Source organism: Actinomadura verrucosospora (genome assembly GCF_039540335.1).
Classification (GTDB): domain Bacteria; phylum Actinomycetota; class Actinomycetes; order Streptosporangiales; family Streptosporangiaceae; genus Spirillospora; species Spirillospora verrucosospora.
Genome location: NZ_BAABEV010000013.1, coordinates 1 through 55,933 on the forward strand (window position 1 = coordinate 1; position 55,933 = coordinate 55,933).

The 55,933-nt window shown below is 70.8% G+C and carries 56 protein-coding genes and 1 pseudogene (1 of these 57 cut by a window edge); 33 read left to right on the top strand and 24 right to left on the bottom strand.

Annotation, left to right across the window (positions count from 1 at the left end):
- Positions 1–148 precede the first annotated feature (148 nt).
- From ABD944_RS16470 to glgX, 4 genes are all read left to right on the top strand, one after another.
- Positions 149–292 carry a hypothetical protein gene (locus ABD944_RS16470; RefSeq protein WP_345177240.1) on the top strand — a complete coding sequence of 48 codons (144 nt, stop codon included), beginning with the start codon at positions 149–151 and terminating at the stop codon, positions 290–292.
- Between the two features lie 57 nt (positions 293–349).
- Positions 350–922, top strand: a complete 573-nt coding sequence (locus tag ABD944_RS16475; RefSeq protein ID WP_345177242.1) for a DUF4262 domain-containing protein — start codon at positions 350–352, stop codon at positions 920–922.
- Between the two features lie 47 nt (positions 923–969).
- Complete coding sequence (locus ABD944_RS16480; protein ID WP_345177245.1) at positions 970–1,554, top strand: GNAT family N-acetyltransferase; 585 nt, start codon at positions 970–972, stop codon at positions 1,552–1,554.
- 89 nt (positions 1,555–1,643) lie between these two features.
- Positions 1,644–3,752: a glycogen debranching protein GlgX gene (gene glgX, locus ABD944_RS16485; RefSeq protein WP_345177248.1), complete on the top strand. Its 2,109-nt coding sequence runs from the start codon at positions 1,644–1,646 to the stop codon at positions 3,750–3,752.
- 10 nt (positions 3,753–3,762) lie between these two features.
- Here the strand turns inward: glgX and ABD944_RS16490 are convergent, their stop codons facing one another.
- Both ABD944_RS16490 and ABD944_RS16495 read right to left on the bottom strand, forming a co-directional pair.
- Positions 3,763–4,164: a hypothetical protein gene (locus ABD944_RS16490; protein ID WP_345177250.1), complete on the bottom strand. Its 402-nt coding sequence runs from the start codon at positions 4,162–4,164 to the stop codon at positions 3,763–3,765.
- A gap of 168 nt (positions 4,165–4,332) precedes the next feature.
- The gene (locus tag ABD944_RS16495; RefSeq protein ID WP_345177253.1) at positions 4,333–5,031 is read right to left on the bottom strand and encodes a dihydrofolate reductase family protein; all 699 of its coding nucleotides are present in this window, start codon (positions 5,029–5,031) and stop codon (positions 4,333–4,335) included.
- Positions 5,032–5,095: 64 nt separating this feature from the next.
- Between ABD944_RS16495 and ABD944_RS16500 the strand changes: the two genes are divergently transcribed.
- Complete coding sequence (locus ABD944_RS16500; RefSeq protein WP_345177255.1) at positions 5,096–6,187, top strand: ATP-dependent DNA ligase; 1,092 nt, start codon at positions 5,096–5,098, stop codon at positions 6,185–6,187.
- A gap of 61 nt (positions 6,188–6,248) precedes the next feature.
- On the opposite strand, the gene ABD944_RS16505 is transcribed toward ABD944_RS16500, so the two are convergent.
- Positions 6,249–7,940 (bottom strand): alkaline phosphatase D family protein, encoded by a 1,692-nt coding sequence (locus ABD944_RS16505; protein WP_345177258.1) that lies wholly within the window; start codon positions 7,938–7,940, stop codon positions 6,249–6,251.
- A gap of 219 nt (positions 7,941–8,159) precedes the next feature.
- On the opposite strand from ABD944_RS16505, the gene ABD944_RS16510 reads away from it, so the two are divergent.
- A complete protein-coding gene (locus tag ABD944_RS16510; RefSeq protein WP_345177260.1) occupies positions 8,160–10,571 on the top strand; it encodes a HelD family protein in 2,412 nt (803 codons plus the stop codon).
- On the opposite strand, the gene ABD944_RS16515 is transcribed toward ABD944_RS16510, so the two are convergent.
- Positions 10,554–11,261, bottom strand: a complete 708-nt coding sequence (locus ABD944_RS16515; protein ID WP_345177263.1) for a FadR/GntR family transcriptional regulator — start codon at positions 11,259–11,261, stop codon at positions 10,554–10,556. The genes ABD944_RS16510 and ABD944_RS16515 overlap by 18 nt on opposite strands.
- 301 nt (positions 11,262–11,562) lie before the next feature.
- Between ABD944_RS16515 and leuA the strand changes: the two genes are divergently transcribed.
- Positions 11,563–13,239: a 2-isopropylmalate synthase gene (gene leuA, locus ABD944_RS16520; protein WP_345177613.1), complete on the top strand. Its 1,677-nt coding sequence runs from the start codon at positions 11,563–11,565 to the stop codon at positions 13,237–13,239.
- Here the strand turns inward: leuA and ABD944_RS16525 are convergent.
- Complete coding sequence (locus ABD944_RS16525) at positions 13,226–13,501, bottom strand: DUF4236 domain-containing protein (RefSeq protein WP_345177266.1); 276 nt, start codon at positions 13,499–13,501, stop codon at positions 13,226–13,228. The two genes, leuA and ABD944_RS16525, sit on opposite strands and share 14 nt — an antisense overlap.
- A gap of 164 nt (positions 13,502–13,665) precedes the next feature.
- Between ABD944_RS16525 and ABD944_RS16530 the strand changes: the two genes are divergently transcribed.
- Complete coding sequence (locus tag ABD944_RS16530; RefSeq protein ID WP_345177267.1) at positions 13,666–15,606, top strand: Xaa-Pro dipeptidyl-peptidase; 1,941 nt, start codon at positions 13,666–13,668, stop codon at positions 15,604–15,606.
- Between the two features lie 182 nt (positions 15,607–15,788).
- Here the strand turns inward: ABD944_RS16530 and ABD944_RS16535 are convergent, their stop codons facing one another.
- Positions 15,789–16,871, bottom strand: coding sequence for a DNA polymerase domain-containing protein (locus ABD944_RS16535; RefSeq protein ID WP_345177269.1), 1,083 nt, complete (start codon positions 16,869–16,871; stop codon positions 15,789–15,791).
- 65 nt (positions 16,872–16,936) lie between these two features.
- Between ABD944_RS16535 and msrB the strand changes: the two genes are divergently transcribed.
- Complete coding sequence (msrB, locus tag ABD944_RS16540; protein ID WP_345177270.1) at positions 16,937–17,338, top strand: peptide-methionine (R)-S-oxide reductase MsrB; 402 nt, start codon at positions 16,937–16,939, stop codon at positions 17,336–17,338.
- A gap of 70 nt (positions 17,339–17,408) precedes the next feature.
- Positions 17,409–18,032 (top strand): annotated as a pseudogene (locus ABD944_RS16545) (TIGR04222 domain-containing membrane protein); the annotation flags it as partial.
- Here the strand turns inward: ABD944_RS16545 and ABD944_RS16550 are convergent.
- Complete coding sequence (locus ABD944_RS16550; protein WP_345177272.1) at positions 18,029–18,607, bottom strand: hypothetical protein; 579 nt, start codon at positions 18,605–18,607, stop codon at positions 18,029–18,031. The pseudogene ABD944_RS16545 and the gene ABD944_RS16550 overlap by 4 nt on opposite strands.
- Positions 18,608–18,752: 145 nt before the next feature.
- Positions 18,753–19,787 carry an alpha/beta hydrolase gene (locus ABD944_RS16555; protein ID WP_345177274.1) on the bottom strand — a complete coding sequence of 345 codons (1,035 nt, stop codon included), beginning with the start codon at positions 19,785–19,787 and terminating at the stop codon, positions 18,753–18,755.
- Positions 19,788–19,858: 71 nt separating this feature from the next.
- Here ABD944_RS16555 and ABD944_RS16560 point away from each other — a divergent pair, with 71 nt between their 5' ends.
- Entirely contained in the window at positions 19,859–20,389 is a 531-nt protein-coding gene (locus ABD944_RS16560; RefSeq protein ID WP_345177275.1) for a MarR family winged helix-turn-helix transcriptional regulator, read from the top strand.
- Between the two features lie 30 nt (positions 20,390–20,419).
- On the opposite strand, the gene hemQ is transcribed toward ABD944_RS16560, so the two are convergent.
- Positions 20,420–21,118, bottom strand: a complete 699-nt coding sequence (gene hemQ / locus ABD944_RS16565) for a hydrogen peroxide-dependent heme synthase (RefSeq protein WP_345177277.1) — start codon at positions 21,116–21,118, stop codon at positions 20,420–20,422.
- Positions 21,115–22,548, bottom strand: coding sequence for a protoporphyrinogen oxidase (gene hemG / locus ABD944_RS16570; RefSeq protein ID WP_345177279.1), 1,434 nt, complete (start codon positions 22,546–22,548; stop codon positions 21,115–21,117). The genes hemQ and hemG overlap by 4 nt, the downstream gene beginning before the upstream one ends.
- A gap of 126 nt (positions 22,549–22,674) precedes the next feature.
- Between hemG and ABD944_RS16575 the strand changes: the two genes are divergently transcribed.
- Both ABD944_RS16575 and ABD944_RS16580 read left to right on the top strand, forming a co-directional pair.
- Entirely contained in the window at positions 22,675–23,790 is a 1,116-nt protein-coding gene (locus ABD944_RS16575; protein ID WP_345177280.1) for a hypothetical protein, read from the top strand.
- A gap of 94 nt (positions 23,791–23,884) precedes the next feature.
- On the top strand, positions 23,885–24,877 hold the full coding sequence (locus ABD944_RS16580; protein WP_345177282.1) for a DUF4349 domain-containing protein: 993 nt from the start codon (positions 23,885–23,887) through the stop codon (positions 24,875–24,877).
- Here the strand turns inward: ABD944_RS16580 and hemE are convergent.
- On the bottom strand, positions 24,874–25,890 hold the full coding sequence (gene hemE, locus ABD944_RS16585; RefSeq protein WP_378189037.1) for a uroporphyrinogen decarboxylase: 1,017 nt from the start codon (positions 25,888–25,890) through the stop codon (positions 24,874–24,876). The genes ABD944_RS16580 and hemE overlap by 4 nt on opposite strands.
- A gap of 226 nt (positions 25,891–26,116) precedes the next feature.
- Between hemE and ABD944_RS16590 the strand changes: the two genes are divergently transcribed.
- From ABD944_RS16590 to efeU, 4 genes are all read left to right on the top strand, one after another.
- On the top strand, positions 26,117–26,329 hold the full coding sequence (locus ABD944_RS16590; RefSeq protein ID WP_345177284.1) for a hypothetical protein: 213 nt from the start codon (positions 26,117–26,119) through the stop codon (positions 26,327–26,329).
- A 151-nt stretch (positions 26,330–26,480) separates the two neighbouring features.
- Positions 26,481–27,047, top strand: coding sequence for a DUF3000 domain-containing protein (locus tag ABD944_RS16595; protein WP_345177285.1), 567 nt, complete (start codon positions 26,481–26,483; stop codon positions 27,045–27,047).
- A gap of 214 nt (positions 27,048–27,261) precedes the next feature.
- Positions 27,262–28,467, top strand: a complete 1,206-nt coding sequence (locus ABD944_RS16600; protein WP_345177618.1) for an HRDC domain-containing protein — start codon at positions 27,262–27,264, stop codon at positions 28,465–28,467.
- A gap of 91 nt (positions 28,468–28,558) precedes the next feature.
- On the top strand, positions 28,559–29,422 hold the full coding sequence (gene efeU, locus ABD944_RS16605; RefSeq protein ID WP_345177287.1) for an iron uptake transporter permease EfeU: 864 nt from the start codon (positions 28,559–28,561) through the stop codon (positions 29,420–29,422).
- Between the two features lie 7 nt (positions 29,423–29,429).
- On the opposite strand, the gene ABD944_RS16610 is transcribed toward efeU, so the two are convergent.
- From ABD944_RS16610 to ABD944_RS16630, 5 genes are all read right to left on the bottom strand, one after another.
- Positions 29,430–29,792, bottom strand: a complete 363-nt coding sequence (locus ABD944_RS16610; protein WP_345177290.1) for a hypothetical protein — start codon at positions 29,790–29,792, stop codon at positions 29,430–29,432.
- 76 nt (positions 29,793–29,868) lie between these two features.
- Positions 29,869–31,050, bottom strand: coding sequence for an ABC transporter permease (locus ABD944_RS16615; RefSeq protein WP_345177293.1), 1,182 nt, complete (start codon positions 31,048–31,050; stop codon positions 29,869–29,871).
- Positions 31,047–31,748, bottom strand: a complete 702-nt coding sequence (locus ABD944_RS16620; RefSeq protein ID WP_345177296.1) for an ABC transporter ATP-binding protein — start codon at positions 31,746–31,748, stop codon at positions 31,047–31,049. Before ABD944_RS16620 ends, ABD944_RS16615 begins: the two co-directional genes overlap by 4 nt.
- The gene (locus ABD944_RS16625; RefSeq protein ID WP_345177299.1) at positions 31,745–32,782 is read right to left on the bottom strand and encodes a peptidoglycan-binding protein; all 1,038 of its coding nucleotides are present in this window, start codon (positions 32,780–32,782) and stop codon (positions 31,745–31,747) included. The genes ABD944_RS16620 and ABD944_RS16625 overlap by 4 nt, the downstream gene beginning before the upstream one ends.
- Positions 32,779–33,096, bottom strand: coding sequence for a hypothetical protein (locus tag ABD944_RS16630; RefSeq protein WP_345177302.1), 318 nt, complete (start codon positions 33,094–33,096; stop codon positions 32,779–32,781). The genes ABD944_RS16625 and ABD944_RS16630 overlap by 4 nt, the downstream gene beginning before the upstream one ends.
- Positions 33,097–33,516: 420 nt before the next feature.
- On the opposite strand from ABD944_RS16630, the gene ABD944_RS16635 reads away from it, so the two are divergent.
- The 3 genes from ABD944_RS16635 to ABD944_RS16645 all read left to right on the top strand — a co-directional run bounded on the left by ABD944_RS16635 (position 33,517) and on the right by ABD944_RS16645 (position 35,870).
- Complete coding sequence (locus ABD944_RS16635) at positions 33,517–33,738, top strand: hypothetical protein (protein WP_345177305.1); 222 nt, start codon at positions 33,517–33,519, stop codon at positions 33,736–33,738.
- On the top strand, positions 33,731–34,330 hold the full coding sequence (locus ABD944_RS16640; RefSeq protein ID WP_345177307.1) for a DUF2637 domain-containing protein: 600 nt from the start codon (positions 33,731–33,733) through the stop codon (positions 34,328–34,330). The genes ABD944_RS16635 and ABD944_RS16640 overlap by 8 nt, the downstream gene beginning before the upstream one ends.
- Positions 34,331–34,679: 349 nt before the next feature.
- Complete coding sequence (locus tag ABD944_RS16645; RefSeq protein WP_345177311.1) at positions 34,680–35,870, top strand: Shedu anti-phage system protein SduA domain-containing protein; 1,191 nt, start codon at positions 34,680–34,682, stop codon at positions 35,868–35,870.
- Between the two features lie 376 nt (positions 35,871–36,246).
- Here ABD944_RS16645 and ABD944_RS16650 read toward each other — a convergent pair whose 3' ends face one another.
- Positions 36,247–36,978: a DUF5919 domain-containing protein gene (locus ABD944_RS16650; protein WP_345177313.1), complete on the bottom strand. Its 732-nt coding sequence runs from the start codon at positions 36,976–36,978 to the stop codon at positions 36,247–36,249.
- Between the two features lie 169 nt (positions 36,979–37,147).
- Here ABD944_RS16650 and ABD944_RS16655 point away from each other — a divergent pair, with 169 nt between their 5' ends.
- The 5 genes from ABD944_RS16655 (at position 37,148) to ABD944_RS16675 (ending at position 41,446) form a co-directional block, all read left to right on the top strand.
- The gene (locus ABD944_RS16655; protein ID WP_345177315.1) at positions 37,148–37,426 is read left to right on the top strand and encodes a hypothetical protein; all 279 of its coding nucleotides are present in this window, start codon (positions 37,148–37,150) and stop codon (positions 37,424–37,426) included.
- The gene (locus ABD944_RS16660; RefSeq protein ID WP_345177318.1) at positions 37,426–37,869 is read left to right on the top strand and encodes a hypothetical protein; all 444 of its coding nucleotides are present in this window, start codon (positions 37,426–37,428) and stop codon (positions 37,867–37,869) included. Before ABD944_RS16655 ends, ABD944_RS16660 begins: the two co-directional genes overlap by 1 nt.
- 1 nt (position 37,870) lies before the next feature.
- Positions 37,871–38,326 carry a winged helix-turn-helix domain-containing protein gene (locus ABD944_RS16665; RefSeq protein ID WP_345177321.1) on the top strand — a complete coding sequence of 152 codons (456 nt, stop codon included), beginning with the start codon at positions 37,871–37,873 and terminating at the stop codon, positions 38,324–38,326.
- A gap of 49 nt (positions 38,327–38,375) precedes the next feature.
- Positions 38,376–38,936, top strand: a complete 561-nt coding sequence (locus ABD944_RS16670; RefSeq protein ID WP_345177324.1) for an HD domain-containing protein — start codon at positions 38,376–38,378, stop codon at positions 38,934–38,936.
- 257 nt (positions 38,937–39,193) lie between these two features.
- Entirely contained in the window at positions 39,194–41,446 is a 2,253-nt protein-coding gene (locus ABD944_RS16675; protein WP_345177327.1) for a hypothetical protein, read from the top strand.
- Between the two features lie 7 nt (positions 41,447–41,453).
- On the opposite strand, the gene ABD944_RS16680 is transcribed toward ABD944_RS16675, so the two are convergent.
- Entirely contained in the window at positions 41,454–41,930 is a 477-nt protein-coding gene (locus ABD944_RS16680) for an NUDIX domain-containing protein (RefSeq protein ID WP_345177329.1), read from the bottom strand.
- A gap of 1 nt (position 41,931) precedes the next feature.
- The gene (locus ABD944_RS16685; RefSeq protein ID WP_345177333.1) at positions 41,932–42,675 is read right to left on the bottom strand and encodes a helix-turn-helix domain-containing protein; all 744 of its coding nucleotides are present in this window, start codon (positions 42,673–42,675) and stop codon (positions 41,932–41,934) included.
- A gap of 177 nt (positions 42,676–42,852) precedes the next feature.
- Between ABD944_RS16685 and ABD944_RS16690 the strand changes: the two genes are divergently transcribed.
- The 6 genes from ABD944_RS16690 to ABD944_RS16715 all read left to right on the top strand — a co-directional run bounded on the left by ABD944_RS16690 (position 42,853) and on the right by ABD944_RS16715 (position 47,192).
- Positions 42,853–43,062 (top strand): hypothetical protein, encoded by a 210-nt coding sequence (locus ABD944_RS16690; protein WP_345177335.1) that lies wholly within the window; start codon positions 42,853–42,855, stop codon positions 43,060–43,062.
- A 162-nt stretch (positions 43,063–43,224) separates the two neighbouring features.
- A complete protein-coding gene (locus ABD944_RS16695; RefSeq protein ID WP_345177339.1) occupies positions 43,225–43,413 on the top strand; it encodes a hypothetical protein in 189 nt (62 codons plus the stop codon).
- Between the two features lie 71 nt (positions 43,414–43,484).
- Complete coding sequence (locus ABD944_RS16700; RefSeq protein WP_345177341.1) at positions 43,485–43,787, top strand: hypothetical protein; 303 nt, start codon at positions 43,485–43,487, stop codon at positions 43,785–43,787.
- A 59-nt stretch (positions 43,788–43,846) separates the two neighbouring features.
- Entirely contained in the window at positions 43,847–45,574 is a 1,728-nt protein-coding gene (locus tag ABD944_RS16705; protein WP_345177345.1) for an FtsK/SpoIIIE domain-containing protein, read from the top strand.
- Positions 45,575–45,731: 157 nt separating this feature from the next.
- Positions 45,732–45,926, top strand: a complete 195-nt coding sequence (locus ABD944_RS16710; RefSeq protein ID WP_345177349.1) for a helix-turn-helix domain-containing protein — start codon at positions 45,732–45,734, stop codon at positions 45,924–45,926.
- A gap of 87 nt (positions 45,927–46,013) precedes the next feature.
- Complete coding sequence (locus tag ABD944_RS16715) at positions 46,014–47,192, top strand: tyrosine-type recombinase/integrase (protein ID WP_345177352.1); 1,179 nt, start codon at positions 46,014–46,016, stop codon at positions 47,190–47,192.
- Between the two features lie 81 nt (positions 47,193–47,273).
- Here ABD944_RS16715 and ABD944_RS16720 read toward each other — a convergent pair whose 3' ends face one another.
- Positions 47,274–50,522: an ATP-binding protein gene (locus ABD944_RS16720; protein WP_345177356.1), complete on the bottom strand. Its 3,249-nt coding sequence runs from the start codon at positions 50,520–50,522 to the stop codon at positions 47,274–47,276.
- Positions 50,523–50,640: 118 nt separating this feature from the next.
- Between ABD944_RS16720 and ABD944_RS16725 the strand changes: the two genes are divergently transcribed.
- Together ABD944_RS16725 and ABD944_RS16730 are read left to right on the top strand one after the other, a co-directional pair.
- The gene (locus ABD944_RS16725) at positions 50,641–51,282 is read left to right on the top strand and encodes a hemerythrin domain-containing protein (protein WP_345177359.1); all 642 of its coding nucleotides are present in this window, start codon (positions 50,641–50,643) and stop codon (positions 51,280–51,282) included.
- Between the two features lie 54 nt (positions 51,283–51,336).
- Positions 51,337–51,762: a DUF4267 domain-containing protein gene (locus ABD944_RS16730; protein ID WP_345177362.1), complete on the top strand. Its 426-nt coding sequence runs from the start codon at positions 51,337–51,339 to the stop codon at positions 51,760–51,762.
- Positions 51,763–51,858: 96 nt separating this feature from the next.
- Here the strand turns inward: ABD944_RS16730 and ABD944_RS16735 are convergent, their stop codons facing one another.
- The 4 genes in view from ABD944_RS16735 to ABD944_RS16750 are tightly spaced (at most 55 nt apart) and all read right to left on the bottom strand, a layout consistent with a single transcriptional unit that may run on beyond the window.
- Entirely contained in the window at positions 51,859–53,511 is a 1,653-nt protein-coding gene (locus tag ABD944_RS16735) for a gamma-glutamyltransferase (RefSeq protein WP_345177365.1), read from the bottom strand.
- Positions 53,512–53,536: 25 nt separating this feature from the next.
- Positions 53,537–54,430, bottom strand: a complete 894-nt coding sequence (locus ABD944_RS16740; protein ID WP_345177366.1) for a proline iminopeptidase-family hydrolase — start codon at positions 54,428–54,430, stop codon at positions 53,537–53,539.
- A gap of 55 nt (positions 54,431–54,485) precedes the next feature.
- Complete coding sequence (locus ABD944_RS16745; protein WP_345177370.1) at positions 54,486–55,151, bottom strand: helix-turn-helix domain-containing protein; 666 nt, start codon at positions 55,149–55,151, stop codon at positions 54,486–54,488.
- Between the two features lie 15 nt (positions 55,152–55,166).
- Positions 55,167–55,933, bottom strand: the 3' portion of a protein-coding gene (locus ABD944_RS16750) for a beta-keto acid cleavage family enzyme (RefSeq protein WP_345177372.1). Its footprint extends 166 nt past the window's final position; only the last 767 of its 933 coding nucleotides appear in the window; the start codon falls outside the window, past its right edge — the gene reads right to left on this strand; the stop codon is at positions 55,167–55,169.

A 55,933-nucleotide genomic window follows, 5' to 3' on the forward strand; every position in this document is an offset into this window, starting at 1 on the left:
GGAGTCGCCTTCACGTCCTCCTTTATAGGCGGGGAAGTGTGTTGTCGCTGCTAGGGTCGCCGCCGCCCTCCTGGCGCTGCCGCTCGGCGCGGGACGGCGCGGCGCCGACCTCGGCGTCGCGGGCCTGCTCGGCCGGACGTTCCTGGACGTGGCGTCCGTCGCCCCGCTCACGGCCCTCCCCCTCGGCATGCCCGCCGCGATGCTGCTGGGCGCCATGGCCGTCCGGGGCCTGCGCGGCCCGGCCGTGCGGCACGAGCACGAGGCGCCGCCGCGCGACACCGGCGCGTTCTAGTGATCCTTCGCGCAGCGGCATGCTCGCCCAGGGTCGATTGATCGTAAGCTGAGGGTCATGTCCGGCGACCGCCTCTCATGCACCTGCGTGATGTGCCGTGACTATGGCGACCGCGACCGGCTGGACAACTTCCATCTCCGCACCATCGTGCACATCACCCAGTACGGGTGGAGCGTCGTCCTCGTCCAGCCGGACGAGGACGGTCCCGGCTGGGCGTACACGGTCGGCCTTTGGCACAGCCACGGCGCCCCCGAGCTCGCGATGTTCGGCGGCGACGTGTACGAGACGGAAGAGATCCTCAACATGCTCGGCCGGGAGACCGCCGAGGGGCGCGCCCCCGCCGACGGGGAGCGACGCGACGGCGTCGTGCGGGGGCAGCAGGCTGCCTTCCGGAACGTCGAACCGGACTGGTCCGTCGGGCTGTTCGGCGGCGCCGTGGCGTTCTACCGGCGGCCGCCGCCGGTCCTGCAGGTCGTCTGGCCCAACGGCGACGGCCTGTTCCCGTGGCAGCCCGGCACCGACCTGCCGTTCCGGCACGCCCAGCCGTGGCTGTGGCTCCAGCCGCGCCAGCATCCGGCCGGCGCCTGGACGCGGCGGCTGTCCGGCCGGCGGTCCGAGTGGCGGCTCTGAGGGCCGCTCCACGGGCCCGCCGCGACGCGAGAGCATAGGATCGGCGGGTGTACGGGCCGATCGCCGACACCATCCGCACCCAGCGCCTCGTCCTGGAGCCGCTGGCGGTCCACCACGCGGACGAGATGGCCCCCGTCCTGGACGACCCCCGCCTGCACCGCCACATCGGCGGCGAGCCCCTCACGCGCGACGAGCTGCGCGCCCGCTACGCGCACCTGGTCGCGGGCCCGGCGCCCTACCACCAGGAGTGCTGGCTGAACTGGATCGTCCGCCGCGCCCGCGACGGGCAGGCCGTCGGGTACGTGCAGGCGACGGTGACCCCGGCGCCGCCGGGGTTCGCCGTGACGCCCGCCTCGGCCGGGTCGACGGTCACGCCGGGCCCGCCCCGGCTGCTCGCGTCGGTCGCCTGGGTGATCGGCATGCCGTACCAGGGGTTCGGGTTCGCCACCGAGGCCGCCCGCGCGCTGCTGGACTGGCTCGCGGCGCACGGCGTGGGCGACGTCGTCGCGACGGTCCACCCGGACAACCGCGCGTCCGCGGCCGTCGCGTCGAGGATCGGGCTGCGCCGTACCGGGGAGACCCGCGACGAGGAGGTCGTCTGGCGCCTCCCCCACCGCGCCGCACCGGAATGACACGTGTGTGAAAGGCCTCCGCGCGCGGGGAAGGGTGCGGGTAGGCCACAATCGACGGGCCAGAGGAACCGGCCGAGGGGTGGAGGAGCATGCGGGAGGTGTGGCCCGGGGACCCCTATCCGCTGGGCGCCACCTGGGACGGCACGGGCACGAACTTCGCGCTGTTCTCGGAGGTGGCCCGGCGGGTCGAGCTGTGCCTGTTCGACGCCGAGGGGCGCGAGACGCGGCGCGACCTGCCGGAGGTGGACGGGTTCGTCTGGCACGGCTACCTGCCCGGCATCGGGCCCGGGCAGCGGTACGGGTACCGGGTGCACGGGCCGTTCGACCCCCGCGAGGGGCACCGCTGCAACCCGTCCAAGCTGCTGCTCGACCCGTACGGCAAGGCCGTCGCGGGCGTCACGCCGCACGAGCTGATCCACTGGCACGAGGCGCTGTTCTCCTACCGGTTCGCCGACCCCGACGCGCTGAACGAGGACGACAGCGCCCCGTACATGCCGAAGAACGTGGTGGTCAACCCGTTCTTCGACTGGGGGGACGACCGGCCGCCGCGCGTCCCCTACCACGAGAGCGTCATCTACGAGGCGCACGTCAAGGGCCTGACGAAGCTGCACCCGGGCGTCCCCGAGGAGCAGCGCGGGACCTACGCGGGCGTCGGGCACCCGGTGATGATCGACCACCTCCTCGACCTCGGGGTGACCGCGGTCGAGCTGATGCCGGTGCACCAGTCGGTGCCCGAGCACGCCCTGGTGGCGCGGGGCCTCGACAACTACTGGGGCTACAACACGATCGGGTTCTTCGCGCCGCACAACTCCTACAGCTCCTCGGGGCAGTCCGGCGAGCAGGTGCTGGAGTTCAAGGCGATGGTCCGCGCCCTGCACGAGGCGGGCATCGAGGTCATCCTGGACGTCGTCTACAACCACACGGCGGAGGGCGACCACCTGGGCCCGACGCTGTCGTTCCGGGGCATCGACAACGCGTCGTACTACCGGCTGCGCGACGACGACAAGCGCTACCACCTCGACTACACCGGCTGCGGCAACTCGCTGAACGTCCGGAACCCGCACGCGCTGCAGCTCATCATGGACTCGCTGCGCTACTGGATCCTGGACATGCACGTCGACGGGTTCCGCTTCGACCTCGCCTCGGCGCTGGCCCGCGAACTGCACGACGTCGACCGGCTGGCCGCGTTCTTCGACCTCGTCCAGCAGGACCCCGTCGTGTCCCAGGTGAAGCTCATCGCCGAGCCGTGGGACGTGGGAGAGGGCGGCTACCAGGTCGGCAACTTCCCGCCGCTGTGGACGGAGTGGAACGGCAAGTACCGCGACACCGTCCGCGACTTCTGGCGCGGCTCGTACGCGACCATGCCGGAGTTCGCGTCCCGGCTGACCGGCTCCTCCGACCTCTACGAGCACAGCGCGCGCCGCCCGTTCGCGTCCATCAACTTCGTGACCTGCCACGACGGGTTCACGCTCACCGACCTCGTCTCCTACGACCACAAGCACAACGAGGCCAACGGCGAGGACAACCGGGACGGCACCGACGACAACCGGTCGTGGAACTGCGGCGTGGAGGGTCCCACCCGCGACCCCGGGGTCCTCGACCTGCGAGCCCGCCAGCGCCGCAACTTCCTCGCGACGCTGTTCCTGTCGCAGGGCGTGCCGATGCTCTCCCACGGCGACGAGCTCGGCCGCACGCAGGAGGGCAACAACAACGCCTACTGCCAGGACAACGAGATCGCCTGGGTCCACTGGGAGGACTCGGGCGACATGGAGTTCGTCCGGCTCCTGTCGCGGCTGCGGCACGACCACCCGGTGTTCCGCCGCCGCCGCTTCTTCACCGGGACGGGCCGTGGCGCCGCCGCCGACATCGCCTGGCTGACCCCGGCCGGCGAGAGCATGACCGACCAGGACTGGAACGTCGGCTTCGCCAAGTCGCTCGGCGTGTTCCTCAACGGCGACGCCATCACCGAACCCGACCCGCGCGGCCGGCGCGTCCGGGACGACTCGTTCCTGCTGCTGATCAACGCCGGGTCGGAGCCGGTCGAGTTCACGCTGCCCGGCGCCGAGTACGGCGAGCGCTGGGAGTTCGCCCTCGACACCGCCGAGCCCGGCACGGTCGGCGAGCGTCCCCGCCTCAAGGCCCGCGACGTGGTGACGGTCGGCGACCGCGCGCTCCTCGTCCTGCGGCGCGGGGCGTGAGCCGCGCGGCTCACGCCCGGCCGACCTCCATCGCGGTCAGGAAGACCAGGACGAACGTCGCGACCGCCACCGCGCCGTGGACGGCGACGGCCGCGGCCGGGAACGCCTGCTCCGCTCCCCTGGCGTGGCGGCCGCCGCGGCCGACGAGCCAGCGGGTGAACAGCAGCAGTCCCTGGAAGATGATGACGAGCAGGGCCGCGAAGGCGACCCAGGCGTAGGCGGCGTTCCCCGTGACGACGTAGACGATCCACACGGCCAGGCCCGCGACGGCCGAGAGCGGATGCCCCGCCACGACCAGCCGCGGGAACCGCGTCACCTTCGTCGAACGCCCCCCGTTGACCCACCACACGACCAGCAGATATCCGCCCGCGACGGCGGCGATGATCCACGCGCCCAATGCGGCGTACTCCACCCCCGCTCCTTTCGTGAGATTCTCACCCGTCCCCCTGCCGCCTAGTGTCGCCCCCCAGCGCTTCCGGCATGACGGATTCGTACAGATTGGGGGACAGACCGTCACCACGCCGGTCCGTGCGGGGGTGCCGCGGACGTCCTCACGGAGGTCGCGGGAGCCGGGCCCGCGCTACGCCCGCAACCGGTAGCGGACGAACAGCACGCCCTCGTCGAGGTAGAGGGCGGCCGGTTCGAGCGGCACCTCGGCGTCCAGACCCTCCAGCAGGCGGGTGTGGCGCGCACCTCCGAGGAGGGTGGGCGCGATGTTGAGGCACAGCTCGTCGACGAGCGACGCCCTGATGAGCGCGGTGGCCAGGGACGGGCCGCCCTCGCAGAGGAGGTGCTCGTAGCCGAGGTCCTCGCGCAGGGCTCTCACGGCGGCGGGGAGATCGACCTCGTCGTCGCCTTCCGCGACCACCCGGAGGTGTCCCGGAACCGCGGCCCCGGCGTTCCGGGTCGTCACGACGACGGTGGGCGTCTCCGCCTCGGTGAACAGCGGGAGCGTCCAGTCGAGGTCGAGGGAGCGGCTCACCACCACGATTGGGGCGGGCGGCCCGCCGCGGCGGGCCCGCAGGTCGGGGCGCAGCCGCGCGGGGCCGAGGCGTCCGGTGCGGACGGTCCCGGCGCCGACGAGGATCGCGCCGGCCAGGGCGCGCAGGGTCCGGAAGACGCGGAAGTCGGCGGCGCCGCCGAGGCCGTCGGTCCAGCCCTCGGCGTCGGTGACGGACCCGTCCGCGCTCATGACCATGCCGAGCCGCAGGCGCGGCAGGTCTCCGTAGGCCTCGTAGGCATCGACGCCGGCGGCGGGCTCGGGCAGCAGACGGCGCATGACCTGCACGTTATCGGACCCCCGGGGCGCCCTTTTGTCGGTGCGGGGGCGCAAGATGGGGGGCATGGACCTGCCGATCAGCCCGCCGCTGCCGCCGATGCTGGCCAAGGCCGTCAAGACCATGCCCAAGGGCGACCTGCTGTACGAGCCGAAGTGGGACGGGTTCCGCTGCATCGTCTTCCGCGACGGCGACGAGGTGGAGCTGTCCAGCCGCGGCGAGAAGCCGCTCACCCGCTACTTCCCCGAACTGGTCGAGGCGGTGCGGCGCGAGCTGCCCGAGCGGTGCGTGGTGGACGGCGAGATCGTGCTGCCCCGGGGGACGCGCCTCGACTTCGACGCCCTCCAGCAGCGCATCCACCCGGCCGCCTCCCGGGTCAAGCTCCTGTCGGAGCAGACTCCGGCGTCGTTCGTGGCCTTCGACCTGCTCGCCCTCGGGGACGAGTCGCTGATGGAGGTGCCGCTCGGCGAGCGGCGGCAGCGGCTCGTCGACACCCTGGCCGGGGCGAAGGCGCCGATCCACGTCACGCCCGCGTCCGACTCCTACGAGCTGGCGCTGCGCTGGTTCGACGAGTTCGAGGGCGCCGGGCTGGACGGCGTCATCGCCAAACCGCGCGACACCCCGTACGAGCCCGACAAGCGCGTGCTGTTCAAGGTCAAGCACGAGCGGACGGCCGACTGCGTGGTGGCGGGCTTCCGCTGGCACAAGTCGGGGCCCATCGTGGGGTCGCTGCTGCTCGGGCTCTACAACACCGACGGCAATCTCCAGCACGTCGGCGTCGCGGCGTCGTTCACGATGAAGCGCCGCGCCGAACTGGTCGAGGAGTTGCAGCCCTACCGGCTGGAGGACCTGTCCCAGCACCCGTGGGCCGAGTGGGCCAGCCAGACGGAGGCGACCGCCGACCGCATGCCCGGGGCGATCTCCCGATGGACGGGCAAGAAGGACCTCAGCTGGGTCCCGCTGCGTCCGGAGCTGGTGGTCGAGGTGGCGTACGAGGCGATGGAGGGCGACCGGTTCCGGCACACCGCGCGGTTCCGGAACTGGCGCCCCGACCGGACGCCGGACTCCTGCACCTACGCCCAGCTGGAGGTGCCGGTGGCCTACGACCTCGACGACATCTTCGGCGGTCCCGCGACGAGCCCGCGCGTGGACCGCTGAGGGCTGACGCCCCGGCGCCGGGGACGGCCGGGACGCTGCGCGCGTCCCGGCCGTCCGGTCCTCAGGGCTGGGTCTCGTTCCGGACGGTCTGCCGGATCAGGTCCTGGTCCGGCTGCGCCGCCGCCTTCGCCGAGGCGTAGGGCCGCAGGTAGGCCTGGTTGACGCCGGGGACGCGGTCCTCGATGACGAACGTCGCCTTGGTGGAGATGTCGGCACCCGGGGTCCGGACGGTCGGGAGCGTCTTGAAGTCGGCCCTCATCTCCTCCTTGTCGATCCTCGTCAGCACGTAGCCGCGCTGGTTGTTGTAGAAGCGCAGATGCGGGTTGATCTTGAGGTAGGGGTGGTCGGCGGGGTTGGAGTCCTTGCCGTCGCCGGTGCTGGTGATGGAGGTGCACACCAGTTCCGAGCCGACCGTCCTGGAGTCCGGGTCGTCGTAGTCGGCCTTCAGGTCGCTCGCCCAGTGGGCGTGGACGTCGCCGGTGAGCACGACGGGGTTGCGGACCCCGGCGTCCAGCCAGCCCTTGGTGATCCGGTCGCGGGAGGCGGCGTAGCCGTCCCAGGAGTCCATCGAGGTCTTCTTGACGGGCCCGGCGGTGTTGTCGCGCTGGGCGAAGAAGACCTGCTGGCCGAGGACGTCCCACCGGGCGGTGGAGCGGCGGAAGCCGTCGAGCAGCCACTTCTCCTGCTCGGCGCCGGTGATGGAGCGCTTGGGGTCGGTGGCGGCGGGGCAGTCCTTGTAGCCGTCGCCGCAGCCCTGGTCGTCGCGGAACTGGCGGGTGTCGAGCATGTGGAAGTTGGCCAGCCGGCCCCACCGCACCCGCCGGTAGACCTGCATGTCGGGGCCCGCGGGAACGGACCGCCGGCGCAGCGGCATGTTCTCGTAGTACGCCTTGAACGCGGCGGCGCGGCGGGCGCGGAAGTCGTCGTAGGAGGGCGTGTCGGAGCCTTCCTCGGGGACGTAGCCGGCCCAGTTGTTCTCGACCTCGTGGTCGTCGAACACGACGAGCCACGGGGCGGCCTGGTGCGCGGCCTGGAGGTCGCGGTCGGTCTTGTACTGGGCGTGCCGCAGGCGGTAGTCCGCCAGCCTGACCGTCTCGGGGCCCTCGTGGTCGCGGACGTTGCCGCCCGGGATCGTGTAGACGCCCTTCTTGTACTCGTACTGGTAGTCGCCGAGGTGCAGGACGAGGTCGGGGTTCTCCTCGGCCAGCCGCCGGTACGCGGTGAAGTAGCCGTGCTCGAACTGCGAGCACGACACGAAGGCCATGGCGAGGGCGGGGCCGAAGGTGGCCGGGTGGGGGGCGGTGCGCGTCCGCCCGACCGGGGAGACGTGGCCGTCCACGCGGAACCGGTACCAGTAGTCGCGGCCGGGGCGCAGGCCGTTCAGCTCGACGTGGACGGAGTGGGCGGCGTCGGGGCGGGCGGCGGCGGTGCCGCGCCGGTCGATGCGGCGGAACCGGGAGTCGGAGGAGACCTCCCAGCGGACGGGGACGGTGCGGGCGGGCATGCCGCCGAGGCCGTCCTCGGCGTGCGGGTCCAGGGCCAGGCGGGTCCAGAGGACGAACCCGTCGGGCTCGGGGTCGCCGGAGGCGACGCCGAGGGTGAACGGGTCGGCGGGCAGGGCGCGGCCCCGGGGGGCCGCGTGGGCGGTGCCGGGTACGCCGGTCACGGCGACGGCGGTGAGGAGTCCGCTGGTGGCGAGCCCGCTGGAGGCGAGGAAGGCGCGCCGGTTCAGCGGGCGGGCGGAGTCGGCCATGGAGAGGTGACCTTTCGGAGGGGTCCGGCAGTGCTGCTCGCCGACAGCCTCACGAAGATCGATGTCCAGGGGGTTCCGCGCGGATGACGCCCGCCACAACACAGACGATCTTTTGGAGGGCGCTAGAAGATCACGCGGAGCGCGGAAAGGATGCTAGACTGCTGAGTCGCAAATGCGCATACAGATACTCCACCCTATGAATAGGAGTGTAGCCGGGGCATGGGACATCGTCAAGCGGACACTGTCAACCCCGAACGGGATGAGAGGGCGGCGACGGCCGCCGTGCGCGTCGAGCAGGACTACGTGTCCCGCGTGTACGCGCGGCTCGACGCCGAGCGCGACAGGACCGCGACCGCGCTGCGCGAGGGGCCGGCGGCGGGCGGCGGCGCCGCGTTCCAGGCGCGGGTCGAGAGCGCCATCGCCACGGACGAGGCGGCCCGGCGGCTGGTCCAGCTGAACGCCGTCGAGCACGGCCTGTGCTTCGGCCGCATCGACCACCGCGCCGACGCCGACGGCCCCGGCGACACCTTCTACATCGGCCGCATCGGCCTGCGCGACGAGGACCACGAGCCCCTCCTGATCGACTGGCGCGCCGCGGCGGCCCGGCCGTTCTACACCGCCACGCCGGGGGCGCCCGGCACGCTCGCCCGCCGCCGCCACCTCCACCTGCGCCACCGGGAGGTCGTCCGGCTGGACGACGAGGTGTTCGACCTGGACGGCCTGGAGGAGTCCGAGCGCGGCGGCATCGTCGGCGAGGCGGCCCTGCTCTCCACCCTCCGCCGCGGCAGGACGGGCCGGATGAGCGACGTCGTCGCCACCATCCAGGAGGAGCAGGACCAGGTCATCCGCTCCGGCCTCCAAGGGGTCCTGGTCGTCCAGGGCGGGCCCGGCACGGGCAAGACGGTCGCCGCCCTGCACCGGGCCGCCTACCTGCTCTACACGCACCGCGACGTCCTGGAGCGGCGCGGCGTCCTCATCGTGGGCCCGAACGCCACGTTCCTGCGCTACATCGAGCAGGTGCTGCCCGGCCTGGGCGAGACGGACGTGGCGCTGGCCACGGTCGGCGAGCTGTACCCGGGGCTCAAGGCGACCGCCGCCGAGACGCCCGCGGTAGCCGTCATCAAGGGCGACCTGCGGATGGCGGGCCTCGTGGAGGCCGCCGTCCGCGACCGGCAGCGCGTCCCGGCCGGAGGGCTGCGCGTCGAGGCCGACGGCCTCACGCTGGTGGTGGATGCCGACAAGTGCGAGCGGATCCGTGACCGCGCCCGCGCCCTGCGCGCCCCGCACAACCTCCAGCGCCGCCGCTTCGTCCACGACATGCTGGAGGCGCTCGCCTTCGACCGGGCCGAGCAGTTCGACCGCATCATGGACGAGCCCCTCGAGGAGATGGCGAAGTCCGGCGGGCTGCCCGGCTGGCTCCAGGAGCTGATCGACGAGGCCGAGGACGAGCCCCTCCTGGACGAGACGGACCTCCGCCTGGCCAAGGAGGCCCTCTGGCAGGACCCGGGCGTCCGGTCCGCTCTGGACGATCTGTGGCCCGACCTGACCCCCGAGCGGCTCCTCGGCGGCCTCTACGGCTCCCCCGAGGCGGTGGCGCGCGTGGGCGCCGAGGCCGGCCTGTCCCCCGACGAGCGGGAGCTCCTGCACCGCCCGCCGGGCTCGCCGTGGACGGTCTCCGACGTCCCCCTGCTGGACGAGGCCGCCGAACTCCTCGGCAGGGACGACTCCGCCGACAAGGCCCGCGCGAGGGCCGCGCAGGCCAGGCTCGCCGAGGAGGAGCGCTACGCCCGCGAGGTCATGCAGACCACGGACGGCACCGAGATGATCCTGGCCAGCGACCTGATCTCCGCGAGCGAGCTGGCCGAGCGCCACCACGACGGCGGCCCGCGCCTCACCACCGCCCAGCGCGCCAAGGCCGACCGCGAGTGGGCCTACGGCCACGTCATCGTGGACGAGGCGCAGGAGCTCTCGGAGATGGCGTGGCGGACCGTGATGCGGCGCGTCCCGACGCGCTCCCTCACGGTGGTCGGCGACATCGCCCAGACGGGCAGCGCGGCGGGCGCGGCCTCGTGGGGCCAGATGCTCGACCGCTACGTCCCGGGCCGGTGGCGCGAGCAGCGGCTCATGGTCAACTACCGCACCCCGGCCGCCATCATGAAGGTCGCCGCGGACGTCCTGGCCGCCGTCGCCCCGGACCAGACGCCGCCCGAACCCGTCCGCGACGACGGGCCGCCGCCCGCCGCGGTCGCGATGCCGGTCGACGAGCTGCCGTCCCTCGTGCGCTCGGAGCTCGCCCTGGTGACCGGCGGCGAGGACATCGGCGGCGCCTTCAAGGAGGGCCGCCTCGCCGTCATCACCTCGGCGGCGCGCCACGCCGGCGTGCTGCGGGCCCTCCCGGACGCCGCCGTCGGCGCCACCCCCGAGGCCCTCGACTCGCCCGTGGTCGTCCTCACCGCCGAGGAGGCCAAGGGCCTGGAGTTCGACTCGGTCGTCGTCGTCGACCCGGCCGGGATCCTCGCCGAGTCCGCCAAGGGCGGCCAGGACCTCTACGTCGCCCTCACTCGGGCCACGCGCCGCCTGACGGTCGTCCACGACGGCGACCTGCCGCCCCTGCTATCCGCCCTGGAGTAGGCCGGCCAGGGTCCGGTCGAGCTCGGCCCTGATGACGGCGCTCGCGGCCGCCGGATCCCGGGCGCGGACGGCCTCGACCAGGGCGGCGTGGGCCGCCCGGCCGTGGGCGTCGTCGGCCGCGCGGACGTCCACCAGGGCGGCGAGGTCGAGCAGGCCGTCGCGCAGGACGGGCACGAACCCGGCGTACAGGTCGGCGAGGACCGGGTTGTGCGCGGCGGCCACGACGGCGGTGTGCAGGGCGATGTCGGCGTCGATGAACGCCTCGACGCCGGGGCCGGCGCCTTCGCCGGCCAGGGCCGCGTCGCGGTCGGCGAGCGCCCGGTCGAGGGCGCCGAGGTCGTCCGGCGTGCGGCGCTCGGCGGCCAGCTCGGCGGCGCGGACCTCCAGCATGGCGCGGATCTCGTAGACGTCGGCGACCGAGGCGCGGCGGAGCCGGGCGGGCCAGTCCTCGGCCGGCTCGGTCGCGGTGACGAAGACGCCCGCGCCCTGCCGGGCCTGCACGAGACCGGCCCCGGCCAGGGCGCGCAGGGCCTCGCGGACGGTGGAGCGGCCCACGCCCAGCTCCCTGGCGAGGGTCGTCTCGCCGGGCAGCCGCGTCCCGACCGGCCAGGCCCCGGCGGCGATCTGGTCGCGCAGGCGCTGCGCGGCCTGCTCGACGAGCGGGCTGGGACGGAGCGGGCCGAGCGGCATCGGGAGTCCTCCGGGGACGGCGGCGGGCCTCCAGGGTAGGCCACCTCAGCTTGTCTGAGGAGCTGAGGTGTGGTTGGCTGGCGGCGTGTCGTGGCAGGGCCTTCTTCTCGGTCGCCGCGGCGGGGCCTGATCCTGACCGGCACCCCGCCGCGGGGTCCGGTGCTGCCGGTCGTCCGGCGATCGAACGAGGAACAGGCCCATGACCTCCCCCAGTACGCCCACGCGCTTTCCCACCCTGCGCACCCCGTCCGGCCCGGTGGCGGACGGCGCGCCCTTCTGGAACCCCCAGCGCGGCAGCTCCATGCCGTTCCACCGGTACCGGTCCGTCCACGAGCGCGTGCCGTCGCCCGTGCCGGACGTCGAGCGGACCTGGCCGTCCAGGCGCGTCGAGAGCGCGCCCCTGTGGGTGCCCGTCGACCTGCGGGACGGCAACCAGGCGCTGGCCGAGCCCATGGACACCGCCCGCAAGCGCCGCATGTTCGACCTGCTCGTGGCGATGGGCTTCAAGGAGATCGAGGTCGGCTACCCCTCGGCCAGCCGGACCGACTTCGACTTCGTCCGGCACCTGGCCGAGACCGGCGTGCCCGACGACGTGACGCCCGTCGTGTTCACGCCCGCGCGCACGGAGCTGATCGAGCGGACGTTCGCCTCCGTCGCGGGGCTGCCGAGGGCCGTCGTCCACCTGTACACGGCGACGGGGCCGGTGTGGCGCGACGTCGTGCTCGGGTCCGGCCGGGACGGGGTGCGGCGGCTGATCCTGGACGGGGCGGCCGACGTGGCGCGGCTCGCGGGGCCGGGCGTGCGGTTCGAGTTCTCCCCCGAGACCTTCAACGTCACCGAGCCCGACTACGCGCTGGAGGTGTGCGACGCGGTCACCGCGCTCTGGGACGCCTCCCCCGACCGGCCGGTGATCCTGAACCTGCCGGCCACGGTCGAGATCGCCACCCCGAACGTGTACGCCGACCAGATCGAGTACATGCACCGCAACCTGGCCAGGCGCGACGCGGTCATCCTGTCGGTCCACCCGCACAACGACCGCGGGACGGGCGTCGCGTGCGCCGAGCTGGCGCTGCTGGCCGGCGCGCAGCGGATCGAGGGCTGCCTCTTCGGCAACGGGGAGCGGACGGGCAACGTCGACCTGGTCACCCTGGCGCTGAACCTGCACGCGCAGGGCGTCGACCCGCGGATCGACTTCTCCGACATCGACGAGATCCGGCGGACGGTCGAGCACTGCAACCGGCTGCCCGTCCACGAGCGGCACCCGTACGGCGGCGACCTCGTGTACACGGCGTTCTCCGGCACCCACCAGGACGCGATCGCCAAGGGCATGGCGCGCCACGCGCGCCTCGCCGCGGAGCGGGGCGTGCCGCCGGAGCGGCTGCCGTGGGACGTGCCGTACCTGCCGGTCGACCCCGCCGACGTCGGGCGCGGGTACGAGGCGGTGATCCGGGTCAACAGCCAGTCCGGGAAGGGCGGCGTCTCCTACCTGCTGCGCACCGGGCACGGCCTCGACCTGCCGCGCCGCCTGCAGATCGAGTTCTCGCGCGTGGTGCAGCGGGCGACGGACGGCAGCGGCGAGGAGGTCATCGCGGACGAGCTGTGGGAGCTGTTCCGCGCCGAGTACCTGGACCGGCCGGGACCGGTCCAGGTGACCGGGTGGCGGACCTCCCCCACGGGTCCGGGGCGGCACGACTTCACCGGCGTGGTCCAGGTCGACGGCGCCGGGCGCGAGCGCACCGGCACGGGCAACGGCCCGCTGGACGCCCTGACCGGCGCGCTGGCCTCCGCCGGGATCGAGGTGGAGGTCCTGCGGTACGCCGAGCACTCGGCCGGGACCGGGCGCGACGCCATGGCCGTCGCCTATGCCGAGTGCCGCGTGGACGGCGTGACCCGCTGGGGCGCGGGACGCGACACGTCCGTGCTCACCGCGTCGGTGGAGGCCGTCCTGTCCGCGGTCAACCGCGCTAAGAGCGGCTAGACGACTTCAGGGACCGCCTCCACGACAGGCCGGTTCCGGGGATGCGCAGCGTCATGTGACGGCGCCCGTCCGCCGAGCGGGTGTAGCGGGCTCCGCGCGCTCCGACGCTGTGCCCGACGCCCTTCTTGGAGAAGTTGAGGCGGAACGGGCCCATCTTCAGTGATTTCCGATAGCTCCAACCCATGGGGCGGGGATGCCCGGCCGGTGCGCCGGGCATCCCCGCGACCCTTTCCCGGACATCCGAAATCCGCAATAGGGACATTTTTGTCGGGGCAAGGGCAGGACGTGACCAAATCCGGGCGGTCTTCGTCGCGCACCGCCCTTTACCCGCGGCCCCCGGCCGGGGAGCCTGTGCCCGTCGGAGATCGTTTCCATAGACGGAGGTGCGGGTTGGCCAGGCGATCCCTGAGACGAACCCGGCGGACCATGACGGCGGCCGTGCTGACCGGCGCGGCGCTCGCCGCCGCGGGCGGCGGCGCGACGGCGCTGGCCGGGACGTCCCCCAAGATCGTGGTGAAGGACGGGGTCACCCAGCCCGTCTTCTCCTACAAGGACGCGATCCGTGAGCACGTCTACGTCGAGTCCGGCGTGGACAGCGACCGGGACGGCAAGAAGGACCGCGTCAACGTGGACATCATCCGGCCGAAGGAGACCGAGCACGGTCTGCGGGTGCCGGTGATCATGGATGAGAGCCCCTACTACGACAACGCGGGGCGCGGCAACGAGAGCGAGCGCAAGACCTACGACGCGAACGGGAACCCGGTGAAGTTCCCGCTCTACTACGACAACTACTTCGTCCCACGCGGGTACGCGTTCCTCGCCGTGGACATGGTCGGCACGACCCGCTCCGACGGCTGCCCGGTCAGCGGCGGCCCGACCGACGTCCTCGGCGGCAAGGCCGTGGTCGACTGGCTCAACGGGCGCGCCCGCGCCTACCGGCCGGACGGCAGCCCGGTGAAGGCGACCTGGACGACCGGCCGCACCGGCATGATCGGCAAGTCCTACGACGGGACGCTCGCCAACGGCGTGGCGGCCACCGGCGTCGAGGGGCTGGAGACGATCGTCCCCATCTCGGCGATCAGCAGCTGGTACGACTACAGCCGGATGAACGGCGTGAAGTACACCGACGACGAGCAGCCGTGGCTCGCCGACTACGTCGACACCGACCCGCCCGCCAAGTGCGCGGCCGTCAACGCGGAACTGGACGAGGGCGAGGACGACGCGACCGGCAACTACAACGCCTACTGGAAGACCGCCGACTACAGGGACGGGACGATCGCGCGGGCCTCCCGCGTCCACGCGAGCGTCTTCGCCGCCCACGGCGTCAACGACCTGAACGTGAAGGACGACCACTTCGCCAAGTGGTGGAGCGCCCTCGCGCGGCGCGGCGTCCAGCGCAAGGTCTGGCTGTCGCAGCGCGGCCACGTCGACCCGTTCGACACCCGGCGGGACACGTGGGTGGCGACCCTGCACCGGTGGTTCGACCACGAACTGCAGAAGGTGCCCAACGGCATCATGAGCGAGCCGCGCGCCGACATCGAGGTCGGACCGGACCAGTGGATCACCCAGCGGGACTGGCCGTCCCGCGACGCGCGCGGCGTCGTCCTGCGCCCCGGCGCGGACGGCTCCCTGGGCCTGAAGCCGGCCGCGGCGGGCGCGACCGCCTCCTTCACCGACGCCGCCGGCCCCGAGGGCGCGGGATACCCGGAGGAGGCGATGGTCGCCGATCCCACGGCGGCGCGGCCCTACCGGACGGCGTTCGTGTCGGCGCCCCTGCCGAAGACCGGCCGGCTGTCCGGCACCCCGGACGCCCGGCTGAGGATCAAGCTGGACAAACCGACCGCGAACCTCACCGCGCTGCTCGTCGACTACGGCGAGGACACCCGCGTGAACTACCTCGGCGCGGGCTCCGGCATCCGGACCCTGACCACCGAGGACTGCCACGGTGAGAGCACGCCCGCCGACGACGCCTGCTACCGGCAGACCGAGGTCACGACGGTCAGCTCACCGGTCAACGTCGTCGCCCGGGGGTGGCTCGACGCCCAGAACCACCGGTCGCTGAGCCGGCCCGAGCCGCTGAGGTCCGGCCGCTACTACACCGTCTCCTGGCAGACGCTCAGCCAGGAGTACCTGCTGAAGAAGGGGCACCGGCTGGCGCTCGTCCTCGCCGGGACGGACGCGGACTACAACTTCGACACGCCCACCGGCGCCCAGGTGACGGTCGACCTGCGCGGCAGCTCCGTCTCCGTCCCGGTCGTCGCGGCCGGGGAGGACGCGGAGACGCTGGTCGCCCCGCCGCGCAGCGCGACCACGTGGCGCGGCCCGTCCGAGGTCAGCCTGCCCGTCCAGGAGCGCAAGCTCTACTGATCCCCTGACACGCCGACCCCTGCCGTGAGGCCCGCCGCCCCCGAGGCGGCGGGCCTCACGCCTGTCATGACGCGAAGCCCTCGCGGCCCCCAGCAGATGAAGACGATCGGTCAGCCCTTCGCCGGAGGACGAAGCCGGTGACCGGGCCCGTCAGATGCTCGGAGCCGTGCGGCGCTGATTCCCTAATGGTTGTCGGTGTCCTTGCTGGGCTGGACGCGCTTGGGCTCCCCCGGCATCTTCGGGTAGTTCGGCGGGTACGGCATGTCGCCGAGGCCGTGGTCCTTCTCGTCGCGGTCGGCCATGTCGAGCAGGGCGTCGAGGGAGAAGGACGCGTCGTCGATCGCGGCGTGCAGGTCGCCCACCTCGGCGAAGCGGGCCGGCATCGTGGCGATGGTGAAGTCGTGCGGGTCGACGTCGGGCAGCTCGTCCCAGGTCACGGGCGCCGACACCGGCGCGTGCGGGGCCGGCCGGACGCTGTAGGCCGACGCGATCGTGCGGTCGCGCGCGTTCTGGTTGAAGTCGATGAAGACCTGCTCGCCCCGCTCCTCCTTCCACCACCGCGTGGTGACCTCGGCGGGGGCACGGCGCTCCACCTCGCGGCCGAAGGCGAGGGCGGCCCGGCGGACCTCGGTGAACGTCCAGCGCGGCTCGATGCGGACGTAGATGTGCACGCCGCCCTTGCCGGACGTCTTGACGTACCCGGTGTAGCCCAGCTCCGACAGCAGGTCGCGGGCCGGGCCGAGCGCCACCCGGACGGCGTCGGAGAAGTCGGTGCCGGGCTGCGGGTCGAGGTCGATGCGCAGCTCGTCCGGATGGTCGACGTCGCCCTTGCGGACGGGCCACGGGTGGAAGGTCAGCGTCCCGAGGTTGGCCGCCCAGGCGATCACGGCGACCTCGGTCGGGCAGACCTCGTCGGCGGAGCGGCCGCTGGGGAAGGCGATCCGGGCGGTCCGCACCCAGTCGGGCGCGCCCTTCGGGATGCGCTTCTGGTAGAAGGCGTCCGACTTGCCCGCGCCCATGCCCGCCTGGCCGCGGGCGTAGTCCTCGCGGGTGGCCATCCTGGCGCCCTCGAAGACCCCGGCGGGCCAGCGTTCCAGCGTCGTCGGGCGGTCGCGGGTGGCGCGCAGGATCCCCTCCCCCACGGCCAGGTAGTACTCCACGAGCTGCCGCTTGGTGTAGCCGTGCTCGGGGAAGTAGACCTTGTCGGGATTGGTCACCTTGACGAGCCGATCCCCGACCGGGATCTCGATGAAGGGCGAGGCCATAACCGCACGTTAACCCACGGGCACGACAGTCCTCCCGCGCACCCGCGCCGGGTACGGTCGAACCCATGGAGAAGATCCGCAAAAGCGAGGACGAGTGGCGGGCCCGGCTCAGCCCGGAGGAGTACCGCGTGCTGCGTGAGGCGGGCACCGAGAAGCCCTTCACCGGCGAGTACACCGACACCAAGACCGTCGGCGTGTACCGGTGCCGCGCGTGCGGGACCGAGCTGTTCCGGTCGGAGACCAAGTTCGAGAGCCACTGCGGCTGGCCGTCTTTCTTCGCGCCGTCCGACTCCGACGCGGTCACGCTGATCGAGGACCGCTCCCTCGGGATGGTCCGCACCGAGGTCCGCTGCGCGGTGTGCGACTCGCACCTCGGGCACGTCTTCCACGGCGAGGGCTACGACACCCCGACCGACGACCGGTACTGCATCAACTCGATCTCGCTCACCCTCGAACCGGCCGAATGACGCAACCTCCCCGGGCCCTGACGCGTCACATCGACGAACGCGGAAGTGACCGCCAGCCCCCCGGGGAGCCGCCGTGGACGAGTTCACCCCCTACGAGACCGCGTTGCTCTGCGGCGGGCCCACGCGCGTCGCGCAGTGCGCCCTGCTCGCCCTCTACGAACGGCGCCGCGTGCGGGTCTCGCGGGGCACGCGCCGCGTGACCGTCGTCGAGCGCGAGGCAGGCGACGGGATCCAGGCCGCGCTTCTCGACGAGGTCCCCGACACCGGCATCCAGCTCGGCCACGTCCTCGACGCGGTCGCCGAATCCGACGAGGTGGCCGCCGTCGCGGGCGGCCTGGTCGGGAGGGGCCTCCTGCGCCGGGGGTTCCGCGGCCGGCTCCGGCCGACGCGCGAGGGCAGGGCGGCCCGGCGGAGGCTCCGCGCGGACGCCGAGTCCGGCACCGCGTCCGGGCCGGGCGCGCTGAAGGGCACCGGGCCGGGGGCGGTGAGACGGCTCGCCGCGCTGGGCACGGCCGCCGTCGAGGACGCCAAGCTCCGCCAGGTCATGGAGATGGACAACCCCAAGCCGCTCGACCTGCCCTACGCCTGGGCCCTGAGCGGGGTCAACCGGAACACCGAGCAGAGCCGCCTGTCCGACACGCAGTACTCGGGCTACTACTACGACTCGAACTCCGGGGGATCCGGCAACTACTAAGGGGTCTCGGGTACCTCGCAGTCGTCCTTGTCGCTCTGCTTGTTGGCCAGGACGACGCTGCCGTTGTCGTCGCTCTTGCCGTGGACGAAGACGCGGGGCTCGTCGTCGCCGCCGTCCCTCAGGAACTGGGTCGTCCACTTGCACAGGTCGATGGCCGGCTCGGAGTTCTCGTCGGCCTCCCCGAGGTCGGTGTAGACGCGCACGAAGCTGCCGCTGCGGCGGACGTCGGTGACGTGCTTGACGACCTTCCTGCCGGGGTCCTTCGTCTCGAAGTACGGCACCGCGTCGGTGATCTCGTCGGGGTCGGCGGCGGCCGCGACGCGCTCGTTCGGGGACGGGACGGTGGCCGTGCGGGCGGCGACGGCGGCGCGGGGCGCGGGCCCCGAGCCGCCGGGCAGCGCCAGGACGGCGACGGCCGCGAGCACCGCGGCCGTCACGGTCACCGCCCCCGCGACGCCCAGCCGACGCCTGCGGGACTCGCGAAGGGACGCGAGCAGGCGGTGCAGGCGGGCCGAGAACTCGGACGGCGGCCGGGCGTGCCGTCCGCGGGCGTGCCGGGCGGGAGACTTGGTCACGGACGGCACTTTACTGCCGGCCGCCCCCGCCCCACGCGCGATCCGGAATAGGAACGGCGGGATCCTCGCGGAGGGACGCCGAACCCGGTCAGATTACGGGCGAGCAGGGAGTTTTCCATGGGCCCGCCGGGCCACCGGCGGCGCGTCAGCCGGCGGCCAGGCGGTGGGCGAGCCAGGCGACGGCCTGGGGCTGGCGGTACTCGACCGCGTGGTGGCCGCCGTCGAAGAGCTCGAAGAAGACGTTCTCCTGCGGCACGCCCGCCTGCTCGACGGCGTCGCGGAAGGCCAGCGCGCCGAGGTCCAGGAACCATTCGTCGCGGATCCCCGCGTCGATCCAGATGGCCCGCATGGAGCGCAGCGCCTCGGCGTGCGCGGGCGCCATCCGGACCGGGTCCCACTCCAGCCAGCGCTCCCAGATCCGCGGCCGCAGCGCCCCGGTGACCGGGTCGAAGGGCAGCAGCGGCGTGCCGTCGGCACCGGGCGAGAAGCAGGCGGACACCCCGAGGATCTCCAGCAGCCGCATGTCCTCCTCCTTGGTGAAGGCGACCCGGGAGCGGAAGTCGTCCCACCAGGAGAAGATGTCGCCGCCGTAGGCGCGCAGATGCCGCGCGGCCCACAGGAAGTGGGGGATGTACTGGGCCTCCGACAGGGCGTCGCCGGAGTGGGTGGCGAACGCGCCGAACAGGTCGGGCCTCAGCATCGAGGTGACCATGGCGCCCAGGCCCCCGCTCGACTTCCCCGCGATGGCGCGGTGGTCGCGGGCGGCGAGCGTCCGGTAGCGGGCGTCCACCCAGGGGACGATCTCCTCGCACAGGTAGGAGTGGTACCGGCCCGTCCCGGCCGAGTCGACGTACTGGCTTCCGCCGTAGGCCGTCCAGGCGTCCACGAACACCATGATCATGGGCGGCGCCGCGCCCCGCGCGAACAGCTCGTCGACGGCGACCGGCACGGGCCTGCGGTAGGCGGTGGGCGCCCTGCTCCAGGCCTCCAGCCTTCCGGTGAAGCCCAGCAGCATGTAGACGGCCGGGTAGCGGCGCCCGGGCTCGTCGTCGTAGCCGGGGGGCGTGTAGACCCACAGCGGCCTGCGGTGCGGGTCTCCCAGCGGGTTGCCGCGAAGCAGTTCGCTGTCGACGGTGTGCTCGTCGAGCCTGCCGGCGAAGTCTTCTGGCCATGGGGACATGCGGCCTCCTGGTCTCGGGGCCGCCGAAATTACTACGGAATCATAATATTTGCAATGATAATATTCCGCCGGTGAAGGACACGGCGACGGACTCGATCGACCGGCACATCGCCCACTGGACCAGCGAGCTGCCCGACCTCGACCCCCACATCGAAGGCGCGGTGACCCGCATGCAGGTCCTCGTGCGGTTCCTGCGGCAGGACAAGGAGGCCGGGCTCGCCGAGCACGGCCTCGAAGGGTGGGAGTACGACATCCTGTGGCGGCTGCGCTCGGTCGGGCCGCCCTACCGGGCCGCCCCGACCTGGCTGGCCGAGGCCCTGGGCACCCACCCGGCCACGCTCACCGGCAGGCTGAACCGGCTCGAGAAGGACGGGTACGTCGTGCGCGCACCCGACCCCGCCGACCGCCGGCGCCTCCTGGTCCATCTGACGGACCAGGGGCACCGGGCCTGGCAGGACACGATCGGAGCGTCGGCGGCCACGGAGCACGCCCTGCTGGGCGTGCTCACGGACGCCGAGCGGGAGCAGCTCGCCGACCTGCTGCGCAGAGTCGTCCTCGCCGTGGAGGACGGCGGGCCGGACCTGATGCCGCCCGCCACCTGACGGGCGGCCGGAACGGCCCGGCGGCGGACGCTAGGCCAGCCCGGCGACCAGCTCGGCGACCGGCTTGCGGCGACCCGTGTAGAAGGGCACCTCCTCGCGGGTGTGCAGGCGCGCCTTCGCCCCCCGCAGGTGCCGCATCAGGTCGACGATGCGGTGCAGCTCGTCGGCCTCGAACGCCAGCATCCACTCGTAGTCGCCGAGCGCGAACGCCGACACCGTGTTGGCCCGGACGTCGGGGTAGTCGCGCGCCATCAGGCCGTGCTCGGAGAGCATCGCGCGGCGCTCGTCGTCCGGCAGCAGGTACCACTCGTAGGAGCGGACGAACGGGTACACGCACACGTAGGCGCGGGGCTCCTCGTCGGCGAGGAACGCGGGGATGTGGCTCTTGTTGAACTCCGCCGGGCGGTGCAGCGCCATCTGCGACCACACCGGCTCGCTCGCACGGCCCAGCGCCGTCCGCCGGAACCGCGTGTAGACCTCCTGCAGGTCGTCGGACGTGGGCGCGTGCCACCAGAACATGTAGTCGGCGTCCGCCCGCAGGCCCGCGACGTCGTAGGCGCCGCGCGTGGTGACGTCCTTCTGGGCGGCCTGGTCGAGGAGGTCCTGCACCTCCGCCGCCGCCTGCTCGCCCACGGTCCCCGGCTTCGCGACCCGGAACACCGACCACATGGTGTAGCGGATCACGTTGTTGAGTTCGCGCGCCTTCGGCTTGCCCTGCTGCTCCGTCATGGTCCAACTCCTTCTCGACTGCGCAAATGGTCCAGGACGCGGAGCGCCGCCGCGCGCGCGGAGGCGATGCACGCGGGGATGCCGAGGCCGTCGTAGGCGGCGCCCGCGACGGCCAGCCCCGGCGCTCCGGCGACCGCGGCCCGGACCTTGGCCACGCGGTCGGCGTGGCCCACGTTGTACTGCGGGAGGCCGCCGCCCCACCGGGTCACCCGGCTCTCGACCGGCAGCTCGGTGACGCCGCACGTCGCGGCGAGCTCGGCCATGGCGGTCGCGACGAGCTCCTCGTCGGCCCGCTGGAGCAGGTGCTCCTCGCCGTACCGGCCGATGGAGCAGCGCACCGCGACGACGCCCGGGTCGCGGTCGCGCAGGTGCGGCCACTTCAGCGAGCTGAACGTGACGGCCTTGACCCCCCGGCCGCCGCGGGCCGTGTCGCTCTCCACGTTCGGGACGAGGTAGCCGCTGCCCTCCGGAAGCCGCGGGAACGCGGTGGCCCGGTAGGCGAGCGTGATGATCGCCATACTGGCGTGCTCGATGCCGCCGAGCTCCCGCGCGGCGGCGGGGACGTCCGGCTCCAGCAGGCGGGACGCCGGGGCCGCCGGGACCGCGACCACCACCGCGTCGGCGTCGAGGTACTCGGGGTCGCGGGCCGAGCCGACGGTGAGGCGCCAGCCGTCCTCACGGCGGCGCAGCTCGCGGACCGTGGCGCCGGTCCTGACCGTCCCGCCCGCCTCGGCGATGTCGGCGGCGACCAGGTGCGGGAGCGTGCCGAGCCCGTCCGGCAGCGTGGCGAACACCGGGCCCGGGTCCTTCGGCGCGGCGTCCCGGATCCCCTGGACGGCGTGGATCAGCGACCGGTGGGACCGCGCGGCGGCGGCGACGGCGGGCAGCGTGGACTCGAAGGACAGCAGCTCGGCCCGTCCCGCGTACACGCCGCCGAGCAGCGGCTCCACGAGCCGGTCGACGACCTCGCCGCCGAGGCGGGCGCCGATGTAGCCGGCGACGGACACGTCCCCGCCGCGCGGCGTCTCCGGCAGCACGAGGTCCAGCGGGACGCGCGCGAGCCCGGCCGGCGACAGCACGTGCGCGGCGGCCAGCGCCTTCAGGTCGGAGGGGACGCCCATCACCTGGCCGGACGGGATGGGCCGCAGCGCGCCGCGGCTGAGGATCGCCGAGGAGGTGGTGCCGGGGTTCACGAGATCGCCGGAGCGGCCGAGGTCGCGCACCAGGTCCAGGCCCTCGGGGCGGCGGGCGAGCATCGACTCGGCGCCCTCGTCCACCGGGATCCCGGCGATCTCGCTGACCCGCAGCTTTCCGCCGATCCGGGAGGAGCCCTCCAGGACGGTCACCCGGACGCCCTCCCGGACGAGCAGGCGCGCGGCGGCGAGGCCCGCGATGCCGCCCCCGACGACAACGGCATGGGACGTGGTCATGCCTCCAGCCTTCCAGACGCCTCGCCGGATCGCGCACCGGGGCGGGCCCGGCGCCGCGCCCGGGCGCCGGATTCTTGTCACGGAGATGACAAGATCTCAAAACCATGCCAGTGAATACTGGCGAACATGATGCCTCGGAAGACCTCCACCCTCCTCACGGCCGCCCTCACGGCGGCGGCGCTCGCGACCGGCGGGCTCGCGTCCCCCGCGTCGGGCGCGGCCCGCGGCGAGTTCACGCCGGTCGCGCTGCCGTTCTTCTGGCCGAACAACAGCCTCTACGACGTGGACGCCGCCTCGGCCGACAGCGTCTGGATCGCCGGGAACCAGGGCGAACTCGTGATCCCCGGACCGATCCCGGGAACCGGGCAGAGCATCCCCGGAAACCCCGTCGTCCGGCGCTGGAAGGACGCCCGCTGGGTCGAGTACGACCTCCAGAACCTGTCCAGCCGCGGCACCATCACCGACGTCGACGCGGCCGGTCCCGAGGACGTGTGGATCACCGGCCCGAAGTACGGCTCCGGCGGCACGGCGCCGGAGCCGTACGCGGCGCGCTTCACCGGCTCGCGGTTCGAGCAGGTGGCGCTGCCGCCCGGCGCCGTCGGCGCGAACCTCCAGGCGAGGGCCGGCGGCGTGTGGGTCGCCACCGCCGGCGCCGTCTACCGCCGGACGGGCGACACCTGGACGCGCGTCACCGCGATCCCGGACATGCAGCAGAACGCGTCCTACATCCGGGCGGACGACGACATCTGGTTCCTCGGCACCGTCTCCGCCGCCGACCAGACGCTCACCGCACGCCACTGGGACGGGCACTCCTGGCAGAGCGTCCCGGTGCACGAGCCCGTCCCCGGGACGGGCTTCACCGACATGATCGCCCTCTCCCCCACCGACGCCTGGGCCACCGGCATCAGCTACCGCACCTCCCCGGCCTCGCCCGTCCTGATGCACTGGGACGGCACGGCCTGGACGGGCGTCACCCCGCCCCCCGGCCTCAACGCGCTCACCCGGATCGTCCGGGGCGGGGACGGGACGCTGTGGGCGATCGGGCACTCGCTCGACGAGCCCGCCAAGCCCGGCCTGCTCCGCTACGACGGCGAGGCCTGGGAGCGCGTCCCGACCACCGCCGTGCCGAACCGGAGCAACGTCTACGCGACCGCGCTCGCCGTCGTCCCCGGCACCGGCGCCCTGTGGACGCTCGGGTCCGTGAACGTCGGCGGGCCGGTCGTCCTCACCGACGGCCCTTGATCACCGGCGGCCCGTGACCGCCGCGTGCCCGCTTCGTTCCCGGATCGCGACCGGCCCCGGGGAACGGTGATCCGCCGCACTCCGTCCAAGCCCCATGCGGATCGTCAGGAGCATCACCTGCGCACTGCTCGTCCTGCCGCTGGCGGCGGGCATGGCCGCGTGCGGAGGCGGCGGCGGCCAGTCCTCCGGAGCGTCGGACACCGCCCCCCGCGGCGTGGCCACGGCGCCGGCCCTCCCGAGCAGCGGCGCCCAGCGCGCCGAGGGCGTCCCGCAGAGCGGGACCGCCAAAAGGCCGGAGAAGCCCCTGCCCACCGGGCGCGAGGTCGTCCAGACCGCCGACCTGCGGGTGCGGGCGAAGGACGTGGAGGCCGCCGCCGCCAAGGCCAAGCAGCTGGTCGCCGCGGCGGGCGGCTACGTCGAGCGGGAGTCGACGTCGAGCGACCCGGCCCGCTCGGAGATCGCGCTCAAGATCCCGAGTGACCGGTACGCCGAGGTGCTGGGCCGGCTCGGCGCCGACCTCGGCACCAAGCTGTCGCTCGGCCAGCAGGCCGAGGACGTGACCGGCGAGGTGGCCGACGTCGACGCGCGGGTGCGGTCCGCGAAGGCCACGCTGGAGTCGTTCCGCAAGCTGCTCGGCCGGGCGGGCTCCGTCGGCGAGATCATGAGCATCGAGCAGGAGATCTCCGAGCGGGAGGCCGACCTGGAGGCGCTCCAGGCGCGCCAGAAGTCGCTCGCCCACCGCACGCAGTTCGCGACCGTGACCGTGACCCTGGTGAGCAGGACCTCGCCGCCCGAGAGGGACGAGCCCCGCGGCGGCTTCGTCGGCGGGCTGGAGAACGGCTGGCACGCGTTCACCGCGTTCGTCGGCGGCGTCGCCGCCGTGCTGGGCTGGCTGCTGCCGTTCCTCGTCGCGGCGGCCGTGATCGGGCTGCCGGCGCTGGTCCTGCGCCGCCGGAGGCGCGCCCGGTCCGCGGCCCGCGACGCCGACTCCGCACCGGCCCCGGAGCAGACGCCGGAGCCGGAGAACGCGAAGGCCGCCGTCGGCGCGGGCGAGAAGCCCCCGCAGGGGCCGCCGCCGCCCGCCTAGCGCGGGTCCTCGGCGCTCGCCTCGTGGACGAGGTCGGCGAGGCGGGCGAGCACGTCCGGGTCCATGGACGGCAGGACGCCGTGGCCGAGGTTGAAGATGTGCCCCTCGGCGGTGCGGCCGCGGGCCAGCACGTCGCGGGCGCGGCGCTCCACGATCTCCCACGGGGCGAAGAGGACCGCCGGGTCGAGGTTGCCCTGCAGGGCCTTGCCCGGCTCGACGCGGCCGACGGCCTCGTCCAGCGGCACCCGCCAGTCGACGCCGACGACGTCGGCCCCGGCCTCGCCCATCAGGCCGAGCAGCTCGCCCGTCCCGACGCCGAAGTGGATGCGCGGCACGCCGAGCGGCTCGATCTCGGCGAAGATGCGGCGGGCGTGGGGCAGGACGGACTCGCGGTAGTCCTCCGCGGCGACCGCGCCCACCCACGAGTCGAAGACCTGCACGGCGCTCGCGCCGGCCGCGATCTGCACCTTCAGGAAGGCGATCGTGAGGTCGGCCAGCCGCTCCATCAGCCGGTTCCACAGCCGCGGCTCGCCGTACATCATGGCCTTGGTGCGCTCTTGGTTCTTGGACGGGCCGCCCTCGATCAGGTACGAGGCGAGCGTGAACGGGCCCCCCGCGAACCCGATGAGCGGCGTCGCGCCCAGCTCGCCGACCAGGCCCTCCACGCCCTCGGTCACGTACGGGACGTCGTCGGGCGAGAGGGGGCGCAGCACGTCCAGGCCCGCGGCGTCGCGGATGGGATCGGCGATGACCGGGCCGACGCCGGGCTTGATGTCGAGGTCGACGCCGACCGCCCGGAGCGGCACCATGATGTCGCTGTAGAAGATCGCCGCGTCGACCGCGTACCGGCGCACCGGCTGCATCGTGATCTCCACGATCATGTCCGGGCGGGTGCACGACTCCAGCATCGGGACGCCCTCGCGGACCCGCAGGTACTCCGGCAGGGAGCGCCCCGCCTGGCGCATGAACCACACCGGCGTGTGCGGCACCGGACGGCGCCGGCAGGCCAGCAGGAAGGGGCTCTCGGCGAGGCCGCCGTTGTCAGGCGTCCGCGCGGAGTGGTCGTTCGAACGGGCTGCGTCAGCGGTCACGTTGCGATGGTCCCACGAAACGCCGACGGGAGAGCACCGGAGTGGCGCGTGAGGCGCAACGAACTTCCGGACACGCCGAGCGAAGTCCCGCATTCTGTCACCGGCGCGTGCGAACGTGATGCGTGTCATAGCCGAGGGAGGTTCCCCCTTGTACTGCTTCACCTGCGGTGATGAACGGGTGTTCGAGCAGCCGCCGTGCGAGGACGGGCACGGCGAGGAGTGCCCCGAGCGAGCCTGCGCCGACTGCGGCTCGGCCGTCCTGGTCGGCCTGCCGCCCGCCGCCACCGCCCCGGCCCGCCCCCGGGCCTCCGAGACCGCCCGGGCGCGCGGCGACGCCGCCACCGCGCGGGCCGTGGCCTGACCGGCCCGGCCCCCGAGACGAAACCCGTGCCGTGCCTGCCTCCCCTCCACGTCCTCCCGCCGCCCCCCGCGGCGCCGCCCCGCCCCGCCGCCACCGGCCCGAGCCGGGGCCCGGCGACCCGTCCCTCCCCCGCGATCAGGCCGGTCCGCCCATGAACCCACCCGCCTTCCAGCGGGCCGTCGACACGCTGCGCGAGATCCTCGACGGGCCCGCCCTCCGGCCGGAGCTCGACCTGGAGGACATGCCCGCCCCGCAGAGCCTCGCGCCCTACGCGGCGGCCATGTCCGGCAGCGTCTACCGCGACGACGACACCGAGGTCGCCATGGGCCGCCTCATCGTGCTGTACGACCCCGAGGGCCGCTCCGGATGGACGAACGGCTTCCGCGTCGTCGCCTACATCCGCGCCGACCTGGAGCCCGACATCGCCGCCGACGAGCTGATCGGCTCCGTCGCGTGGGACTGGCTGCTGGAGGCCCTGGAGCCCGCCGGCTACGCGGGGGTGTCGGGGACGATCACCCGCGCGGTGTCGGAGAGCTTCGGCGACAAGAGCGACGAGCCCTCCACCACGGAGCTGGAGCTGCGCGCCTCGTGGTCCCCGACGGGCGACGACCTCGCCGGTCACGTGCTGGCCTGGTGCGAGGTGATGTGCACCACGGCGGGGCTTCCGCCCACCGGTGTGACCGCCCTGCCGGACCGGCCGGGCGGCGGGGGCGGCTGAGCGACGTACGGTAGGGGGCGTGAGCACAGCGTCCGAAACCGAGGCGGCGGGGGAGAACACGGAAGAAGTGGGAGTGTCCGAAACGCGCGCCACCGGCCCCGAACGGGGCGCCGGTGCGGAGAAGACGGCGGCGACCCCTCCCGGGAGCGTTCCCGGTCCGGCCGGGCCGGGCCCCGGCCCGGCGGGCGCGGAGGCCGACACCGGTCCCCCTGCCATCCCGCTGCTGGAGCCGCGCGAGGGCGTCCCGCCGGTGCTCACCGCTCCGGCCGACCTGGAACGCGTCATCGCGGCGTTCGCCGCCGGCACCGGTCCCGTCGCCGTCGACGCCGAGCGGGCCTCCGGCTACCGGTACGGTCAGCGCGCCTACCTGATCCAGCTGCGCCGCGCGGGCGCCGGCACCGCGCTGATCGACCCGGTCGCGCTGCCCGACCTGTCCGGGCTCGACGCCGCGCTCGCCGACGCCGAGATGGTGCTGCACGCCGCCAACCAGGACCTCCCGTGCCTGGCCGAGGTCGGCCTCGTCCCGCGCCGGCTGTTCGACACCGAGCTGGCCGGGCGGCTGCTCGGCTATCCCCGGGTGGGGCTCGGCTCCATGGTCGAGAACGTCCTCGGCTTCGTGCTGGAGAAGGGCTACTCGGCGGCCGACTGGTCGACGCGCCCCCTCCCGGAGGACTGGCTGCGCTACGCCGCGCTCGACGTCGAGCTGCTGGTCGAGCTGCGCGACGCGCTCCACGGCGAGCTGGAGGCGGCGGGCAAGCTGGAGTGGGCGCGCGAGGAGTTCGCCGCGATCCTGACCACGCCGCCGAAGCCGCCGCGCCCCGACCCGTGGCGCCGCACGTCCGGCATCCACCGGGTGCGCAACCGGCGGGCGCTCGCCGCCGTCCGCGAGGTCTGGGAGGCGCGCGACAAGATCGCCCGCGAGCGGGACCTGTCCCCCGGCCGGGTGCTGCAGGACGCGGCGATCATCGAGCTGGCGCAGAAGTCGCCGAAGACCCCGGCCGAGCTGCAGGCCCTGCCGACGATGCGGGGCCGCGGCGCCCGCCGGCACCAGTCGGCGTGGCTGCGCGCCGTCGCCCGCGCCCGCGAGCTCGGCGAGCGCGGGCTGCCCGAGTCGAACCTGCCCGGCGACGGGCCGCCGCCCGCGCACCGCTGGGCCGACCGCGACCCGGAGGCCGCCAAGCGGCTCACCGCCGCGCGCGCCGTCGTCGCCGCGCTCGCCGACGAGCACTCGATGCCGTCGGAGAACCTCGTGCAACCCGACTACGTCCGCCGGCTGGCGTGGACGCCCCCCGCGGAGTCGTCGCCGTCCGCGATCGGCGCCGCCCTGCGCGACCTCGGCGCCCGCGGCTGGCAGGTCGAGCTCACCGCGCAGCCGATCGCCAAGGCGTTCCTCCGCCTCGAAAGCAAAGGTGAGCTGTAGGCGGACTTGCACGGGGGCGGCCGCGAGGCACACACTGGCTTAGGTTAGCTTTGCCTAAAACGTGTGTGTTGATCCCCCGAGGAGTACGTCGATGCTGCTGGGCAACTTCCTCATCGGCCTGCGTGAGGGGCTCGAGGCCGCCCTGGTCGTGAGCATCCTGATCGCGTACCTGGTGAAGACCGGCAACCGCCGGGCTCTGCTCCCCGTCTGGACGGGCATCGGCGCCGCCGTCGTCCTGGCGTGCGGGTTCGGGATCGCGCTGAGCGCCGCGTCGTCGGAGATGCAGTTCAAGACGCAGGAGCTGTTCGGCGGCGTCCTGTCGATCATCGCGGTGGGGCTGGTCACCTGGATGGTCTTCTGGATGCGCAAGACCGCCCGGTTCATGAAGGCCGAACTGGAGGGCAGGCTGGAGGGCGCGCTCGACGTCGGGCCGGTCGCCCTCGCGGCCGTGGCGTTCCTGGCCGTCGGGCGCGAGGGGCTGGAGACGGCGCTGTTCCTGTGGACCAACATCTCCAACTCCTCCGGCGGGTCCGCCCAGCCGATCACCGGCGCGTTCCTCGGCCTCGCCGTCGCCGTCGCCCTCGGCTACCTGCTCTACCGCGGCGGCCTCAAGATCAACCTCAAGCGGTTCTTCACCTGGACGGGCGCCGCGCTCATCGTCGTCGCCGCCGGGGTCTTCGGCTACGGCTTCCACGACCTGCAGGAGGCGGAGGTGTTCCCCGGCCTGCACGCGGTCGCGCTGGAGCCGCACGCCTTCTTCGCCAAGTTCGGCGGCGCCGGCGACTGGATGCAGACCGTCTTCCAGGGCGTCCTGAACGTCACCCCGCAGATCACGTGGCTTCAGCTGGTCATGTGGGCGGCCTACCTGGTGCCGGTGATGGTGCTGTTCCTGCGCAGCCCGTCGCCGTCCAAGCCCGCCCCGGCCAAGGCCACCGAGCCGGCGCCCACGTCCTGACGCCGCGTCACAGGTCGGGCAGCGGGTCGCGGGGAAGGCTGTCGCGGGCGAAGACCTCGGCGTCGGCCGCGTTGACGACCGGCACGTACTCGTCGTCGAGCTCGAACACCGCGCCCCCGAACTCGAACGACGCCCCGACGCCCGTCTCCACCGGCCCGATCCGGGTGCCGCGCGGGTAGCTGCCCCAGATGCTCTTCGGGGTGCTGCGGCTCAGCGGGCCGGTGGAGATCACGGCGACCTGGTCGCCGGTGACGACGAAGACGAACCCCGCACCGCCGCCGTAGGTCATCGCGGGGAAGATGTAGCGGATCTCCCCGTCGATGCCGAGGAACTCCCTGCAGCGCTCGCGGAGCGGGCGTGGCACCGGCATGGCGGTTGGGGCACCTCCCCCAGGGCGGGTCGACGTCGCCCCAATCATGCACCGATCGGACAGATCGTGACCAGTCTCACGCGGTCGCCAGCGCCGCGGTCGGCGGCAGCCGCGCGGCCCGCGCCGCCGGGTACAGCCCCGCGACCGTCCCGATCACCAGGGTCGCGGCGAGCGCGCCGCCGAGCGCCCACGCCGGCACGACCGGCGGCCACCCCTTCCACAGCGCGAACCCGGCCGTCACCGCCGCGCCGAGCACGACCCCGGCCGCGCCTCCGAACGCCGACAGCAGCAGCGACTCGGCGAGGAACTGGACCCGCACCTGGCCGCGGGTGGCGCCGAGCGACCGGCGCAGCCCGATCTCGCGGCGCCGCTCCAGCACCGAGATCACCATCGTGTTGGCGACCCCGACCCCGCCGACGAGCAGCGCGACGGCGCCGAGCCCGAGCAGCAGCCCGGTGAACGCCCCGGACGCCGCGGCCCGCGCCTCCAGGGCGTCGGAGGGCCGGCTGACCTGGACCTGCTCCGGATGCTCCGGGTCGACCGTCCGGGCCAGGACGTCCCGGACGTCGCCGACCGACGCGTCCGCGGAGCGCTCGTAGATCGTCGTGGGGTGGCCGTCGAAGCCGAGGTACCGGCGGGCGGCGTCCCAGCCGACGAGGGCGGAGCGGTCGATCTCCGGGGCCAGCTCCGCCGGCCGCAGCACGCCGAGGACGACGAACCACCGGCCGCCGATCCAGACCTGGCCGCCCGCCCGGTCCAGGCCGAGCCGCCGCGCCGCCTCCGACCCGAGCACGACGGCGGGACGGCCCCCGGTCGCCGCGTCCAGCGCCCGCCCGCTCGCCGGCGCCACGTCGAGCGTGCCGAGCAGCCCCGCCGTGGCGGCCTGCACGGCGATGCCCTGCGTGACCTCCTCCGGGATCCGGTCGGTGCGGCGGACGGTGGCCTCCACCGACCCTGTCGCGCCGACCGCCGTGACCGTCCCGATCCGCCGCACCATCTCCGGCGCCGTCTCGGGCAGCTGCGCCTTGTCGCCGAACAGCGTGTCGCCCGGCTTCGCCGTCAGCAGGTTCGTGCCCAGCCGGTCGAGCCGCCGGAGCAGGTCCTCCCTGCTGGAGGAGGAGATCCCGATGACGGCGACCATGGTGGCGATCCCGATCGCGATCCCGAGGGCCGACAGCACCGCCCGCGCCGGACGGGCCCGGAGCCCGCCGTGCCCGACGCGCAGCACGTCGCCCGCACCGAGCCGCGCGGGCCTCATCGGCTCACCGTCCCGGCCCGCTCGTCCGCGACGATCAGACCGTCCCGGACCCGCACCCGCCGCGGCGCCCGCGCCGCCACCTCCGCGTCGTGCGTGATGACCGCGACGGTGGTGCCGGCGCGGTTCAGCTCGTCCAGCAGGGCGAGCACCTCGGCGCCCGCGGCGGAGTCGAGGTTGCCGGTCGGCTCGTCGGCGAGCAGCAGGTCGGGCTCGCCCACGACCGCCCTCGCGACCGCGACCCGCTGCTGCTCGCCGCCCGACAGCTGGTGCGGCCGGTGCGCCGTCCGCTCCGCCAGCCCGACCCGTCCGAGCGCCGCCCGCGCCCGCTCCCGCCGCTCCCGCAGCCCGACCCCGCGGTAGAGCAGCCCGTCGGCGACGTTGTCGAGGGCGCTCACCCCCGCGGCGAGGTGGAACTGCTGGAACACGAACCCGATGTGCCGCGCCCGCAGCGCCGACAGCTCCCGGTCCCCGAGCCCCGCGACCTCGTGCCCCGCGACCCGCACGCTCCCCCGCGTCGGCCGGTCCAGCGTCCCGATCATGTGCAGCAGCGTCGACTTCCCCGACCCCGACGGCCCGACGATCGCCACCAGCTCCCCCGGCGCGATCACCAGGTCGACGCCCCGGAGAGCCGCGACACCGCTCCCGTACTCCTTGACCACCCCGGCCAGCTCCACGATGTCCGCGCCCCTGTCGTTCATTCGGCGGGCACCCCGACCTTCATGCCCTCGCGCAGCCCGTCCCCGGCCACCTCGACCCGCCCGCCGCCGAACGCCCCGGCCCGAACGGGCACCAGGCGCCTGGACCCGTCGACGACCTCGACCCCGAAGCCGCCCTCCCGCAGCGCCAGCAGCGCCTCCACCGGAACCGACAGGACGCCTTCGCGCCGCTCGCTCTCCAACTCGACGCTGACCGGCGCCTCGTCCAGCCGTCCCGTCCCGGCGTCCCCGATCGAGATGTCGACGCCGACCGTGGTCTTCTGGTCCTGCCCCGAACCGGTCGTCCGGGCGACGCTGCCGACCTCGCTGATCGTCCCCTTCACCGACGCCCCGCCGGGGAGCTCCACCGACACCCGGGCCCCCTTCCTGGCGAGATCCTGCTTGTCGGCGTCCAGATCGACGTGCACGACCCGCCTCGTCCCGGCCACCGTCAGGACGGGCTGCCCCTGAGCGATCCGCTTCCCTTCGGGCGCTTTGACCTCCCGCACCCGCAAGGCCCCGTCCGAGAACACGACCTGCCCGGGGTCGACCTGACCGGTCTCCGCCAGCCCCCGGTCGTCCTGCCACTCTTCGACAGCGGCCGTCGTGGCCCCGGTGAACTCCCCGTCCACGGTCATGCCGCCGTACCCGAGAGCCCGCAGGTTCTCTTCGAGCTGCCGGACGTCCTTCCCGGAGACGCCCTCACGCAGCGCCCGGTACATGGGGCGAGCGCCGTACATCAACGTCACGGGCTTGCCCGTCACCGACAGCAGCGTCTCCCCGCGCCGGACGGTCGCACCCTCCTCCGGCGACCAGGTCACCACCCCGGACGCCCCGATCCACACATCCCGGACATCGACATAGGTGAGCTTCCCGTCCACCTTCTCGGTGTCCACGAGATCGCCCCGGCTCACCACCGCCGTCGCCAACGGAACCTGCGCCCCCTGCGCCTGGCCCCCGTCCCGGCTCCAGGCAAGGGCGCCGCCGACCACCACCACGACGGCGGCGGCCCCACCCGCGATCGCGACCCGCCTCACTTCCCGACCCCCGGCAGGCTGCCCTTGCACGCCTCCCGCGCCTTCTCTGCCTGCCCCCGGTCGACCTGCCCGGTCGGGAGCTTGATCTGCCCGTCCGGCCCCGGATCCGGGATGTCGACCCCGTGCTCGCGCATGCACTGGGTGAACTTGACGTACTGGTCCCGCACCTTCGGATCCTTGAGGTCGGGCATCTTCCCGCCCGCCTGAAGCCACGACTGGCACTTCTCCAGCGCCGCCTCCAGCTTCGAGCGGTCACCGCCCTTCCCCAGCCGCATCGCGTGCCCGTCCCCACTCCCCGGGTCAGGAACGTCCACCCCGTTGTCCCGCATGCACTGCGCGAACTTCAGCTGAGCGTCCTCCGGAGAGACCGACCTGCTGGGCGAAGCTGAGGCCGAGGCCACCCCACCAGCACTGGCGACCCCGCTCTGCTCCCCGTCGCCCCCACACCCGGCGACACCCAGCACAAGCCCCGCGACAACACCCAGAACCCAAACCCTCATGGCGACCCTCTCCCCGAAGCACCCTGCCCCGGCCCGCCCATAAGAGCCCCCAGAGGGTTAAACCCGCATTAGCCGTGCGGCCTCTCAGCAGATCGGACCGAGTCGGGAGACGTCGCCCGAGGAGCCTCTCACCAGCAAAAACGTCCGGAGGAGTCGCGGCGAGTCGAAGTGGATCGAGCCTCGTTGGCTCCCCTCTTTGGCTCCCGTGGCTCCCCCGGCAGAGAGGAGGCGAACATGTCTCTACGGATCACCGAAGACACGATGACCGCCGTCGTGAACGGCGAAGTAATCGCCACCGGCACCCGCACCGACTGCGGTTGGCACGTCACGTCATGGCCGCGCCCACTCGACCGCAACGCAGCGATCACGGCCCTGATGCTCGCCGAACGACTCATCACCCACGGCAATGACGACCCGTGCGCGCGAGAGTGGCGGAGGGAGCTGGGCCGTGACTGACCGCCTCATCCGCATCACAACCGCGCTCGCCGTGGTGGCAGTAGCCGCAGTGGCAGCCGTCATCTCGTACCGCCACGCCTACGAACTCGTCCACTCCCACGGCGAGTCCGGCCCCACGGCGCGCCTCGTCCCGTTCACGGTGGACGGCCTCATCTGGGCAGCGTCCATGGTGATCCTGGACGCGAGCCGCCGAAAGCAACCGGCACCACAGTTGGCCAAGTGGAGCCTCGCCGTGGGCATCGTGGCCACAGTAGGCGCCAACGTGGCGCACGGAGCCTCCCACGGCCCCATCGGCGCGATAGTCAGCGCATGGCCGGCACTCGCCCTCGTGGGAAGCTTCGAACTCCTCATGACCCTCACTCGCAGCGCCGCGCACAGCAACCTCGTCCAAGACAAGGAGCGCACCACACCGGAACAGCCTCGCACCGAAGTGGAGCAGACCCCGGAACAAGCAGTGTTGGACGAGTACAGGGCGAGCCTGCAGGGCCCTGGCCGCCCAGTCTCTCAGCGCTACCTCGCCGAGAAGCACGGCATCGACCGCCGCAAGGTGAAGCAGATCATCACCAACGTGGACCAACCCGCCTCAGCGTGAACCCTGGGAGCCCCAGGCACGTCCCGACTTGGGGCTGTGGCTGGGGCTTCTACGTGCCGCCAGCCCGCTTGCCCCCAGAACAGCTGAGCAGTTGTGATCTTGCGTGATCACACGCCTCGGATGTGCCCTGTCTAAGGCGGTCCTCTGAAGGCTCAGCTCCGTGCCTCATCGGCATGAGCGGGAGGCTCCGCTGACGCGGTGATACGGGTCCGGTCATCATCAGGAGCCAGTTGACGGAAGCAATTTCTTACATCCTGGCCGCTCCCAATCCCAAGACTGGCCGGTCGTGGCCAGACGTCTCGGCTACTTATGGTGGAGTGAGGACTCGGCGTGGACGAGAATTAGGAGTATGGGTTATCGAGCAGGGTTTACCCTGATGCAGCTATTGGAAGAGACACGCGAGATGACCGATGATTTTGAAATCAAGAGAAATATTAACGCAGCAATTGATTTCATGAATAGCCCTACTTCTGGCGGCCACCGCTATCGCCGAGGACAGCCATTGGTTGAATTTTTGCAAACTGGGGCTCGCGCCGCTGAAAGAGGTGGGGAAATCAGCATAGCCGAACGCATGGAAGACTTTGCCGAATACGCAGCAGGAGACATACCACTTTCCCTGCTGGAAACAAACTACATTCCTGGAACCCAAGAGCGAGACAATCGTTACATGCGACTTGTCATAAATGTTGGACTGGGTCGCGCGATCGAAATATTGAAGGCTCTTCTAAGCCAGAAGGAAGATGCAACGGGGAGAGAGGCATATCAGTGGCTTTTGCAAATGGAACAAGACGCGCGTCGCCTAGAGATAGGAGATGACCGACTGGGTGGCGTAAGCCTTCCACGTGGAGCGGCCGACAATCTAACGTGGCTACGCCGAATCAACATTAGATTGACAGAAATGAGCGAGAAAAGGGGTACTTTTTCGTCTGACATCATTGACGAGCTGTATGACCTTGAAGGCGTCGAACTGCTTGCTCAAGTGGTTGAGCTGCGACGACGAAGCGAGCGTCTGCGCGATCTTCGGCGGATCGTAGAGAACCCAAACAGCACAGAGCTAGAAATTCACGCTGAACTTAAGGGGCAGGGATGGATCTTTGGAGGACGTTACATTGAAGAGTTGACTCGACCGCGGCTCGCGACTGATGTCACTCTCGATATTCCGCTATTGAGAGGAGACGGCGCCCTTCACATAGTGGAGCTAAAGCAAGCAAATATACCAAATCTGCTAGAGCGGCCGAGAGTTCATCCTTCAGTTGGAGTCGAAGTGCATCGAGCCGTAACACAGGTCGCAAATTATCTAAGGTCATTGGACGAAAAGAGAGCGACAATCCTTGCCGACTTTGGCATTGATTGCCGTCGATCTTTCGCCACTATCGTTGTAGGCCATCCGATTTTCGTGGCCGAGAAATATTCCAAGGAGGAAATTTCTTCGGCTTTTCGTACCTACAATAGTCATCTTGTGCGGATTGAAGTTATCACCTATCAAGAGTTGCTCGATTCTGCTGAGCGAGCACTTAGGGTGGAGGATTTTGCCTTCTAGGCTTGGGGTGACTATCGCTAGAGGAACTGGCGGTCCCGGAATTGCGTGGGGGCGTGGCCCCGTGGGGCGCCCCGTAGTCTGGACTGGCGGACGGGCTAGCGCTTCCGCCTGCCCGCTATGGCCCGTCGTAAGGCCCCGCGCAATTGGGAACGGCCAGCGGTACGGACGTGGCTAGCTCAACCCCGTGACTGCCCTCAGTCTTCGAGCGGCCCTGGACTCCTGCTGGCCTTCGCGCCCGCCGACCGGCGTCCCATTGCCGGGGCCCAGCAGAGGCGGAACAGGCTCCGAGTCGGCGCGCGTGGCCCGGTTGTCGGGCCGCCTTGATGATGTACGGAAACTCCGCACAGGCTTCCGAGCGCTAGAACACGGGACCGCCCTAGGCCACCAGAGAGGCTCCGGACCACACACGCTCGAAGCTCTCCAAGTATGTGCTCGCCATGTCGCCGTCTTCTGTCCGCCGGAGGTGAAGGACGGGAGCGTGTGAGGCAGCGATACCGTAGGCGTGCGGGTTGATCAGTAGGTCGTCATCGGCGCGGTAGACCGAGTTGTAGAGCACTGTGTCATGTAGGCGGATCTCAACTCCGTCCACCTCCCGCAAAGCGCGATAGTGGACCAAAGCGTTTCGGATCTTCGCGGCCATGGACTCGCCTACGCCTTCGTCGCTGCCGCGCTCAGCCACACACGTGCCGTCTGGGTCGCCGAGCAGAATGCGAACGGCAACGCCGTCGCGTGCCCTCTGTGCGAGCACGCGCATGATGCCCATGTCCTCGGCGAGGAAGAGGCCCGCGTAGGCCAGGACGCCGATCTCGTCGCGCGCGGCCCGAAAGAGTTGGTGCCACACCGGACGCGGGACGGCCCATCGGTGCGGGTAGGTCGCCAAGATGTCGATCGCCGGCGCCTCTACTCGGACGTTCGTCATGGCGAGGTGCGGCCATAGGTCGGCCTCGTCTCGTCCGACCAGTGAGGCAACCCGCGTCCGGTGGCGTGGGTAGGGCACGCGCCCCGCCACCCACCGCTGGACGGTCTTGGGGTCCACACGCAACCGCGCCGCAACGTCGGCTTCGGTCAGGTGCGCGTCGGCAAGGGCACGTCGCAACAAGTCGTTCACCGGGCCTCCCGCGATGCAAGTGAGAACGACGCATGAACGACGCTAACAGAAGACGTCCCTAGACGTCCCTAGATGTCGATGGAGAGGTCCCGCCCCGGACGGAAGGCTCAGGACACAGGCGAACATGCCACCTCGTACCAACGAACCCGCAAAACGAGGAGCCCACCCCATGTCCACCGAACAGCCCCCTCAGACCAATCCCGACCCATGCAAAGCCGAAGCAGATGCGGCAGAGAAGGCGCTCGCCGACTTGCGCCGGGACTTCACCGGTTACCGCATTTGGCGCGCCACCCGGTGGGACGGACGTCTCGGAGACTGGGTGGCGAGCTTGCACGACCCGCGCGCCGGCGTGGATCCGACGGTGATCGCATCGAACCCCGCCGCGTTGCGTGAGGCCCTCGTCCACGAGGGCGAGCGCGCCAAGAGCGCGCGCACGAGGACCCGGTGATGGCACGGGAGCGAGCCCCGCAACTGTCACTGGAGGAGGCCGTGATGGGGAGCACGGCCTCATGGGGTGGGGAGGAGGTGGCGTGGTTGGTGCTGCTTCCCCCGAACGCACCGACCGCGCTCCCTCCGCCCACCTACAGCGGTCCATGGCGCGCACGCTGGCACCTCACGCGTCTCGCCCTCGTCCTGCGCTGTGACGGCTGGACGACCCAACTCCGCACCGAGACTCCCCGCACCCTCCTGCGCGTCTACTCCAAGGGCGCACCCACGATCGGCGAGAGCATCTCCGTGGCCTGGGGCAACGGCACCTGGTGGTACCTGTCCAGCACCGGCCTATGGCTCACGCCGTGCAAACGTCTCTGCCTCGCCGCGGACAAGCTGAACATCCTGCTCCAACCGTGGGTCGCGGCGGCATTCGATCCCCTGAGAGACGAGCAGCACTGACATGACCCGCCGCACGGCATGGGGAACCTACGTGTACATCACCCGCGAGCTACGGCACCGCCTCGCAGATGGCACCTACGCCCCCGGCGCCCGGCTACCAAGCGAAGCCGCCCTCTGCGCCGAGTTCGACGTTGGCCGCACCCCCGTGCGGCGGGCCCTGTCAGCCCTGCAGGCCGAAGAACTCATCACCGTCCGCGCGGGCGTGGGCCGATTCGTCGCAGACCCCGACACCCAACCGCGGACGCTCACAGAGCACATCGCCGCGAAGCTGCGCCACCAGATCGAAACCGGCCGCCTCCAGCCAGGCGAAGCGCTCCCTAGCGAGACCCGACTCGCGCAACGCCACGGCGTATCCCGCTCCACCGCACGCGAGGCTCTCATCACCCTCGAAACCGCCGGCCTAGTCAGCTGCCTCCACGGAAAAGGGCGCTACGTCCGCCAAGACGTCCCCAGATGAACCGCACACGCCCGTGGACGTCCGCCAATCCGCCCGTAGCGTCGGGCCCATGAACCGCAACACCGCAGCGTGGGCACGCGACCTCGCAAGCAAACACCTAGAGACTCCACTCCCCCGCCGCTGGGCGCACACCCAAGGCGTAGCTCGTCAAGCCAGGACGCTCGCCCCCATCCTCGGCGACAAGGCCGACCTCCTAGAGGCGGCGGCATGGCTTCACGACATCGGCTACGCCCCTGACCTCGTCCACACGGGCTTCCACCCCCTAGACGGCGCCCGCTACCTCCGCAACGCCCACCACGCGAACGAGCACCTATGCCAGTTGGTAGCCCATCACACTTGCGCGTTGGTCGAAGCTCGTGAGCGCGGCCTGGCCGATGCTCTGTGCAATGAATTCGATTCAGAGCCGCCTATTCTGATTGAATTTCTAACCTATTGCGATATGACTACCAGCCCAACCGGTGCGCCCATTTCAGTTACAGACCGCCTGAGCGAGATAATCGCCCGTTACGGCGAAGGGCATATCGTTAGTCGATCAATATCAACGGCAAGCGACATCATCCTTAACGTCGTACACAAAGTCGAATCCGCGAGGATATCCCTGAGCAAGTGAGCTCAGGAGGCATCCGTGTTTCCACTGAAAGACTGTGTCCGCATGCGGTCGTTCTGTAGCTATATCTGAGGCTTCTTGGTATACGTGGCCCCATAGAGGAACAGCACAGATCCCCGAGGACGCCTACTTTGAGCGAACGACTTACGGCTAAAGAGCTAACACGGAAATACCCCCCAACGGAATATGGGGAGCGCCTACTGCGCGTCCGCTGCCTTGCAGACTTTCTTGAAGATTCGATCGTAAGAGAAGATTACGAGGTGAGTGCACGCCTCACCGCCCCCATACGCTTGACAGAAGAAGGGGAGACTCTCCTCCGTCGCGCCTACAACAACGCCAATCCCAGGCCAGCGTGCATTCTCGCGATTCTCCTCACCCCATATTGGGATGCCCTATTCATTGATCCGATAGCTACGAACATTGAAACGCTTGAGGCACTCATTTCTGAAGAAATAGTTAAAGGGCGCATCAAGCACCCCTATCTTTACGGGCGCATTCTCTATGACAAGGCGTTTAACGCGCTGGATGACAATAAAAACCTACTTACCCACAAGGAGACTATGAATCTCCTAGAGGGAACTCCGGCTGGCGTATTTCAATTGGCCAACTACGTGACTGGACCTTATGGCCTAGCTAAAAGCAATGAGTTCAGATTCTCTGCGCCCAGTCATTGGATCCCACTGTACCATTGCGAAGATCTGTCCTGCGGTGATTTGCACCTAACTCACCTGACGACAGGAAACGCAAAGATTAGCAAGGTGCGTGTGAGAGTTCGGGACCTCCTGCATAAGAGAAGTGACTCACCCTCCGACTGGGACTCCTACCTTCGGGATGTTGTGTCGGCATTTCGCAATCCATTCTCCTGGAGTTTCTCTGCCGGCCTGATCCCTTTCATAGGAGATGCCTTTTCGCTCAGGGAGCTGCGGCTCATAGTCGAGGATCTACTCGACAACACGAATGGTAGGCTACGCAAGTCTCTGTCGACACTCAATACTTCGGTCCGTGGGGCGTCAGTGTTCTGCGAGACACTTACTGAAGCCCAGGCCGTTCAACTAATTTTGCTCTGCAAGGACTCTGACATCGTCGATACCATAAATCATCTCATTCTGAAGGACGAAGGAAAGCGAATAATAATCCCTGCCACGGAAGCTCGTACGGCAATAATAGCCACTGAATATGCTGGCTACTTCGATATCACCCCCGAGTGCACGAAGCGTGGGGCTCGCTTTTCCACCAATCGATCTCTGACTCTGCTACGCGTTCGCCATCTAGTATCGTCACTTTTCAACATGGCTGATGAAGCTCAACGGGAACGCCTAGAATGGATAATCAGAGACTCGGATGGCGATACCTTCCAGGAAAGGCTTGATAATTTCATCTGCCAGCAAGACTTGAGTGCAGCCCTACAATCACTTATTTTTGATGGCAAGAAAAATCTGGAGCGTGCGATTGGCTTTGCTGGAATAGGCTCCCGCGCCAGAGAACACTTCACGAACGAAGCTCAGCTTGCTTCAGCGGTCAGCTGGCGCTTGGGAGTAATGACGGCCACAGACGAGAGTTCGATATCCTCCTTGCACCAACATGGTGAGCATCTACGGCAACTCGCCATGCGGACACACACCTACACACTCGCCGAGCAAGAGGCCATCCGTTCCGAAGCAGCGAATTTTTTCGTAACACTAGAGGAGATTCTGGCAGACTATATAAAATTGGCGACTTGGGCGTTGCTGCGCGACCACTACGGAAGCCCGGACGGCTTCGTTTATCACATTGACGAGGCAGTTGGCTTCTGCTCAGACAAAATTGCCCGGGAGCAGCCGGCCTTTGAGTTGTCGAACGACGGCAAATGGACACTGGGCCCCATGATTCAAAGCTTTGCGACACTAGCACGAAGCTTGGATTCACTGACCCCTAGCAACGCCAATATTCGCCCCCAGGACGAATATCCTCACATCTTGCGCAACGATTCTCCATATACCTTCCTATTCAAGAACAGGATCCCATTTTTGGACTTGTCTGAAGAATCGAAAGCTCAGATTATATCTACCCTTCGCACGGCAACCAAAAAGCTGTCTAGCAATCACGTAGATGAGATACGAAACAGGTTTCTGCATAACAACGAATTTCCGAGCCAGGACGAGATAATACAAGCAGTTACTGCGGCGCAAACTGTTCTCGTCGAAGGCGAAGAGGCAGGTTTCTTGCTGATCCCGGCGTCACAGATAGATCATCGCCAAGACAGCTATGGTCGACGCTTCTTTACGCTGGGAACCCCGCGTGGCAAAAAGACAACCTTTAGCCGTCCCAGTCAGCACTTCCTTGCAGGATTTCCTATCCTAGGCGAACCGCAACTCGTCATACGCTCGGCCATCTATAAAGATTCCAGTGAAATGCTACGCCTTCGCACTGTTACCGTATCGGATTACTCGGAGCGTTGGAGCAATTTTCCTAGGCGGCGCGTTTCACTTGGAAGTAGCCTAGTTCGTGGGACCGAGACTGTCCCGGACTCGTAGGCTGCCTCTACTTAATTACGACTCGTTCACGTTTAGCGAGGAAATCTTCAAGCCGCAACCGCATCGATCGGTCGAGCTTCAACTCAAAAAAACTCTCAGGGCATACCCAGGAAACTTCGTTGGACTCATCGCTAGGAGTTGGCTCGCCACCGACATATGAGCCCTTTAGCAAGATCGAGAACTCTTGGCGCACTTCATCATTACTCGTGTAATGAATGAGATGTTTTGGGTCGCTGTAGATGCCGACTAGGCCGGTTATCTCTACATCGATGCCGGTTTCTTCTTTGGTTTCGCGGATGGCTGCTTGGGTGATGGATTCGCCTAGGTCGATTGCGCCGCCTGGCAGGGCCCAATTGTCGTTGTCGGTGCGGCGGATCATCAGTATCTCGCCTTTGTCATTCTCTACGACGACGTTGACGGAGGGGACGAGGCTGTTGGCCTTGGGGGCGTTGGGGTCGTCGTAGTAGTCGATCCTGCGGCCCATGTCAGTCCCCCGGTATGGGTGTGGCGCCGTCCCAGACGCGTTCGAAGCTCTCTAGGTAGGTATTGACCAGGTCTCCGCCGGCTATGCGGCGTAGGTGCCAGACGGGGGCGTGGGGACCGGTGACGCCGTAGACGTGGGTGTTGACGAGGAGCTGGTCATCGGCGCGGTAGATGGAGTTGTAGAGGACCGTGCGATGAAAGCGGAACTCGACGCCGTCTTGCCTGCGCAGGTTCTTGTAGAGGACCAGGGCGTTGCGGATCTTTGCGGCCTGGGCGTCGCCTACACCCTCGTCATCGCCTCGTTCGGCTACCTGTGGGCTGTCCGGGTCGCCGAGGAGGATGCGCACGCGGACACCAGCCTCAGCTTTCTCCGCGAACGTGCGCTGGATGCCGGAGTCTTCGGAGAGGAAGAGGCCGGAGTAGACCAGTACGCCGATCTCTTCTTTGGCGGTGGCGAAGAGACGTCCCCATGCGTCCCTCGGGACGGATGTCCGGTGCGGATAGATCGTCACTAGTTCGCTGCTGGACGCTGCGGTGACCTGCTCGTTAGAGAGGGCATCCGGCCACAGGAAAGTCTCGTCTACGCCCAATCGCGAAGCTACTGCGTAGCGATGCCGCCGGTAGGGGGTGCGGTCCTTAGTGATCCACCGTTCTACCGTTTTCGGGTCCACGTCGAGCGACTCGGCGAGCGTGGCGATAGTCAAGCCCTGCTCTAGCAGAGCAGCGCGTAGGCGTTCGTTTGGCATGCACCCGTCCGGATTCCGGGACGTCCTAGGACGCGGCCAAGCCTATGAGGACGTCATGAACACGTCCAGTCATGTAGTGATCTCGTCCCGCAGGTCAGGCGCACTCTCTTTCTCGTAGACACCGACCGCCCGGACCGTCCCCGCCGGATACGGGCCTTACGAGAGGAGTGGTCACAGATGATCTTTGTTCTGGCAGCGATCCTTGCCGTCTTCCTCGCTGGCTCCACCTGCGGAATCTTCGCGATGCTCGTCATCGGCATCCACGCCGAAGAGCGCCGGTCCGCGCGAGGGCTCGCCGAGACGTCCCGCGTCGGCACCGCCTCCAGGCGAGTGCTCAGCACCCGCACGTGCGACGACGCGCCGGCCCGCGTACCGGCGGGGCGGTGAGCATGCGGATGCCTCGCGCCATCACCGGTCACGCGTGCCCCTGCGGCGCTCGGGTCGAGACCGGTAGCCGGAGGTGCCGCAAGTGCCGCGCTCGCGCCCGGTGGCTCCGGCGTGGGCGCGGCCCGCAGTACCCGGTCCCGTGGCTGTGAGGAGGGTGCGCCAGTGAACGTCTCTGTTCCCCTGGTGGCGCTTCTCGGTGCCGTGGTGTGGGTCGCGTGGCGGTACATGGGACTTCGCGGCTGGCACATCGCGGTGTGCCTGCTGTTCGGGTTCTTCCTCGCCGCGACCAGTGCCGCGCCGGAAATCCGCCGACTGGTGGCCGTTCTCGTCCGGTCCCTTTCTCAGCACTGACGTCCCCTACCGAAGGGAGGGATGCCTTGGTGCCTGATACACCGCCGCATGTCCAAGTCAACGTTCAAGAGGTGCGAACGCGAAGCCTCGCCGCGCGTGAGATCCTCTCCAGCCTTTCCGAGGCGATGCCGTCCATCGAGGATCTGTGGGCGCGGCTCTACGCCGCGCTCGCCGATGTTCCCCAGCTCCTCTCCGAGATATCCCGGCTCTCGTCCCTGCTGGCGAAAGTCCGGCGGGACCGCGCGAATCTGGCAGCTGCGGGGCGAGCCACTCTCCGAGCCGACCGCGACGGCGAACCGGATCCGCTGTACTACCTGCGCGATGAACTACGCGCGCAAGGCCACCTTCCCCCGGAGTCCTGGGGGCGCCCATGAGCCGGACGCGTCAGATGCGGCGGCATGCGCAGAAGATGCGGCGCAGTGGGTTGCAGCCCATGGTGATCATCGACCGTGGCGACCAGTTCCCGGACGTGGCCGCCGTTCTCCTCGCGCGGGCCTTGTGGCGGTACCGGTCTGAACTGGGACCGGTCTACCTGGTGGCTGCGCTCGCCGTAGGGGGCGCGGTCCTGCATCTCGCGCACCCGGCATGGTGGCCGTGGCTGTTGGCTCTTGCCTTTTTGGCTGCGTGGGCACTCGCCATGTTCGGCGAGAGGTTGGGCCTCTCTCCGCGAATCGAGCGGCTGTATGCCGCTGGCGTCGTGATGGGGGCTGGTGGGTGGCTGTCTGCGGCTACTGCACTCGGGCCCACGGTCTCGCCGCTTCCTGTGATGCTTACCGGGGGCGCAATCGCGCTCGCCGCGCCGTGGTGGGCGCATCGGAGGCGGCGCGCCAGAGTGCGAGTCGATCGCCAGATAGCCGCATGGCCGGAGATCGCGAAGGACGTCGGCCTCGCCGGTTCACGCGCACAGTCCGCGGTAGTGGACTTGTGGGGATGGCGCGCACGGTTCGCCCTGGCACGCGGCCAAACGATCCAGGACGTCATCGCCAAGATTCCGGCTATCGAGTCGGCGCTTGGGACGTTCCGGGGTGCTGTGCGCGTCGCACCGACGCGCGACGGCAAGGCCAACCGGTTCGAGTTGCGGGTGCTCGACAGAGACCCGCACGCCGATGCGATCCCGTGGCCGGGACCGTCCGTCTCCTCCATTACCGAACCGATCGACCTCGGCCCGTTCGAGGACGCAACCGGCGCGCGTGTTCTGCTGCTGCGACGTCACGGCCTATTCGGGGGCGTCGCCGGCTCCGGGAAGAGCGGCGGGATCAACGTCCTGATGGGCAACCTCAGCGCATGCCAGGACGTCGTTATCTGGGCCATCGATCTCAAGCGCGGGATGGAACTCCAGCCGTGGGCGTCCTGTATCGATCGACTCGCCACCACACCGGAGCAAGCCCGCGCCATGCTGCGCGACGCCGTCACCGTCCTGGAGGCACGCGCCGAATGGCTCACGGCCAACGGGCGGCGCGTGTGGAATCCGACGCCAGAGCATCCCGCGCTTGTCATCGTCGTGGACGAGTACGCCGAACTCGCCGATGACGCTCCCGACGCAGCAAGCGACACCGACTCCATTGCGCGGCGGGGGCGGGCCGTCGCCGTGACGCTCATTGCGGCTACCCAGCGGCCCACCCAGAAGGCCATGGGCAAGGGTGCCGTTCGCTCACAGATGGACGTCCGCGTGAGCTTCCGCGTCCGTGAGCGCAAGGACGTCGATCTCATCCTCGGGCAGGGGATGCTCAGCGCCGGATGGCACGCCCACACCCTCAACGCTCCCGGCAAGTTCCTGCTCTCCGCGCCCGAACACGACACACCTCGGCGAGGCCGCGCCTACCTGCTCACCGATGCCACCGTTGCCGAGACAGCAGAGCGCCACGCGTCCATCCGTCCGACACTGGACGAGGTCTCCCTACGCGCACTGGACGAGGCACACATGGCGCCCATCCCCGAACCGTCCACCCTCGTAGCGCCGTCCCGCGAAGACCGCGCCGAGACAGTGCTGAGAGAGGCCTTGGACGGCGCGCCGGAGGAGGGCCTCCCGATCGCCCATCTGCTGATGCTCACAGAGCTGAGTCGTCCCACCCTCTACCGGCGCCTCGCCGAGCTGGTGAAGGCCGGCGAGGCCGTCCAAGTCGGACGAGGCCGCTACAAGGCGTCCGAGCACACCCGGTAATCGTCTCAACGTCTCGTCTCGCGCACGCGTCTGCACGTATGGGCGGCTGAGACGTCCGTGAGACGAGACGAGAGACGAGCACCCATCGCAACCGAGGAGATGATCCCCACCCATATCCGCGCACGGCCCCGGGACGAAGCCCGGGTGAGAGGAGGTGGTGTCCCTGCAGGCGTACACCGTCGAGCAAGTAGCCGAGATCCTCAGCATCGGACGGGACAAGGTCTACTTCCTGATCCGCACCGGCCAACTCCGCAGCATCAAGATCGGCAAGCTGCGCCGCATCACTGACCGCCACCTCGCCGAGTTCGTCACCTCCCTGGAAGAGCCCTCCCTCGAAGTCGCCAAGCGCTGACACCTGCACGGGAGGCCCGTCCGGACCTCGCCCGCAGAATGGGCCTCCCAACCTAGGGACGTCTTGGGACGTCTTGAGTTATGGTCGGTGGTGACCTCGATCGATACGAGGAGGGATCCGTTGGCAAAGATCCTTGTCGGCAAGTACGAGGGGTCGATCTACGAGGAGCGCGACGGGTACACCGGCGCCATCTCGCTCGGGTTCGGCCCGGACGGCAAGCGCCGCAGACTCAAGAGGAAGGGGCGGACGAAAGCACAGGTCAAAGAGAAGCTCATCAAGGCAGTCGAAGACCTTGAGAAGGGCATCCGGGAAGAACGGAACCACACGGTAGAGAAGGCCGTGAACGCACTCCTCGTCCATCTCGCGAAGCAAGGCAAGAGCGAGGCGACCCTGGACACCTATCGCGGCCTCACCGATCACCACATCAACGGCAGACTCGGGAAGATCAAGCTCACCGATCTCACGGCGGACGACGTTGAGGCGTGGCTGGACGAGTGCGCCGAGAACATGACCACGCAAACCCTCAAGATCGTTCACGGCCTCCTCCGTCGCGCGATACGGCTTGCCGAGCGGCGGGACAAGGTCGGGCGGAACGTGGCGCTACTGGTGGACACGCCGCAGGGAAGGCGGCCCACGAGGCGGTCACGGTCCCTGTCGCTGAAGCAGGCGACCCAACTGCTCAAGACGGCGCAGGATCCAGAGCATCGGCTTGGCGCTTACGTCGTCCTTGCAATCGTCTCGGGTCTCCGCACGGAAGAACTCCGCGCGCTCACCTGGGCGGATGTGGATCTCAAAGAGAAGGTCGTATACGTCCTCCGCTCCGACCGGGACGGAGGCGACACGAAGACCAAGAAGAGCCGTCGGGGCATCGCCGTGGCGGACATCGCCGTTGACGCGCTCACCGCCCTCCGCAAGCGCCAAGCCGCCGAGAAGCTACAAGCCGGCGACCTCTGGCAAGGCCACAACCTCGTCTTCTGCAAGGAGGACGGACGCCCCTACACGAGTGACGACGTCCTACGCCGGTTCCAGCGCATCACCCAGGCGGCCAGCATCGGCGCCACGTGGGTGCCGCGCGAGTTGCGGCACACGTTCGTGTCCATCATGAGCGACCAGGGCGTAGCCCTGGAGAAGATCAGCGACCTCGTGGGGCACTCCGACACCCGCACCACTCAGACCGTCTACCGGCACGAACTCCGCCCCGTCATCACTACGGGCGCCGAGCACATGAACACCATCTTCAAAGACGATAAGTCCAGGTCAGCCTGACGAGGGACTCCCCCACCGACTCCCCCTGAGGACGTCCGACCCGCTGAGCAGGCAAGACGCAAGATCACGGCGGAACCCGCATTAGCGGCTGTTGTGAGTGCCTGGGGGCGGGGCGTGGGTGCGGGCGGCGGCGGACCAGTGGGGGGCGTTCCAGTGGGCGGCTATGGCGGCGGCCTGGGCGAAGTGGGCGGCGGCCTCGTCGTCGCGGCCGAGGAGGAGGGCGAGTTCGCCGAGGGTGTGGGCGACCGGGCGCAGGGCCAGCGAGACGCTCTCCGCACCGGCCGGGGGGCCGTCGCGGTGGGGCAGCAGGTCCGCGTAGATCTCCTCGGCGGCGTCGCGGTCGTTCAGGGCGACGATCGCCATCGCGCGCAGGCTCGTCAGGAAGGTGAAGAAGAAGTCGGGCCGGATCGGGGGCGGTGACGTGCGGGTTCGGCGCGCCTCGCCGGTGAGGCCGGCGGCGTGGAGGGCGAGCGCGAGCAGGTCGGTGACCATCGGGCCGAGCGCCTCGTGGAGAAGGCGCACGTCGTCCAGGTGGTCGCCGAGCGTGCCCTCGTTCAGCCAGATCACCGCCAGGGCGAGGCCGAGGAAGCCCGCGTGCACCGATCCGGCGCGCTCCATGCGTTCGGTGGCCTCGGTGTAGAGGCGCCGGGCGTCGGTGAACCGGCCTTCGATGAGCACCAGGGTCGCCAGCGCGATCTCGGCGGCGCTGATCGCCTCCGGCATCCGGTAGGCGCGGGCGAGGTCGAGCGCCTCCTCCGTCGCGCGGCGCATGGTCGCGGGGTCGTTGGCCGCGGCGGCGATCGCGGCCTGGTCGAGCAGCCCGGTCACGCGGTAGACGGGCAGGTCGTGCTCGACGCCGATCTCCACCAGTTCGCGGGCGTGCTCCTCCCCGCCGGGGCCGCCGGCCAGGATCACGAGCGCCGCGGCCCGGAGGCGGGGGTCGGTGGCGAGTTCGAGCGCCTCCCCCGCCGCCGCCATGGCCGTCGGGTCGTCCTCGCCCGCCAGCTCGGCGGCGTACGCGGTGAGGAGGCGTGACCGCACGTCGGCGGCGAGGTCGGTCCGCTCGAGCAGGCGGACGAGGCGGTCGACGACGGGACGGTCGACCGTGCCGTACGTGCGGGCCTGCCAGGGGGTCGGCTCGGTCCAGGCGGTGAACGCGGCGATCACCAGATCGTCGCGGCCGATCGATTCGGCGTACTCCGCGGCCCGCTCGCGCGTGGCCCGCGCCGCGGCGACGGCCCCGGCCCTGACCTGCGCGCGCAGCAGCCTGCCGAACAGGTCGGCGCGCTCGTCCGGTTCGCTGGAGTTGGCGACGGCGTCGGTGAGGAGCGCGACCGCCACGTCGTGGGCGTAGCGCGCCTCGGCCAGCTCGGCGGCCCGGACGCAGTAGCCGACGGCCTTCGGCGATCCCGCCCGCGCGTAGTGGTGGGCGAGCGCCGCGACGTCGCCGGTGCCCTCCAGGGCGGCCGCGATCCGGGCGTGCATCCTGGTGGCCCGCAACCGGGTGACGTCGGCGACCAGTGTGTCCCTGACCAGCGCGTGAACGAACCGGACGCGCCCGGGCCCGGGCTCGTCGAGCAGCCCGGCGATGACGCCCGCGTCCAGGGCGTCCAGCACGCCGTCCTCGTCGGAGTCGGCGGCCCGCACGAGCACGTCCACCGAGCTCTCCCGGCCGGCCACGGCCGCCAGCCGCAACACGGACACGCCGCTCTGCGGGAGGCGCGCGAGCCGGCGCCGCAGCACGTCCCGTACACCGTCGGGTACCTCGGAGAGCGCGACCAGCGCGCCCTCGCCGTTCAGCAGCCGCGCGCTTTCCCGCACGTAGAACGGGTTCCCGCCGGTTCGCTCCGCGATCCCGGCCACGGTCGCGTCGTCGGCCTCGCACTCGGCGCGGACGAGTTCCGCGACGGCGTCGCCTTCCAGTCCGGGCAGGTCCAGCCGGAGCGGCTCGGCGCGGGCGAGGGACCCGAGAGTGTCGGTGAGGCGCTCGCTCTCGTCCGCGCGGTACGCCGCGACGACCAGGATCGGGGCCCGTGCGCCGACGCAACCGCGGAGAAGCTCCAGCGTGGCGGCGTCCGCCCAGTGGAGGTCGTCCAGGACGACGGCTACCGGCCGGTCGGCGGCGACCGCCGCGAGCCAGTTCCACACGGCCCGCCGCAGCCGGAACCGTCCGGCCGCCGCGTCGTCGTCCATCGTCGCGGAGTCGGAGAGCAGCGGCGCCAGGTCGTCCGCGAACTCTCCCGGCGGGACGCTCGACGCCACCGTCCGCAGTGCCTCGACCCACGCCCACGCGGGCGGCGCGCCGTCCACCTCGGGACAGCGCCCGGCGGCCACGAGCCACCCGTCCCGTCCGAGCCGCGCCCCGAAGTGCTCAAGGAGCGTCGACTTGCCGAGACCCGCCTCCCCGGTGACGAGCACGACCCGCGCCCCATCGGCGGTGGCCTCCCCGGCGGCCGCCACCAGCGCCGCGAGCTCGCCCTCACGTCCCACGAACGTTGTCGCGCCGGGCCCGTTCTCCGGAGGCGGCGGCGCGGTCGCCTGGGAACGGGACGCTGGGGCGGGAACAGCCGAGCGGAGGACCTCCGTGCGCTGGGTGAGGATCGCCTCTTCCAGGGTCACCAGGTCCGGGCCGGGGTCGAGGCCCAGTTCGTCGGCGAAGACGGCGCGGGCGCGGCGGAGGGCGGCCAGGGCGTCGGCCTGGCGCCCGCTGCTCCACAGCGCGAGAGCGTGCATGCGCCAGCCCTCCTCGCGCAGGGGCTCGTCGCGGGTGAGGCCCTCGGCCTCGGGCACCACCGCCGCGGGGTCGCCGAGCCGCAGCCCCGCGGCGACGCGCAGTTCGCGGGCGACCACCCGCAGCTCGTTCAGCCGGGCGGTCTCGGCCGCGGCCCACGGCTCGTCGGCGACCTCGGCGAACGCGGGTCCGCGCCACAGCGCCAGCGCCTCGTCCAGCCGGGCGCGGGCGTCACGGGGATCGGCGAGCGCGCGGGCCTCGTCGAGCATCTCCTCGAAGCGCCACGCGTCCACCGACCTCGGCGGCAGCCGCAGCGCGTAGCCGGGCGCCGCGCTCACCAGAAGGCGCGCCGGGGCCCGCGGCGGGCGGCCGGGCTCCAGCAGGCGGCGCAGGTTGGAGACGTACGCCTGCAACGACGCCAGGGCGCGGGACGGCGCTTCGCCGCGCCACAGGTCCTCGACCATCCGGTCGACCGGCACGACGTGCCCGCGCGCGGCCAGGAGCAGGGCCAGGACGCCCCGCTGCCGCGGTCCGCCGAGCGGAACGGGCTCGCCCCCCGCCTCGGCCGCGAACGAGCCCAGCACCCTGATCAAGACCATGAGGCCACACATCGTACGCGCGCCCGGCGGAGGCGTTCCAAGTCGGCTCCAAGTGCCTTCCAAACGTCCGGGAGCAGCCTTGAGCACGTCGAACAGGACGGATGAAGGGCAGGACAGGATGAGCGTCGACACCCAGGACATGGAGATCGTCCACCGCGCCTTCCGCCGCGAGTCGCGGCTGCTCATGGAGCTCGTCGCGGCGGTCGCCCCGGGTGACACCGCTCGCGCCAAGGTGATCGCCGACCACTTCCGCGACTACCGGCTCGGGCTGAAGAACCACCACGAGGGCGAGGACGAGCTGCTGTGGCCGCCGCTCCTGTCCCGGGTGGATCTGGAGGCGGACGTCGTTCTGCGCATGGAGGCGCAGCACGAGCGCGTCGCGGCCACGATGACGAGGCTGGACGCCGCCGTCCCGGCGTGGGAGGCCGCCGCCGGAGCCGACGAGCGCGACACCCTCGTGGCGGCCCTCGCCGAGCACCGCGCGGTCCTGCTCGAACACCTCGACGACGAGGAGGCCACCCTCCTTCCGCTCGCGGCCGAGCACATCACCGAGCAGGAGTGGGCCGCCCTGGGTGACCACCTGGTGGCCCACACGCCCAAGCTCACCCTGCTCACGCTCTTCGGTCTCGTCCTGGAGGACGCGGACCCGGCCGAACGGGCCATCCTCCTCTCCGCCCTCCCCAGACCGGTACGCGGCATCTGGCACGTCATCGGCCGCCCCCGCTACGCCCGCCACATCCGCCGCGTCCGCGCCGCCTGACCAGACCCACGCACCACCCAGCAAGCTCACCGAAGACCCGCAAGGAGAAGAACGATGTCGCTGAAGAACATCAACACCGCCCTGGCCGCCGCCTTCGTCCTCTTCATCCTCTGGTTCGGGACGGAGTTCATCCTGAGCCCGGAGACCACCGCGCCGAGCTTCGGCCTGCCGACCTGGCCGTCCGGCGACGGCGGCGGCTTCCTGATCATCAAGGGGATCCGCGACGTCGTCCTGGCCCTGGTCTTCGGCGTCCTGCTGGTGACGGGCCAGCGCCGGGCGCTGGGCTGGGCGCTGCTGGTGGGGGCCCTCGCCGCGTACGGCGACATGGCCACCGTGCTGGGCCACCACGGCTCCGTGGCCACCGCGCTCGGCGTCCACTGCCTGACCGCGACGCTGATGGTGGTCAACGGCCTGCTGATCATGCGCGAGACCCGCAGGGGCGCGGCCGCTCCGGCGTCGCCCGCCCCGCGGCACGCCTGACCCCGCCGGCCGCGGGTGCGGCCGGCGGCGCACGCCTGGTGCGGTGGGACCGCGCCAGGCGTGCGCGTGCCGGTCAGAGGCCTGCGGCCGTGCCGGTCAGAGGCCTGCGGCCTGGCCGGCGCGGCGGGGGCCGGCGGACGCGTGGAGCGTCCCGGTGTCGTCGCGCCAGGTCATGTGGAAGCTGCCCATCTGGTACTGGTACGGCGCCATCGGGCGGACGAGGATCCCCATGCGGGCGACCTCCGCGACGACCTCGGCGGGCAGGCGGCTCTCGACCGTCACGGAGTAGTCGTCGGCGAGCGGCAGCATGCGGGGCGCGTCGTCGGCCGCGTACGGGTCCAGGCCGTGTTCCAGGATGCTCGTCATGACCTGCGGCACCGTGATGTGCGGGATGCCGGGCGTGCCGAGGGCGAGCCACGGGCGGCCGTCCCGCAGGAGCAGCGTGTTGCCGATGACCGAGCGGATCCGCCCGCCGCCGGTCAGCCAGCCGCCGAGCATGGCGGTCAGGCTGCTCGTCATGGTGCTGCCGATCATCGGGACGCCGCCGATGACCTGGCCCGGGACGCCTCCGCCCTGCACCGTGTTGACGAGCTGGACCCAGTTGCCCTGGGCGTCGACGACGCTCAGCTCGCAGCTGCCGACGGACTCGCCCGACCGGCCGGTCGCCTCGCCCAGCGCGCCCGGCGCCGAGGTGAGCCGGACGTGCTCGGTGAGGTCCACTTTGGTGCGGCTCATCCGGAGAACGGCGGCGAGCGCGCGGTGGTACTCCCGCGACATCAGCACGCTGCTCGGGTCCTCGAAGACCTCCGGGTCGTTGATGAACCCGGTCTCGTACGCGGCGCGGCGCAGCGCGTGCGCCATGTAGTACAGCGACTCGGGCGACTCGGCGTAGTGCCCGAGCTCGGCGACGCCCAGCTCGTGCAGGATGCCGAGGACCATCGCCGACATGACGGCCTGGCGCTCCGGCGGCGCCTGCTGGACGACCTCGACGCCGCCGTGCCGGTAGCGCAGGCCGTCTCCCCACCGGGGCTCGTCCTGGCGCATGTGCCGCATCTCGATCGGCCAGCCGACCTCGTTCGCCCGCTCGACGAACAGCCGCGCCCACTCACCGTCGATGAACAGGTCCGGCCCCTCGGCGGCCAGCTTCGTCAGCGTCCGGGCCAGCTCCGGCTTCGGCCACCGCTGCCCGGCCTGCGGAAGGTGCCCGTCGGGGGTGAAGTGGCGCCGCCCGGACGCGGTGTTCATGTACAGCTCGGCGCTGTGGCCGAGGACCAGGTGTTCGAAGGAGTCGACCTCGTGGCCCTCCTCGGCCCAGTGGATCGACGGCGCGCACAGCCGGTCCCACGGCCGCGACCCGAACCGCTCGTGCATCGCCTTGAGCCCCGGCATGAAGCCGGGGATGACCGCGCAGGGGCCCTCCGGGATCGCGGTGTACGGCCCCGACGAGATGGCGACCGGGCGGAACGGCGCGAGCCCGGGCACGATCGTGCCCATGCTGTTGAGCTCGTGGCACCGGCCCTGCTCGGCGTTCCAGAACAGCATCGTGACCGTTCCCGCGTGGCCGGTCATGTCCTGCTGGATCGTCGCGTTGAGCAGGCTTCCGACGATGGCCGCATCGATGGCGTTGCCGCCCTCGCGCAGGATGTCGAGCATCGCGTCGGTCACCAGCGGGTGCGCGCTGGAGCACACCGCCTCCCGGCTTCGCGCCGTCGTTTTGGGGCCGATCCGGCCGACCTTGGTTTCGCTCATCGTCCCGTCCTTGTCGAGAGAGGGTTCACCGGCGCCGCGCCTCGACGTCGGTCAGGAACGCCGAGGTCTCGGCGATGAAGGCGTCCGGCTCTTCGAGGAACGCCATGTGCGAGCTGTCGTCGAAGACCCGGAACCTGGCGCCCGCGATGCCGTCCGCCAGCACGGCCATGTGCTCCGGTGCGGCCTCGTCGTGGCGCCCGCAGGTGACGAGGGTGGGCACGCGTATCCGCGGCAGGCGCGGTGTGACGTCCCAGTCCGCGAGCGCGCCGGTGACCGGGCCGAACTCGCTCGTCCCCCACAGGGCCGCGTACACCTCGTCGCCGAAGCCGCCGAGCGCGTCCTTGAGCGGTGCGGGCCACGGCCGCGTCCGGCACATGTGCCGGCGGTTGAAGACGGCGAGGGCGTCCCGGTACTCGCGCGAACGGACCGTGCCGGCCCGCTCGTGCTCGTCGAGCGTCCGGACCACGTCCTCGGGAAGCCGGGCGCGCAGCGCGCGCACCCCGCCGATCCAGCTCGCCACGCTCGGCGGAGAGCTGTTGAGCAGGAGAGAAACCGGCGGCACGGGCGGGTCGCCGAGCGCGTACTCCAGGGCGAGCCATCCGCCCCAGGAGTTGCCGAAGAGGTGGAACTCCTCCAGGCCCAGGGCCGCAACGACCGCCCGAAGCTCCTCGACGAAGTACGGGATCGTCCACGACGGCCCCGGCGGCCGCCGGCCGGACTCCCCGCAGCCCGCCTGGTCGTAGAAGACGACTTCCCGGTCGGCGCCCAGCCGGGCGAGCGGCGCCAGGTAGGAGTGCGGCAGGCCGGGCCCGCCGTGCAGGCACACGATCGGGGTCCGGCCGGGGGTGCCGGCGCGCCAGTACGCGACGGAGCCCTGCGGCATGGAGACGAAGCCGGTCGGCTTCTCGGAGAGGTTCACTGGCGTTTCCCGACGACCGTAGGGACAGGGTGAAGGGTGCGCGCCGAAACCTCTTCTAGTACGAGGCGGGCGTCTGCACCCAGAGCAGTTCCGACGAACCGCGGGACAGGTTCTGGCTGCCGTGGACGTCCTTGCCGGGGAAGGTGAGGCTGTCCCCGGCGGACAGGCGGTGGGTCTCCGACCCGACGGTGATGGCGACCTGCCCCTTGAGGACGAACACGAACTCGGTGTCCGCGCCGTGGGCGAACAGCTCCGGGCCGGTCCCGCCGCCGGGTTCGAGCTTCACCCACAGCACTTCCAGGCATCCGCTGGCGTCCGAACTGACCTGGGCCTCGGTGATGCCGCGGTCCGGGTACTCGTACGCGGCGCGTTCGTCGTGCCGGACGATCTGGCTGCGCGACAGCGTCGCCTGGAACAGGTCGCCGATGTGGGCCCGCAGCGCCTGGGCGATGCGGACCAGGGTCGGCACCGAGGGCGACGCCGTTCCGTGCTCGACCTGCGAGATGAACGCCGCCGACACGCCGGCCTGCTCGGCCAGGTCGCGGACCGCCATTCCGCGCTGGGTCCGCAGGCTGTTGATGTTGCGGCCGAGCAGCGTCTTGACGGCGTCGGCGTCACCGTCCGGCGCCTCGTCGCCGCGGGCCCCCTCGGCGGGCGGACCGCCGAAGTGGCCGGGGCGCTTGTTGCCGCTCTGGTGATGTGCCGGCGGTCGAGCAGCCAATGCGCTTCCACTCCTCTATGAGGCCTTGTACCAGGGTCCGAGCTCGCTGCGCAGCGCGTCGGGCGTCGCGATCGGCCTGGCCAGCAGATCGGCGAGGCCGGTGGCGACGTGGACGAGTTCCGCGTTGCTCTCCGCCTGCCGGTCGCGGCGGACCCGGATGTTGTCCTCCAGGCCCACCCGGCAGTCGGCGCCCCACGACAGCGCGGTCGCGACATGGCGGAACTCGCCCGGGAAACCGGTCGCGGCCACGCTGAGGCTCGCAGCGTCGGGTCCGAGGATACGGGCGGCCGCCTGGGACAGCATGAAGAAGTCGTCGAGGGCGTTGCCGGCGCCGCCGAGCACGCCCAGCACGAGCTGGATCCGCACGGGCCCCTCGAGGGTGCCCTCGTCGAGCAGGAAGCGGATCATGGACAGGTGCCCGAGGTCGTAGGCCTCCAGCTCCGGCGTCACGCCCAGGTCGCGGAACTCGGCGGCGAAGCGGCGGATGGTGCCGAGCGTGTTGGTGAACACGCCCTCGCCGGACTTGTCCAGGACCTCCTGCTCCCAGGCGTGCCGCACCTTCGGCCAGCGCGCCCTGTCCGGGAAGCCCTCGTAGTTCATCGTCCCGAGGTTCAGGGTGCCGATCTCCGGCCGGCAGGCGCGGATGCCGGCCAGGCGCTGCTCCTCGGGCATCCCCGGGGTGCCGCCGGTGCTGATGTTGATGACGGCGTCGGACCGCTCGCGGACGCCGGCCACGATCTCGCGGAACAGGCCGGGGTCGCCGGAGGGGCGGCCGTCGGGCT

Bases quoted from the DNA above. Each gene is read 5' to 3' on its own strand.
- ABD944_RS16685 (WP_345177333.1), bottom strand. From the start codon at position 42,675: ATGCCAAACGAACGCCTACGCGCTGCTCTGCTAGAGCAGGGCTTGACT.
- ABD944_RS16575 (WP_345177280.1), top strand. From the start codon at position 22,675: ATGATGCCTCGGAAGACCTCCACCCTCCTCACGGCCGCCCTCACGGCG.
- ABD944_RS16580 (WP_345177282.1), top strand. From the start codon at position 23,885: ATGCGGATCGTCAGGAGCATCACCTGCGCACTGCTCGTCCTGCCGCTG.
- ABD944_RS16665 (WP_345177321.1), top strand. From the start codon at position 37,871: ATGACCCGCCGCACGGCATGGGGAACCTACGTGTACATCACCCGCGAG.
- ABD944_RS16735 (WP_345177365.1), bottom strand. From the start codon at position 53,511: ATGAGCGAAACCAAGGTCGGCCGGATCGGCCCCAAAACGACGGCGCGA.
- ABD944_RS16555 (WP_345177274.1), bottom strand. From the start codon at position 19,787: ATGTCCCCATGGCCAGAAGACTTCGCCGGCAGGCTCGACGAGCACACC.
- ABD944_RS16495 (WP_345177253.1), bottom strand. From the start codon at position 5,031: ATGCGCCGTCTGCTGCCCGAGCCCGCCGCCGGCGTCGATGCCTACGAG.
- hemG (WP_345177279.1), bottom strand. From the start codon at position 22,548: ATGACCACGTCCCATGCCGTTGTCGTCGGGGGCGGCATCGCGGGCCTC.
- ABD944_RS16720 (WP_345177356.1), bottom strand. From the start codon at position 50,522: ATGGTCTTGATCAGGGTGCTGGGCTCGTTCGCGGCCGAGGCGGGGGGC.
- efeU (WP_345177287.1), top strand. From the start codon at position 28,559: ATGCTGCTGGGCAACTTCCTCATCGGCCTGCGTGAGGGGCTCGAGGCC.
- ABD944_RS16660 (WP_345177318.1), top strand. From the start codon at position 37,426: ATGGCACGGGAGCGAGCCCCGCAACTGTCACTGGAGGAGGCCGTGATG.
- ABD944_RS16690 (WP_345177335.1), top strand. From the start codon at position 42,853: ATGATCTTTGTTCTGGCAGCGATCCTTGCCGTCTTCCTCGCTGGCTCC.
- ABD944_RS16595 (WP_345177285.1), top strand. From the start codon at position 26,481: ATGAACCCACCCGCCTTCCAGCGGGCCGTCGACACGCTGCGCGAGATC.
- ABD944_RS16530 (WP_345177267.1), top strand. From the start codon at position 13,666: ATGACGGCGGCCGTGCTGACCGGCGCGGCGCTCGCCGCCGCGGGCGGC.
- ABD944_RS16705 (WP_345177345.1), top strand. From the start codon at position 43,847: ATGGTGATCATCGACCGTGGCGACCAGTTCCCGGACGTGGCCGCCGTT.
- ABD944_RS16730 (WP_345177362.1), top strand. From the start codon at position 51,337: ATGTCGCTGAAGAACATCAACACCGCCCTGGCCGCCGCCTTCGTCCTC.
- ABD944_RS16680 (WP_345177329.1), bottom strand. From the start codon at position 41,930: ATGGGCCGCAGGATCGACTACTACGACGACCCCAACGCCCCCAAGGCC.
- ABD944_RS16510 (WP_345177260.1), top strand. From the start codon at position 8,160: ATGGGACATCGTCAAGCGGACACTGTCAACCCCGAACGGGATGAGAGG.
- leuA (WP_345177613.1), top strand. From the start codon at position 11,563: ATGCCGTTCCACCGGTACCGGTCCGTCCACGAGCGCGTGCCGTCGCCC.
- ABD944_RS16615 (WP_345177293.1), bottom strand. From the start codon at position 31,050: ATGAGGCCCGCGCGGCTCGGTGCGGGCGACGTGCTGCGCGTCGGGCAC.
- ABD944_RS16475 (WP_345177242.1), top strand. From the start codon at position 350: ATGTCCGGCGACCGCCTCTCATGCACCTGCGTGATGTGCCGTGACTAT.
- ABD944_RS16505 (WP_345177258.1), bottom strand. From the start codon at position 7,940: ATGGCCGACTCCGCCCGCCCGCTGAACCGGCGCGCCTTCCTCGCCTCC.
- ABD944_RS16655 (WP_345177315.1), top strand. From the start codon at position 37,148: ATGTCCACCGAACAGCCCCCTCAGACCAATCCCGACCCATGCAAAGCC.
- ABD944_RS16620 (WP_345177296.1), bottom strand. From the start codon at position 31,748: ATGAACGACAGGGGCGCGGACATCGTGGAGCTGGCCGGGGTGGTCAAG.
- msrB (WP_345177270.1), top strand. From the start codon at position 16,937: ATGGAGAAGATCCGCAAAAGCGAGGACGAGTGGCGGGCCCGGCTCAGC.
- ABD944_RS16535 (WP_345177269.1), bottom strand. From the start codon at position 16,871: ATGGCCTCGCCCTTCATCGAGATCCCGGTCGGGGATCGGCTCGTCAAG.
- ABD944_RS16670 (WP_345177324.1), top strand. From the start codon at position 38,376: ATGAACCGCAACACCGCAGCGTGGGCACGCGACCTCGCAAGCAAACAC.
- ABD944_RS16515 (WP_345177263.1), bottom strand. From the start codon at position 11,261: ATGCCGCTCGGCCCGCTCCGTCCCAGCCCGCTCGTCGAGCAGGCCGCG.
- glgX (WP_345177248.1), top strand. From the start codon at position 1,644: ATGCGGGAGGTGTGGCCCGGGGACCCCTATCCGCTGGGCGCCACCTGG.
- ABD944_RS16725 (WP_345177359.1), top strand. From the start codon at position 50,641: ATGAGCGTCGACACCCAGGACATGGAGATCGTCCACCGCGCCTTCCGC.
- ABD944_RS16500 (WP_345177255.1), top strand. From the start codon at position 5,096: ATGGACCTGCCGATCAGCCCGCCGCTGCCGCCGATGCTGGCCAAGGCC.
- ABD944_RS16635 (WP_345177305.1), top strand. From the start codon at position 33,517: ATGTCTCTACGGATCACCGAAGACACGATGACCGCCGTCGTGAACGGC.
- ABD944_RS16645 (WP_345177311.1), top strand. From the start codon at position 34,680: ATGGGTTATCGAGCAGGGTTTACCCTGATGCAGCTATTGGAAGAGACA.
- ABD944_RS16525 (WP_345177266.1), bottom strand. From the start codon at position 13,501: ATGTCCCTATTGCGGATTTCGGATGTCCGGGAAAGGGTCGCGGGGATG.
- ABD944_RS16610 (WP_345177290.1), bottom strand. From the start codon at position 29,792: ATGCCGGTGCCACGCCCGCTCCGCGAGCGCTGCAGGGAGTTCCTCGGC.
- hemQ (WP_345177277.1), bottom strand. From the start codon at position 21,118: ATGACGGAGCAGCAGGGCAAGCCGAAGGCGCGCGAACTCAACAACGTG.